We start from the raw sequence: 57,671 nt of genomic DNA on the forward strand, positions 1-57,671 counted from the left end.
TTCTCACTAATACGAGAAAATATTACCAAGATTATGCTAAAGCAGACCCAGATATTTCTCGCAATGGATTGTTATTAAGCCAAGGGGTCACTGTAGAAGACATTCTCAAAACCTTGGATTTTATGATTGTAGTCTTACAAGAGGACATTAGTAATAATCGCCCAACTCGTTTAGAAGATCCAAATTTTATCAATGCTAATTTCCGAGTTATCAAATGGTCTGCTTATAATCCTGAGCAACCCAAACAAAAACAACTGAGAATTACAAAATATGCTGTTTTTACTCATCCTGGCTCTCGGACAAAAACAGCTAAATATAATATACCAATTTATAGTTTAAAAGAAAATTATGCTGCCGATAATTTCTACACTAAATACACTAAGCAGGATGTTTTGAAAGGTATTTATGAACCTGGTGGTAAAGAATTTGGTAAAGTTGAGCCTCTAGCATATTTAACCCGTGAAGGTTTAGAAGAAGCTTTGATGGAGGGAACAATTCTCATTAATTTTACAGATGGTTCAAAAGCATTTTTTAATGTGGATAGGAACAATGGCATATCTTATGTGAGAGGATTAAAAGCCACATCGCAAAAGCGTTATTGGTATTTTAGAAAAGTTGATGAAATCAAAGGTTATGGACACAATATAAATGCCAAAATATCGATCAAACCAGGCGTTACTTTTGCTGGTGATGTCCTAAATATTGGGTTAGGTCGGGTGATTGTGATGGAGTATAATCAAGGTGGCAGAAAACGTCTACAAATGGGAGTACTTGCAGATACAGGTGGAGCGTTTTTACCCAATCTTGGACAACTCGATTTTCTGGCGGGTATTTTTCAGAATAAAAAAGATTTTGGGCAGCATATTCAGCAATTACCCTCCTATGCTACCGCATATATTTTGGTGAAGAAGTAAAAAGCCTCAAGCCAAATATTTACGCACGGGTTAACAGTTCTAAATTATGACCATCAATGTCATAAAAATAAAAACCACGCCCTCCATTTCTATGGTTAATTTGACCTTTATCTTTATGCATGGGGTCGCTACTATATTCTAAACCTACCTGTTTTACCCGTGCGAAAATAGTATCAAATTCCTCATCAGTGACATGAAATGCATAATGATGTGATTCAAAATCTTCTCTGTCTGCAAAATCAAGGGTCAGCTTGTCGTTAACATGAACAGCCGCAAAGTGACTAATAGGAGATTCAACTTTTAGTCCAAAAATTTCTGCAAAGAAACGTGCTGCGGCTTCTTTGTTCTGTGCTGGTACTATGGTGTGATTGAGAGTTATGGTCATCTCATACCTCCGCTTTTGATTTGGATGGTAATTACAGCAGAATTCAGGAGTCAGGAGTCGGAAGAGTTGTGAGTACCAAGTACCGTTAGCGGTAGCGGGGCGTTTAGCCCGTACCGAGTGCTTGACTCTCCTTCTTACTCATTACTCGTTACTCGTTACTCATCGCTCTGTACTGGCTTGGTGTCTAGGTTTCAATTTTGATTCTGTACCTTATTAATCTGCAATCTGCTGTAAATCAAATATAGCGTTTCTGCGTTGGGTGCAATGTCAGGACTCATCACTTTGCTATACACGCAAAAAGCCCACGATAGCCTAAAAAATGCTACCCATGAGCTATATCAACTTATGTAGCTGACAATGACAAAGCAAATAACCTGCTGAGAGTTGGTAATACTAGAAATTTAGATAGACCAATAATAATTATTATTCCTCCTCTTCCTCTTCGTCTTCATATTCCTCGAAGACTTCATCGATCAGTTCTTCTGCTCGTTCATCGGAAATTTTCAATATTTCCTGAAGTTCAAAGAGATACTCTTGCTCTGCGTCGAGTGTGTCTTCATCCATACCTACGACTAAGAGCGCAGTGACGTATGCAATTTCACGGTAATCTTTATCTGGTAAAGATGCGATCGCACCAGCAATCAAATTTCCTACTTCTGTTTCCTTAATCACGGTGTTGACTTTTGCTGTCAACTTGTCAAAGTCTTTCTCAGCGTACTCTTCAAACAATCCAATACCATCAAACATTTCCGGTAATGGATATTCTTCGGTGGAAATAATCCCTTCACCATCAGCAGCAGCAGAAAAAAGTCCAATGATAGCAAGTGCTACTTCTGGTTCTAACTTCACTGAAGTGCTGCTGGGGCTGTTGAGCAACTGACTTTTAGACATGATGATCCTTTCGATTGAGCTAACTTATAAAGATTCCCAAATCATTGCAGAAAATCACAGAGACTGTTACTTTTTTTCATACAACTAACCTACAGGGATAATTTTTTTAATGCCAAGGTAATATTTTATTGATTAATTTGGTGGAAATGTGGAAATTTCGTTTATCACAAAAATGTAAATATGTCAACAAAAGGGCGTATTGCAATACGCCCCTACTGAAGTTCAAAATCTACAACTTATTTCCACATTCAGCACAGAAATTATGGCTAGGGGGGTTTTTAGTCCCGCAGTGGCTGCAAAAAACTGGCTCAACGGCGGCTGTGGGTGTGGGCTTAGGTAAACCGAACATCTGGGCGTTACTTTTGCCAGGAGCTACCATTGGATAACAGTTTTCATCTCTGGTGACATGGACATTAACAATTACCGGGCCGTTGTGCGCCAGCATTTCTGCGATCTTATCGGATAATTGAGCGCGATCGCTAATCACCATCCCCTTGATCCCATAAGCTTTGGCCAAAAATTCAATATCTGGCATTCCTACTTCCATATTTGAGCAGGAATAACGCTCACCATAAAAGGCCTGTTGCCACTGACGCACCATTCCTTGCCAGCCATTATTTAAAATCACTGTCTTGACATTTATGCCATATTGTGCAAGGGTTCCCAATTCCTGTAAACACATTTGGAAACTGGCATCACCACTGATACAAATCACTTCTTCATCAGGGAACGCCACTTTTACACCCATAGCCGCAGGGACACCAAAACCCATTGTGCCTAAACCTGCGCTAGAAATCCAACGTCTGGGTCCATTTTTGAGGAATTGCGCTGCCCACATTTGATGTTGTCCCACATCTGTAGTGTAGAAAGCATGGGGGGCTTGACTACCAATTTCGACAATTACCTCTTGGGGGGAAATGCTGTCAGGATAATGAGGTACAACCAAAGGATAATCTTGTTTCCAACGGTTAATTACATTTAACCATTCTTGATTTTGATGAGGTGGAATTTTGTGAGTTGAGTTTTGACATCGGCGTAACAAATCTGTGAGAACGTGCTTAACATCACCAACAATAGGCACTTCAGGAACGCGGTTTTTACCTACTTCAGCCGGGTCAATATCGATGTGAATAACCTTCGCATGGGAGGCAAATTCATCTAACTTACCTGTTACCCGGTCATCAAATCTAGCACCGACACAAATCAGCAAATCGCAATCTGTCACCGCAAAGTTAGCGTAAGCGGTTCCGTGCATTCCCAACATTCCCAAGGAGAGAGGATGATGTTCATCAAATGCACCGATACCCATCAAAGTGGTAGTGACGGGGATATTAAATAATTCTGCCAGTTGTTTGACTTCTTCGTGGGCATTAGATGCGATCGCACCGCCACCAACATACAATAACGGACGGCGGCTTTCTCTAATTAACTGAATCGCCCCATTAATTTGGCGGGGATTGCCCTTCACCGTGGGACGATAGCCAGGTAACTTCACCGTACCTGGTTCTACCGGCACATAATCAAATTCTTCTAAAGCCACATCTTTGGGGACATCTATCAAAACAGGTCCCGGTCTACCAGTACTGGCAATGTGGAACGCTTCTGCCACGATTCGCGCCATATCCTTCGGGTCACGCACTACATAAGAATGCTTGACAATAGGCAAAGTAATCCCGTAGATATCTGTTTCTTGGAAAGCATCTGTACCAATGGAAGCCCGTGGGACTTGTCCTGTCACCACAATCATGGGAATAGAATCCATGTAGGCTGTAGCAATACCTGTGACTAGGTTTGTTGCTCCTGGTCCAGAAGTACCAAAACATATTCCCACCTTACCAGTAGCACGGGCGTAACCATCAGCGGCATGAGAAGCGCCTTGTTCGTGTCTAACGAGGATATGTTTAACTCGGCCAGTTTCTTCTACTTTATAAAGGTCATCATAAATCGGGAGAATTGCTCCACCGGGATAACCAAAAATATACTCAACACCATGACGGACGAGACTATCTAACAAAGCAAAACCGCCAGATGCCCGTTTTGGAGTGACAACTGACGAATTAGAGATAGGGGATTGCTTGTGATTTTCCGATTGTGGGAGACTGATTTGAGAAGGCGATCGCACGGTTAACCTCAAAATATAGCTAAAATTAACGCTTAAATTCTGTATTTAAAATTTCATTCTAATTTAAAAATTCCAGAAAATGCTGAGATAATCTCCATCTATGAGCATAAGACTGGATTATGATTCTACAATCTTTAAATCACATCTTGCAAGACTCGGCGAGTATTTTTCCAAGCCCAAACACCAATCAGCGCCACTACAAAACTCATAGCCATTAGCACCACTCGCAGTCCTAAGATATCAGTTAATGGGCCAGCGATCGCTAAAGGTAGGGAAAGAGCAATATTCACCACATGATTTTGAAAGCCAAAAACCTTACCGTGCATAGTCGGTGGTGTTTGCTGTTGAATCAAAGTTTGCATCGGTACGCCAATTAAAGAAGCACCTATACCCAACAATGCACAAAGTCCCAGCGCTAGAATCAGGCTGTGGGTAAAAGTAACCACCCCTAAAACTAAAGCCATCATCAAAAATCCAATTAGGGGTAGAGGTTTGTGATGCAACTTATCACTCCAATGACCCAAAATACCTGCTCCCATCACCATACCTACTCCAGCCGCAGCTAAGAAGAACCCAAACTGTTTTTCCTTTAAACCAAAGTCTGCGGCTAATCTAATCGTTAATACTGTTAACGCTGCAAATACGCAATACAAGGTCATTAGTTGCAGCATAGCATTCAACACCATACGGTTTTTCTTGATGTAGCGCAAACTATCTGTAAATTCATTCCAAACATGAGTTCCCGCCAAATGCGCCTCAATTGGTTGATGTTCTTTAAAATTGATAGGCTGCATAATTGCCGCAGATAGTAAATATAATGCCCCAACAACAATTTCCTGACCAAAATCTTTGCCTAGATAGCTTTTGGCCAAACTCAATATTGGTTCACCTACAGCAAAACCAACAATTAAAGCACCCATCATGGTAGTGCTAAATAGGGCATTGGCAGCCATTAAATTCTCTCGTTCTACCAACTGGGGAATTGCTGCTTGCTCCGCTGGTGCAAAAAACTGTGTCACACAAGAAATAGCAAAAGTGAGAATTAACAAAATCAGAAACTCTCTGGGCAAAAAGGGAATCAATAATGTTAAAAATCCCCGCACCACATCCGAGCCAACCATCACCAACTTTTTCGGTAAGCGGTCAACAAGGATACCACCAGCAGAACCGAACAAAATCGCTGGAATTGTAAATGCCACCATCAAAGTTGAGTACATCGAGTTTTCCGCTAACCCCGGTGGCGGTGGGTAGTTCTCCAGCAAGGCAATCATCAAGACAAAAAATACCTTATCTGCCAACTGGGAAACTAGTTGTCCAATCCACAGGAGCATAAAACCCCTGTTTTTTAACAGTGTGCCAAAGCCGTGATTAACAGCAGTAGGTTCAGTGGGAAACATTAACTATATGTAGGAATATGAACTATGGTAGATGAAGCAAAGGGCAGCAGGATCAGCAAAAATATTGATTTATAGAAGAATTGAGGAGTCAGGAGTCAGGAGTCAGGAGTAAAACTGGCTTGGTGTCTGGCTTTGAATTTAGATTCTGTACCGTATGGCTACGCCACGCAAGCTATCGGAGTTCGGCGTTCGCGTAGCGTCCCGCAGGGAAGGCTCACTCGAGCCGCTGACGCTCACGGAAGCCTCATTGATCTCCAATCCGCTGTATCTCTATTGTCCTTGCTAATTCTCACTCCTGGTTGCTAACTTTGTTGTCCGGACTCTTTTTTCCATAACGTTTTAGCAACAAATGCAAAAATTCAGCAGCATTTAGGTAATTTTGGGGTAAAGATAAACCTAGTGACCGGTCTACCCATTTGCCTTGTACTGTTTGAGGGGAGTGCCACATTGATAAATGGTCAACTGGTGGTTCAGCGTAGAAATTATCTTCCCCACTACCTAAAATAGCAGAACTCCAATGGGTGAAGTAATCATGACTCATCCGATGAATTGGGAAATTACCCCATAGTGGCATTCCCCATCCATCTATGGCAATAAAGGCTTTGACTGTCCCGCCCAACATTTGCCACTTTGTCGCCGCAATAATGGCACCAACCACTCCCGCACTATAGCTGATGAATATAACAGGGCATTCTAACTTATCATGCGATCGCTGACTTGCACTCAGCACTCCGTAGGCATTGCTCAAAAACTGCAAAATATGAAATGCGGATAAAGCTAAAATACCCTGCCCAGGATAAACCAGTATTTTTTCTGAATTAAGATGATTGAGACTTATAACGTTACTCGGCGCTAAATTTAACAATCCTCTGATAAAGCTTTCGGTTAATTCTGGTTCATGGATTCCAGGACAAATAATAATGATGCTCATTTTCTTTTGATTTTAACAATTGTTATGGGAACAGTAACGAGTACCTAGTATGGAAAAACTGTTCCCTGTTCCCTTTGAGTAGCAACCAAAGATACAAACCCCTGTATATGCGAGTAAGCATATTATGCCTTTAGATGTATATTTTTATGTTTATGTTTATCCTATCCCCCTGGATGGGATATTATGCTACGAATAAGATGAACGATCTAGTATTTTTCTAGTTCGCTATCTCCATTTTGGTTATATTGAGGATTTAATTGTGGTTGCAACTCCAGAAAAACTGCAACATACCCACGAGCATCTATCCAGCCAAGACCGCGTAGCCGTATTACTCATGGGCTATGGCGAAGTCGAAAGCTACGAAGATTTTGCTAACTATAACGAACAAGCTTTAAATCTACTTACAGCAAAATTCGCTCCCGTTCCCACCTGGATTTATCCCCCCCTAGCAAAACTGTTGGCATTATTTGATCGTCATGAATGGGGACACACTCACCACGATTTTATTTCCCCACACAATGCCATCTTTGAACAGCAACGCGCTGGTATTGAACACGAATTACAACACAAATGGGGCAGTGGTGTCCAAGTTTTCAAAGCCTTTAACTTTTGCGCTCCTTTCTTGCCAAATCAAGTTTTAGCCGAAATTAAAAAGCAAGGCTTTAGCAAAATTCTCATTTATCCACTTTTGGTAGTAGATTCTATTTTTACCAGTGGTATTGCCATTGAGCAAGTTAATAATGCTCTAGTTGAATTAGCTGATGGTGATGAACACTGGGTAAAAGCACAAAGATATATTCCTTCATTTTACAACGAACCGGAATATATTCATTTATTGGCGCATTTGGTAGAAGAGAAAATTCAAGCTAATCTAGCATCAGCTTACCTACCTTCCCAAATCGGTATTGTGTTGATGAATCACGGTTGTCCTCACAAGGCCAAAGGATTTACATCAGGAATTGATGAAAGTCAAGCGCTTTACGAATTAGTCAGAAATGAGTTAATTAACAGATATCCTTTAATTTCTGTAGGTTGGCTCAACCACGACACACCGCTAATTGAATGGACTCAGCCAAATGCTACCCAAGCAGCCCAAAATCTAATTTTATTGGGTGCAAAGGTGATCATCTTCATGCCTATTGGCTTTGCCACAGAAAACCATGAAACCCTGTTAGATGTTCATCACATCATCCATGATTTGGAAAAACAGTATTCTGGTGTTGATTATTTACAAATGGCTTGTGTAAATGATCATCCTCAATTTTTAGAAATGGCTGCTGAATGGGCAAATGCTCATATTGCCAAATTAATGGAAGCAGAAGGTACAGAAGTTAATGCACAGTTAGCTTTAACTCATCATCATCACCATCATTAGGTAATAAGGTAAAACAGAGAAAGCAGAAGAAGATATTTATCTTGCTTCTGCTTTTTGCATTTGCCTCAAGTTTGGATGTTAATCTGGAACTAACTACAAGTACCAGTTTTAGGAGGGAATGATGACACAAGCTAATGTATCTCCAGCTATGGCTGTGAATATCCCTACTACAATAACGTTGAAAATCTCCCATGAGCAGTTTGTTGATTTAGCACTTGCTAATCGAGATTTACAATTAGAACGAACTGCTACGGGAGAGTTAATTATTATGCCACCAACGGGAAGCGATACTGGAAACAAAAACCTGGATATGGAAGGCCAGCTTTGGCTGTGGAACCGTCAAACCAAACTGGGTAAAGCATTTAACTCTTCAACTGGTTTTCATCTTCCTAATGGTGCTGACCGTTCTCCTGATGCTTCTTGGGTACGTCAAGAAAGATGGGATGCTCTCAGTTTAGAACAGCAGGAAACTTTTGCACCTATTTGTCCTGATTTTGTGCTGGAATTACGTTCTAAAACTGATTCTCTGGAAAAGTTGCAAGCCAAAATGAGAGAATATATAGAAAATGGCGCTTGTTTAGGTTGGTTGATTGACCGCAAAAATCAACGAGTGGAAATTTATCGTCCAGGTAAAAATGTGGAAGTTTTGGAGCATCCTGCAAGTCTGTTAGGAGAAGATATTTTACCTGGGGTTGTGTTGGATTTAACCGAAGTTTGGAGTTGAGAATATAATGATACAGCCAGTTATTTTAGAAAAATTAGAAGAACTCCCTGAGTCTCTTCAGACAGAGGTACTTCATTACATTGAATTTTTGATAGATAAGCACGCTAAAGACTCTACCCAAGAAGAACCGACAAAGAAGCGTCGTGTTGCTGGAACAATGAAGGGAATATTTGTTTTACCACTGCCTGATGATTTTGATGAGCCACTGGAAGATATGAAAGAATATATGGAATGAATAAATTATTATTAGATACTCATGCTTTTATCTGGTTTGTCTCTAATGATGGCAACCTGCCAGCAGCAACTAAAAATCAAATTGAATCTGCTGAAGCTGTTTTTTTGAGTATTGCCAGTATTTGGGAAATAGCAATTAAACTCAACATTGGCAAACTAACCCTACAGGGTGCTTTTGAAGAGATTGAACCTCAACTCATTGCTGCGGATATCAAGATTCTCCCTATTACATTTACTGATACGGTTCAATTCCGTTATTTACCTCTGCATCACCGTGATCCTTTTGATCGCATTCTGGTGGCACAAGCCATAAATCATTCTTTGGTTTTGATTAGTCGTGATGTGGCTTTTGATGCCTATTCTGTTCAGCGTTTGTGGTCATGAAGAAGGGAAAAAGTCCCATTTATTGCAGATGTTTCTGGTTTTGTCGTTCTATGTAGAATAGAATGTATTAATACTTTTAGACAAGTACAGTCAACCCAAAAATAAAAGATGGACAGTAATAGTCTACAACAACTGATTTCGCAACCTAAAGAAAGTGCAAAGCTTGATTTTAAAATCGAACTGTATAAAATCTATGAACCCAAACCTACAGTTCAGTCTGATATCCAGAATTGGGCTGAACTTAAGGAGCAGCAATGGGCAGAATTGATCAAGGATGTCCTAGCACTTGCAAATGGCAATATTGGAACTGCTGAACAGACAGGATAGGGAGCATCTCAAGTTTGTTAGAACAGATGAACTAGCAGGTAGGGGTAAAAATCAGCGAAAATAAAGGAAGAAATCAATCCCCCACTCAATCATGGAACCAGCTAATCAGAAAAAACTCCAGGAGCATCTCAAAGCCATAGCAGGAATTCTATATCAAGAAGCAAAAACTGAAGAATTAGAGAGTTTAGCAGGAATTGAAAAAACAATTAGAGCGCAGACTTTAGAATATATTACGCCAGAATTAGGGGTTTTTTTCTCAAAGAAGCAACAGGAACTTCATCGGGAAGAGTAAGAATAATAAAAAGCATTCTTGGAGAATTGCCAGTCAGTGAAAAACAAGCACGAAAGTTAAAACTAGAAAACAATCAAAAAATAAGTCCTTATTTAGAGCAATGTTGCTTGAGAGCAAGTGCAAATGTATCCTATGAAAATGCAGCACAAGATATTTATAAATATACTGGGATGTCGATTTCTGCTAGTACACAACAAAGAATCGTTCAGCGTTATGAGTTTCCCGAAATAGGAGACGAAAAAGAAATAGAAGAAATTAGCGTGGACGGTGGAAAGGTAAGGCTTAGGACTGAACAAAAAGGAGAATCATGCCTCTGGAAAGACTATAAAGCTATTTGCATTAACCAAGGAATAAAAGTAGCTAGATTGGGTGAAAATGAATCTTTAATCGATTGGGTAAATCAACAACATTTGGCAGATCCATTAACCTGTTTAGGTGATGGACATCCGGGAATTTGGAAGATAATTCGACAATTTAATTGTCCAGGGGAAAGACGGGAGATTTTAGATTGGTTTCATCTTGTTGAAAATCTACATAAAGTAGGTGGTTCTCTCAAGCGACTCAAAGCTGCGGAAACTTTTCTTTGGCTAGGAAAAGTTGATGAAACTCTCGCTCTCATATCTCCACTTCAATCTAAAAAAGCTCAAAATTTCTGTCAGTATTTGGAAACTCATCGCCATCGAATTGTCAATTATGATTATTATCAAACCGAGGGTATTTGTTCTATTGGTTCTGGTGCCGTCGAGTCTACTATCAAACAGATAGATCGCCGATTAAAAATCTCTGGCGCACAATGGAATGAATCGAATGTCTCTCAAGTCCTCAAGCATCGCTGTGCTTATCTCAACGCCAAGCTTTAGAGCCTGTTTAGTTCTTTTGTTCTAACAAAGTTGATATGCTCCCGACAGGATATCTTGTCATAGGTGCTGATGATAAGTTGAAATCAGATGGTAAACCAACTTTGCGCGATGTCGGAAATGAAGTGCCTACTCGCAGGGAGATTCTTGAAAAAGTAAATTCTTATTGCCAACCTCAACTTCCAGATATTCAACGTGAAGAAATTTGGGTAGATGGTATAAAACTATTGATCATTTCCATTCCTCCAACTCCATATTTATATAGACTATCCAAACAATTAAAAACACCCAAGAAGGAATATTCTCCTCATACAGTTCTGATTCGTCGTGGAGATGGAGAAAGAACATATGAGGCTTCACCCGACGAGCAAAGAGCTATGGAAGAGGAAAAGAAAACAAAATTTTATCAGTATTCTTTAGGAGATACTGCAAAATATTTTAAACAGGAATTAGACAACACTTATGCTCAAATACCTCAGCCTATTATAGAAACTCTAAAAACTCTACATTGGCGTATAAATCTGTATCCTCAGACTTACAATGCACAGTTAATTTCTTCAAGAAATAAATGCTCTGAGTTAGTACAAAATACAGCAGTCTCAATAATCCCAGGAGGATACAGCTACCCTCGTAAAATAGGTAATTCTGTCATAGGCTCTAATTGGACTGGAGTTTGGACTGATCTTTTTCGGCATGAGTGTTGGCGTTTATATCAAAGTGGACAGTTCATCAACTTCTCTGGAACCTGGAATAATCTAAATCAAATTATCTCTGATGACGAAATTTTTTATACTGTAACGACTGTTTTTAGATTTGCCGCAAACCTCTGTCAACAAGAGATTTACAACGGAGGAATAAACATAACTATCGAATTGAATAATGTAAAAAATTATGGACTTAAGATGGAATCGGATTTAAATGATTTGCCGTCTCAATACAGGAAAGCAACCGATAACAAGTATAAAAACTCTTGGTTTATGCAAAGCAATAGTTTAAGTGCCACCTCATCCGACAAACAAGTATTTGAAGCTTTTAACTGGTTTATCGAGTGTTTTTCGTCTGAACCACTTATGAGTATCGAAGTATTCCAAGAAAAACAAAAAAAACTTTTGGGAGGGTAATTATATGAGTAGCACATCAATTTTGACTATAGCATAAGTGCGATCGCTTCTCTCATAGTCAACAAAATCCCAAATAGCTAGGATGGGTATAGCGTAACGCACTATTATCCCTTCAGTTTATGGTGCGTTACGGACTACCTTCCTCACCCAGCCCACAAATTGAAGGTTTTTTATTTGGAAGTCCTGGATGTTTTAGAAGCGATTGGAAAGATGCTTCCCTTCGTTCAGCATGACATTGCAGGATTATTTATTTGTTGGATCACTCTAAAACATCCTCTTAAAGAATAGGGGTTGCACTTAAAAAACTCAGTACACCTTGTTAAAGGGAACAAGTTATAGGGGAAATTAAGACCAAAAATGTTGAAGGATTCTTTCCTTAGCATTCTCTTTTTGATGAATTATTTGTCAAGGAATGCAAGGAAATGTATGATGGATTTGGGATTTTAAATTATGCCAAGAAAAATAAATATTTAAGTCGTATTGCATTAGACATATTCCCTAATTAGTATATTTTTCTAGTTAAAAAATATGCTGAAAAAGAGCATTTATTGATACAAGTTAAAATTATTGAAATATATTCTTGATTACAGCTTTAAAAATAATTTAGAAAGAGAATAGTGAAGAGAAAAGAATATTATTTGGACTCGGAGACGAATCATGGTAGCGATCTCAGAGAAAGTTCAGCCCCGATTAACTATACAAACTGTAGAAATTGCCCCTAACACAACGGCGATTCGTTCTCTTGATTGGGATCGAGATCGTTTTGATATTGAATTTGGATTGCAAAATGGCACAACCTATAATTCATATTTAATTAGGGGTGAACAAACAGTTTTGATTGATACTTCTCATCAGAAGTTTCGTCACCTGTATTTAGAAACCCTTAAAAGTATTGTTAACCCTAAGACAATTGATTATGTAATTGTCAGTCACACAGAACCAGATCATAGTGGTTTGGTAGAAGATGTATTACAGTTAGCACCGAGAGCGACTGTTTTAGCGTCCAAAGTAGCTTTGCAATTTTTGGAAGGTCTGGTACATGATCCTTTTTCTAAGCGAATTGTCAAAAGTGGCGATCGCATAGATATTGGTAAAGGACATGAAATAGAATTCGTCAGTGCGCCTAATTTACACTGGCCTGACACCATTTTCAGCTTTGACCGCAAAACCAAAGTCATCTACACTTGCGATGCTTTTGGAATGCATTTTTGTGATGATCGCACCTTTGATGAAGATTTAGAAGCAATTGAAGCTGATTTCCGGTTTTACTACGATTGCTTAATGGGTCCCAATGCTCGTTCTCTGTTGAATGCAATGAAGAGAATGGGTGATTTAGGCAAAATTAACATTATTGCTAACGGACACGGGCCACTGCTGCACCATCACTTAGATATCCTGACTGAGTGCTACCACAGTTGGAGTCAAAGACAAGCTAAAGCAGAAACTGTGGTGGGATTGTTCTATGTTTCAGAATACGGTTATAGCGATCGCTTGGCTATGGCAATTTCTGAAGGTATCCAAAAAGCTGGTGTGGGAGTAGAAGTAATCGATCTCAACATAGCCGAACTCCAAGAAATTCAAGAACTAGCAGGTAGAGCAGCCGGTATTATTATCGGAATGCCTCCAACTACCTCAGCTGCGGCTCAAGCTGGAATCAGTTCATTATTATCAGTTGCCAAAAATAAGCAAGTAGTAGGACTATTTGAATGTTACGGTGGCGATGATGAACCCATTGATACCTTCCGTCGTAAGTTTATTGACTTGGGAATCAAAGAAGCTTTCCCAGCAATTCGGATTAAAGAAGTTCCCGGTGCATCGACCTACCAACTTTGTGGAGAAGCGGGTACAGATTTGGGACAAATGGTGATGCGAGAACGCAACATCAAACAAATCAAATCCCTCGACGTGAATATGGAAAAAGCGTTGGGTAGGATTAGCAGTGGTTTATATATTGTCACCGCCAAAAAAGGTGATATGAGTGGAGCAATGATCGCTTCCTGGGTGACACAAGCCAGCATACAGCCTTTAGGATTCACAATGGCTGTGGCTAAGGATCGGGCTATTGATAATTTACTCCAAGAGAGCGATCGCTTTGTTCTCAATGTCTTGGAAGAAGGAAACTATCAAGACCTGAAAAAGCACTTCCTCAAACGCTTACATCCCGGTGCTGATAGATTTGCCGGCGTAAAAACCCAAATTGCCAAAAACGGTTCTCCAATTCTTACAGATGCACTTGCATATATGGAATGTCAAGTAGTCACCAGCATGGAATGTAGTGACCACTGGATTTTATACTGCACGGTCGAAGAAGGACGCGTTTCCAAACCTGATGCAGTCACAGCAGTACGTCATCGCAAAGTAGGGAACTACTATTAATTCGTAATTTGTAATTCGTAATTCGTAATTAAGAATCTAATTATGAATTATGAATTATCTATTTTTTAAGTTTTGAATTGCAATGCACAGATATTTTACGGCGATTCTTTCATAATTGCTATGGAACTTACAGATTCATTTTCCAACGCTTTTGCATCGGCTAAAAATTGGTTTTCTCAAGTTTTTTCTCCACAACAAACATCCATGAGCAATTCCAAACCACGGGACGTACAAATTCTACCTATTGCTACAAATACAAAGGTTCTCAGAGCGCGTAGTTGGTCACGTCTAAGGTTTGAAATTGAATATGCACTTGAAAGAGGTACTACCTCCAATTGCTATTTAATCGAAGCCGATAAAACTGCACTGATTGACCCTCCTGCGGAAACTTTCACAGAGATTTATATCCAAGCATTGCAGAATACAGTCAATTTCCGTAAGTTGGATTATGTGATTCTGGGTCATTTTAGTCCCAATCGCATACCCACATTTAAAGCTCTTTTAGAACTTGCGCCACAAATTACTTTTGTTTCTTCTCTATTGGGTGCTGCTAATTTAAAAGCTGCCTTCCCAGATGAACACATCAAAGTTTTGGTAATGCGCGGTAAAGAAACTTTAGATTTGGGTAAGGGTCATGTTTTAAAATTCTTCCCTACTCCTAGTCCTCGTTGGCCAGAAGCGCTTTGTACCTACGACCAACAAACCCAAATTCTCTACACAGATAAATTATTTGGAGCGCATATTTGTGGAGATGAAGCATTTGATGAAAATGCAGAAAGCTTTAAAGAAGACCAGCGTTACTACTTTAATTGCTTAATGGCTCCCAATGCAACTCACGTAGAAGCAGCTTTGGAAAAAATTTCCGATTTGCAAGTGAGAATGTATGGCGTTGGTCACGGACCTTTGGTACGGTCTAGCTTAATTGAATTGACCAAAGCTTATGGTGAATGGAGCCATTCCCAAAAGAATCGGGAAATATCTGTAGCGTTACTTTACGCTTCAGCTTATGGAAATACGGCGATTTTAGCACAGGCGATCGCATTGGGATTAACTAAAGGTGGGGTTGCAGTTCAATCAATTAACTGTGAATTTGCACCACCTGAAGAAATTCGCACCACCGTAGAAAAAGCTGATGCGTTGATTATTGGTACTCCTACCATTGGTGGTCATGCACCTACACCTATTCACACTGCTTTGGGTATTGTCCTCTCTACCGGTGACAATAGTAAATTGGCTGGGGTGTTTGGTTCCTATGGTTGGAGTGGTGAAGCTTTAGATTTAGTTGAAGGTAAACTGCGAGATGCTGGCTATCGGTTTGGCTTTGATACCTTAAAGGTGAAGTTTAAACCTGATGAAGTTACCTTGAAACTATGTGAAGAAATCGGTACAGATTTTGCTCAAGGCTTGAAAAAAGCCAAGAAAATCCGTGTCCCCCAACAAGCTTCTACCCCCACAGAACAAGCTGTAGGCCGGATTATTGGCTCTGTGTGCGTGGTTACAGCCAAGCAAGGAGAAGTTTCTACAGGAATGTTGGGTGCTTGGGTTTCTCAGGCTACTTTTAACCCACCTGGTATTACTGTTGCGATCGCAAAAGACCGCGCGGTTGAATCACTCATGTATCCTGGTGGTAAATTTGCCCTGAATATCCTCCCAGAAGGGCTGCATATAGACTACATGAAGCACTTCCGCAAAAATTTCGCCCCCGGAGAAGACAGATTTGCTAACTTCCAGACAGTAGAAGCCGACAACGGTTGTACAGTCCTCACCGAAGCTTCAGCCTATCTGGAATGCTCAGTTGGCCAACGTCTAGAATGCGGTGATCATTGGGTAGTTTATGCAACCGTAGATAACGGTAAATTACTCAAGCCTGATGCTGTCACAGCAATCAACCACCGCAAAACAGGCACACATTATTAATTATCAATCGGTATAAATCATAGAGCCGCCTTGAGTAATAAGCAAGGTGGTTTTATCATCTTTGTCCTATACAGCGGTTTTCAGAGCAGTGAGGTACAGTTTTTAATTGCAAAGTGTGTAGGGGCGGGGTTTTCCCGCCCTCTATTGTATTACATCCAACAAAGAACCGCTGTATCTTCACCAAAATAGGAATAGTTAGGGTTTGCAACAACAATTTATCTCGTTCCCAGTCTCCGACTGGGAATGCTCTCACAGAGGCTCTGCCTAAAATTGTCATTGATAGCGCAAAGCCTTGTATAATAAAACACTATTTTAGTATTCGGTATAATTTTGCACTTTTGGATCAATAAAATCTGGGATACTACCTGAGTGTAACCCTTACATAATCAAATCAAGATGTATAATATAAACGGTATGATCAAGTGTATTATACATGGTATGTCTAGATGTCCGAATAATGCACATATAATTAGGAATAAAATCTTTAAAGCGAATCAATTTATCATCCATGATTTTTCTAGTTAGTTTACAGCTTAAAAAAACTGATGAATAAAAAAATTATTCTTCTAGTAGTAGCGTTTGCATTAGGTTTCACAATATATTTTTTCACTCATACCCAGATTCAAATCTCTCAAAAACCTATTAAAGTTGGTATTCTTCATTCGCTGACTGGCACAATGGCAATTAGTGAGAAATCAGTGGTAGATGCTACCTTACTCGCCATTGAAGAAATCAATGCCAAAGGAGGTATTCTAGGCAGAAAAATCCAACCAATTATTGTTGATGGTAAATCCGATTGGAATACATTTGCTAAACAAGCTAAAAACCTGATTACTAAAGAAAAAGTAGTTACAGTTTTTGGCTGTTGGACTTCCGCCAGTCGCAAAACAGTAAAACCTATATTTGAAATATACAATCATCTATTGATTTATCCTGTTCAGTATGAAGGACTAGAAGAATCACCAAATATTGTTTATACAGGTGCAGCCCCAAACCAACAAATTATTCCAGCCGTAAAGTGGTCTTTTGATAATTTAGGTAAACGATTTTTCCTAGTCGGTTCTGATTATATTTTTCCTCGCACAGCCAACGCCATCATCAAAGATCAAGTAACCGCCTTACAGGGAGAAATTTTAGGGGAAGAATATATACTTTTGGGTAGTAATCAAGTAGAAAATGTCATCGCTAAAATTTTGGCAACTCAACCAAAAGTCATTTTAAATACAATTAATGGTGATAGTAATATTGCTTTTTTCAAAGCCTTGAGACAAGCAGGAATTAGCTCTGATATCATACCTACTATTTCCTTTAGTATTGCTGAAGCAGAATTGAAATCTTTACCTAACAAAGATGTGGTAGGTGATTATGCAGTTTGGAATTATTTTCAAAATATTAATAATCCTAAAAATAGTGAATTTGTTCAAAACTTTCAAAAAAAGTATGGAGAAAATAGAGTTACATCTGACCCCATTGAAGCTGGATATTTTGGAGTTTATTTGTGGGCGCAAGCAGTTAAAGCTGCTGGTACAGATGAAGTCAATATAATTCGGGAATATATCAAAGACCAAAGTTTTAAAGCACCGGAAGGAGTTGTATATATAGATGCTAATAACCAACATACCTGGAAAACAGTTAGGGTTGGGAAAATTCAGTCAGACGGACAATTTAAAATTGTTTGGAATTCAAGTAAACCAATTCGTCCTATACCTTATCCTATCTCTCGTTCTAAAGCTGACTGGGAAATATTTATAAACAATCTTTATCAAGGCTGGAATCGAAACTGGGCTAATCCTAAGACTGATTAGATCAATACCTAAATTTGGAAGTGAAGGACTTGAAAAATAAAAAACTTGTTAATAAACTGCTGTTTTGGTTTTTATTAATTGCCTTAGTACCTCTGAATATAGTTACCTCCATACAATATTACATGGCTAGGAATTCTTTAATAAAAGAAGTTGATAATAATTTGATTTCTATTGCAGACAGTAAAGCAAAATTTTTGGATTTTTATATTAACGAAAAACAAAAAAATGCGGCAATTATTGCACAAATGCAAAATATAATTGATGCAACAGAAAAATATCAAAAAGCTTTTAACGAAAATGGAATTAATGCTAGAGAATACCAGCAAATAGACAAAAAATATCGCCAGTCTATTACTAATTATTTAGATATATTCGCTTATTCTGATATCTTGTTAATCTCTCAATCTGGAAATACTATATTTTCTGTAAATAACAGTAAAGAAATAATAGGTAAAAACTACTATCAAGAAACTTATAAAGATTCTGAACTTGCCAAAGTATTTGACCGTGCCAAGACATTAATGCAAGTAGAAATATCAAATTTCACCTATTATGCATCTAATAATGAACCCACTGCTTTTATTGCTGTCCCTATTTTTAAGAATAATCTGATTATTGGTGTGGTAGTGCTGCAACTGAATAATCAAGAATTTAATAAAGTAGTTAATGACTATACTGGATTAGGCAAAAGTGGTGAGACAATTGTCGGTTCATTAGATGATGAACGCATAATTTTTACTGCTCCAACTAGACATGACCCAAAAGCCGCTTTTCAAAGATATATCAATATTAGCAACAATAAATCACACCCACTCAACCAAGCAAATCAGGGGATTAAAGGAAATAGCATCACAATTGATTACCGGGGTCAAAAAACAATTGCTGCCTGGAGATATTTACCTTCTTTGAATGCGGGACTTTTGGTAAAAATGGATGTAGCAGAAGTCTTTACACCCTTAAAAACCCTCCAAAATATTGTTATTCTTTTAGGAATTATTACACTTTTATTAGTTATATTGGCAGCTATTGCAGTAGCAAAATCTATTTCTCAGCCAGTAATTGAACTTACCCAAATAGTTCAAGAATTTGCTCAAGGAAATCTCAAGAAACAAGCATCTGTTCTTAGCGATGATGAAATTGGTCAATTAGAACTGTCATTTAATCGCATGGCAGCACAACTAAAAGCATCCTTTGAAACCATTCAAGAACGGGAACAGGAACTGACTACTGCTAAAGAACAACTAGAAAAAGTTTTAGCAGAAGTGCAGCAGGAGGCACATCAACTAGCTTCTCAATTGATTCAAAGTGAAAAGATGTCGAGTTTGGGACAGTTAGTAGCGGGTGTGGCACATGAAATTAACAACCCAATTAACTTTATTTATGGTAATCTCACTCCTGCCAATGAATACATTCAAGATTTACTCAGACTGCTAAAACTTTATCAGCAACACTATCCTTACCCAGTCAAAGAAATTGAAGATGAAGCAAAAGCAATAGATATTAATTTCTTAATTGCAGACCTGCCTAAGTTGCTGACTTCAATGGGAATTGGTGCTACAAGAATTACAGAAATTGTGCGTTCACTGCGAAACTTTTCTCGTTTAGATGAGGCAGAAATGAAAGCAGTAAATATCCATGAGGGTATTGATAGCACACTAATGATTTTAGAAAATCGTCTCAAAGCTGCATCTAATCGTCCAGCGATTGAGGTGATTAAGAACTACACCGATTTACCACTAGTAGAGTGTTACACAGGGCAACTTAATCAAGTATTTATGAATGTCCTTGCCAATGCAATTGATGCTTTGGAAGAGAGCAAAATCAAGAACTTTGTAGGTTTAGAGAAACTCCAGATTCAAATTTACACGGAATTAATTAATGACAAAGAAGTAATTATTCGCATTATAGATAACGGTGTTGGTATCCCAGAAAAATTGAAAAAACTATTGTTTGATCCTTTTTTTACTACTAAACCTATAGGTAAAGGGACGGGTTTAGGTTTATCTATTAGTTATAAAATTATTACTGAACAACATCAGGGCAAATTGCAGTGTATTTCTTCCCCTGGAAAGGGTACAGAATTTATAATTACTATTCCCTTGTATCAAAATCTTAAAAAAGGTAACTATACTGCAAACAGTTCATAGTTTAACTAAATATGGAACCCCTCTCCATAGACGCGTTCGCGAAGCGTCTCGAAGAGTACCTCTCCCCGTTCACGAGGAGATGCTTTGAACTTGTGCTTTGTATTATCAAAAAATCAAATTTATAGCCGTTTTGAGTATAAGAGACTTATATAAATAAAAAATATCCCGTATTTGTGAGGGCAGGGGCAGGAAAAATCGTTTTGATTTCACAAATTGGATCATCTTTTTTGTGGAGTTCTCTAAGGGACTTCCAAATAAAAAAATGTACAAAAATTTCTTGTGGTGCGGGCATCTTGCCCGCTAATCAATCAAGGACGGGCAGGACTTGTACTGAGCTTGTCGAAGTATGCCCATCCCACAAGATTGGATAATTTATTTTCTGGTGTTCCCTAAAAGGAACTGGGAACCAGATGATTTTCCTATATCCCCAGTTTCTAACTCCCAGTTTCTGTATTTGGCGGTAATTTTTCTGGTGGTGCTTCTGCTGGAGGAGCAAGTACCGCATCTGGTGCAACTTCCTCAACAGGAATTGGTTGTTGTTCCCCAGTTTCTGGTTGTGCTTCTGCGACTAATTCAGGAGTGGGAGGATTTGGGGGTGTTGCTTCTGGTACATTTTCAGTTTTAGCTTCGATATCACTTGCATGTGTAACTTCCTCACTCACCTTTGCGGCTGGTGCTTCCGTGTCAATCATGGAGATAGACTCAACAGGTTGCTCTGGTGCGGGGACTGTTACCACTTCAGCGGGAGGTGTTTCTGTTGCACTTGCTTGTTCTGGAACAGGAGTTCTTTTATCAATAATTTCCACTGTAGGTTTATCTATGGGTGCAGGTGGCTTTTTGCTCATAGTTTGCTGTAGCTTACCTTTGACACCACTGAAGACACCGCTAATTAAGGCTGGTAATTGTCCCAGCTTTTCCCGCACAGAAAAATTAGATACCTGTTCTTGTATACTCATCTTCACTAGTTCAGGACTGGGTATTGGCGTTTGTTGTACCTCTGGTGTGAGTTGTCGCCGTAATGAGAGAGTTTGCCAGCCGAACCAAACCAACAGAGCTACACTGGCTACATGACCAAGCAAAAGACCGCCAGTAATACGCGGCGTAAAAATCCATAATACCAAAGCGTAAAATAGCCCCACACCACTCCAGACAAAATCATTCTTGCGGTGGATTTCAGGGAAGAAGAAAGCTGCTAGGTAGATGGCTAAACTCCCAAGTCCGACAACTAACGCTAGGACATATGCCAGCATTTTTGGATACTCCTGACTATTTGATTTGACTCGATATTTTAATTTTGCAAATTTTGTGACTAAATTGTTGACTTAGATACAAATTAAAATTAATTATTGATGTTAGTTGTGATTCTTTTTCGTCTACATCAACTCTTAATATCTTCTTTAGGAGTGAAGCGAAAATCTCGGATTACCCTTAAAGAGAAAGGATCTGCAAGAGTTAGCCAAACAAATTTATGACCCTACAAAGCTTTGGTGTGATTGGATTAGCCGTTATGGGCGAGAACATCGCTCTCAACGTTGAGCGTAATGGCTTCCCAATTGCAGTTTACAACCGCTCTCGCGAAAAAACCGATGCCTTCATGGCGCAACGCGCAGGAGGACGGAATGTTGTTGCAGCCTTTACCCTAGAAGAATTCGTCGCCGCACTAGAACGTCCCCGCAAAATTTTGGTGATGGTGCAAGCTGGTAAGCCCGTTGATGCAGTAATTCAACAGCTTAAACCCTTGCTACAAGAAGGCGATATCATTATCGACGGTGGTAACTCTTGGTTTGAAGATACTGAAAGACGCACTCAGGAATTAGAACCTACTGGATTACGCTATCTCGGTATGGGTGTCAGTGGTGGTGAAGAAGGTGCGCTGAATGGCCCTTCGCTGATGCCTGGTGGTACAAAAAGTTCCTATGAGTACTTGTCCCCCATTTTCAACAAGATCGCTGCTCAAGTCGATGACGGACCTTGCGTTACCTATATTGGCCCTGGTGGATCTGGTCACTATGTGAAAATGGTACACAACGGCATTGAGTACGGTGATATGCAGTTAATTGCAGAAGCCTACGATTTGCTGAAAAATGTGGCTGGACTTAATCCTACTCAGCTACATGAAGTGTTTACTGAATGGAATACAACTGATGAACTCAATTCATTTTTGATTGAGATTACAGCTAATATTTTCCCCTACGTTGATCCAGAAACCAAGAAACCCCTAGTTGATTTGATTGTTGACGCAGCCGGTCAAAAGGGAACTGGACGTTGGACTGTACAAACTGCTTTGGAATTGGGCGTAGCGATTCCAACAATTACCGCTGCTGTAAATGCTCGGATTCTTTCTTCAATCAGAGATGAGCGGATTGCTGCTTCTAAGCAACTCACTGGACCTACTGCTAAGTATACCGGAGACATCAAGGCTTTTGTGAATATGGTGCGTGATGCGCTCTATTGTTCCAAAATCTGTTCTTATGCTCAAGGGATGGCGCTGTTATCTACAGCTTCCAAGACTTACAATTGGGATTTGAATCTGGGTGAAATGGCTCGGATTTGGAAGGGTGGTTGTATTATTCGCGCTGGCTTTTTGAATAAGATTAAGAAGGCTTTTGACGAAAATCCAGCTTTGCCAAACTTGCTATTAGCACCTGAATTTAAGCAAACAATTCTGGATAGACAAACTGCTTGGCGGGAAGTAATTATTACTGCTGCTAAATTGGGTATTCCTGTTCCAGCTTTTAGTGCTTCTCTAGATTACTTCGATAGCTACCGCCGCGATCGCTTGCCTCAAAACTTGACTCAAGCACAACGCGACTATTTCGGCGCTCACACCTACAAGCGTACCGATAAAGAAGGCACTTTCCACACTGAGTGGGTTCCCATCGCTGAAGCTCAGAAGTAAGATACTTCTAGTTAAGGTTGACAATTAATTCTTGCTGTTCATTTGGGCAAGATTGCCTGTAGGGGCGGGTTTTCCCGCCCTTAATTGTAAGATTAATACTAAGTTTTTAGAGTTAGGGTTAATTTTAAACTGCCTCTCAATTCAAGTAAAATCTGGATAGATATTCATTCATCAAGTTTGATCAATTATGTCTCAATTAATAAAGCTGCTGAGACTTGTCGAGTCGTGGGTACAGCAATACAATTCAGATGAGTTAGCGCAGGTCAAGATGCGTCCAGGGTTAACAGTCCAACAGATTGAAGAAAAACTGTCAGGGTTGCCCTACAAGCTGCCAAGGGAAATTGTTGAACTTTATCAATGGCATAATGGTGGTCATGAATCTTTCCTGCCTTCACCCGATGGAGGTTACGACCTGCAAGTATTTTTTTATTTAGATGAAGCTATCTCGACTGCTATGGATTGGAATGATGGTATATTTCCAAACAGGAATGCATTTCCTCTCTTCTCAGTCGAAGATGTAATATATTGGACTGTGGGTTCTGAAGAGCAACAAGAGTTAGCACCGATCTATAGTAGCGATGATGCTGAGTTACCATCTCATCCTGATGCTACAAGCTTGACTGCATTTTTGGAGAACAACGTGAAGCGACTGCGATTTAAGTGGAAAATAGATGAAGAGATACCACAGGATAACAACTCGCTTGAAGCAGATCGCCGTTGATTGATTGAAATACGTTAAAATAAATGATGTATTGTGGTGTTTAACGATAGTGAAATATGACAAATCAAGAGTTTTTAGGTGAATTTTTATCTCTGCCTACGGAAGCTCAAAATCAAGTGGTCAGCCTGATTGCCTATTTGAAACAAAAATACATATACACTGAATCTATCTCTCCGTTACTAGATGTTGATTTAACGAATGATGGGTTTATCGGAATGTGGCATGATCGTCAAGACTTAGGTAGTGCGAATTGGGTACGAAACCTCCGAGAAAACGAGTGGTCAAAAACCCATGACTAGTTCAACAATTATAGATACCGACATAATCATTGATGTTGGTCGGGGTATTTCTGAAGCAGTTAATTGTTTACAAAGTCTAAAATCAAGTTCTAGATTGTCAATTAGCATAATCACCCAAATGGAACTAATTGTTGGCTGCGCTAATAAGATAGAGTTGCAGACCCTAGAAAAGTTTCTCCAGCAGTTTGATGTAATTAGGATTGACCAGCCTATTTCAGACAAAGCAGTTGATTTATTACGGTTATATCGGCTAAGTCACGGATTACTTATTGCCGACGGGTTGATAGCAGCTACAGCAATAATATACGATTACCCTTTTATCAGCAAAAACCAGCGAGATTATAGATTTATTCAAAATTTGAATCTATTGCCCTATCCGTAGTAAAAATAAGTTCTCGTAGGGTGCGTTATTTGGTACTGCACACGAATAATGATTTTCTCAATAATTGATGAAATTAGGAAGATATGAGAATGCACATCAGTTATAGATTAAATGCTAACGAACTTGACAACAATTTTCTAGAAAGCTTAAAAGCTGCTTTTCAAGATAAAGAAATCGAAATTGTTGTATATGAGAGTGATGAAACCCATTTTATTTTAGAGAATCCTGCCAATAGAAAGAGATTGCTAACTGCGGTCGAAAATATTCAAAATCGGAGCAATCTTGTAGAGCTTAATTGGGAAAGCATCTGATGAGACGAAGAATTTTGTTTGAAGCAGAAGCTTTTGAGGAATTTAATGAATGGGCAAAAATTGATTGCAAACTTTACAACAAAATCGTAGAACTTATTATAGATACCGACATAATCATTAATGATTTTTTCTTCAGACCTTGGTAATAAATAAAGTTATTTTTAATCGAACGGTAACTTAATTGTAAAAGTGCTACCTTTACCAAATTCACTCTGCACATCTATACTACCTTGGTGTGCCTGAACAATTGCTTGAGCGATCGCTAATCCCAATCCAGAACCACCAGTACGACGAGAGCGATCGCTATTCACTCGATAAAAACGATCAAAAATCCGAGTTAGTTCCTGTTGCCGAATCCCAATACCAGTATCTTGAATCTGAATCAGAGCATAATTATCACTACGGTCTAAGCAAACAGTTACCTTCCCCCCCTGTGGTGTGTATTGAATTGCATTGATAATTAAATTAGAAAACAAGCGATAAAGCTGATCTGCATTACCAATAATATCCAAAGCAGTTGATACTCGGACTGAAGATGTTAGCGTGACACCAGATGCGATCGCTAACGCTGCAAATTCTTCTATTAAGTCATCAACAACATCATTCAAGTTGCAGATGTCACATTGCATCGGCACAGGTTGACTATCTAAGCGACTCAGCAGTAATAAATCTGTCACCAGAGTTGTGAGTCGCTGATTCTGACGTTGTATAGTTTGCAGAATATCCCGTGCCTCTATTTCATCCAATTGCGGCATAAAAAGTGCTGATTCCACTGTTGCTTGTGTTGCTGCTAGAGGTGTCCGTAACTCGTGTGCGGCATCTGCTGTAAATTGTTGAATTTGTCTATATGATTGATAAATTGGTTGCATTGCCAACCCTGCTAACCACCAACTAGCGACACCAACCAGAAGCATGATGATTGGTAATCCCAATCCTAAGGTTAGTTTCACAGCCACAAGATAACTATTAACATCTGCCAGACTGCGGCCGACTTGAATATAACCCCAGTCAAGATTGTCTTGGGTGTGCAGAACAAAGGAAATCTGATGGTAGAGGTTTCCTTGACTATCTTTGAGAGTTTGCCAAAGTTCCTTGTTAAAAACAACAGGTAATCCTTCTGGATAAATTCCTGCTACAGCAATTAAGCGTCCTGAATTATCGAAAAAACGTACATAATAATTCCCTTGATTAATTGCGCTTAAAATATGGCGTTTGGAACTTAATTGCTCTTGAATGCAGCTTTTATCAACCACACAAATATTGGGTAAAAGCTGCTGTATTACTGGTTCCAAATAACCAGGTTGCTTTAGTTTCAGTTCAATAGTATCGTGTAAGGTTCCTGCAACAGACTCCAATTCTCGGTCTAATGTCATCCAATGGGCATGGGAAATTGCTCTGTAGATGCCGAAACCACACAGGCTTAAAATCAAAGCCATAGCGATCGCATACCACAACGCTAAACGCAGGCGGGTCTGCTGAAATAGTTTATTCTGATTCATGGCGTGAAATTGAAACGATATCCCATACCATGCAAAGTTTCAATTATGTTCTCACAACCGCAATTAGTTAGTTTACGACGCAGCAAACGCATTTGAGCAGCTACCACATTACTAACTGGTTCTGCACTTACTTCCCAAAGCTGATTGCGAATTTGTTCGGTGGTAACAATTTGGTTCGGGTGCGTCATAAAATACTCCAGTAGCTGGAATTCTTTATTAGTCAGAGAAATCTCATGTTTATTGCCCGCAGAATTTTGACTAACAATCATATTGTTGCCGTAATCTAGAGTCAGATTGCCAACAGTTAATTCCTGTGGCTGAAATTGGGGCGATCGCCTTTGTAAAGCCCGCAACCTTGCTAATAATTCTGCCATACCAAATGGCTTGACTAAATAGTCATCTGCCCCTGCATCTAGCCCCGCAACTTTATCTTCCATTCTATCTTTGGCAGTCAGCATCAATACAGGCAGAGAGCTTTTGTGAGAACGGAGCATTTTACATAACTCTAAACCTGAAATTCCTGGCAGCATCCAATCGAAAATAGCTAACGTGTATTGTGTCCACTTGTTGTCTAAATATGCCCACCCATCATTACCATCTAGTACCCAATCAACCAAATACTTCTGCTGGGTAAGAGTTCGCTTAATAGCTGCTCCCAAATCTGGTTCATCTTCGACTAATAGGATTCTCATACAATTTTGGATTTTGGATTGACCTCATAACTATTCTCTAACTAAAAAATTACCGATTAAAATTAAAACGCCCGTTTACCTTTTCACCTTTAATATCCGCCGTAATTTTCACCTGATACTGACCAGGTACATTTTCAGCTAAATTTGCTTTATAATGCTTACCACTAGCATCATAGGTTAATGGAATTGACTTTTGTTTTCCATCTGGTAGTTGAATTTGAGACGTTACTTTGGCATCAGGTACGGCTTCATGATTGTCACTTGTTTGCAAATATAAATCTATATGAGTTTGATTGGCTTCTTTGCCAGCAACAAATTCTAAATGATATTTTCCTGTTTCTACAACTTGACCACCTTTAGATGCGCCATGCTGACTATTTGTTTTAGCCGCTGGTGAAACTGGAGCAGATTTAGTTTCAGTAGTTGAGGTAGAGGCAGTTGGACTATTTTCTGTAATAGCTGTTTGATTACCGTTACTACAAGCTGCCAAAAAAAGTAGTCCTACAGTTCCTAGAAAAATCAGACGCAATTTTAGTGATTTCATGAATTTACTCTTTTTAGGGAATTTAATTTGTGTTTCGCGCAAAGGCGCAAAGACGCGAAGAATAAGAGTTATTCAAATACTGCTTCTACTGCTTTACTATCTTCAATAAATGACTGATTTTGTTTGGGCATCAAGAACTTACCAAACTGAGAATACAATGCAGGTAAGACCAGCAATGTTAAAGCTGTAGAAGTAAATAAACCGCCCAACACTACTACTGCTAAAGGCTGTAATATTTCTTTTCCTGCATCTGTGCCAATGACTAAAGGTATCATTCCTAAAGCTGAAGTGAGAGCGGTCATCAAAATAGCAACCAATCGCTCTGTTGATCCCTCAAAAATAACTTGGTGTAAAGGCATTCCCTGGGCAATCTTGCCGTTGTAGTTATCTACTAGCATGAGTCCGTTGCGTGTCGCTACACCAAATAGGGTAATGAATCCGACTAAGGAAGCCACAGAGATAATTCCACCCCCCAGCGCAATCGAAAATATACCCCCTACTAAAGCTAGGGGTAGGTTAATCATGATCATCAGCATTGCAGCCACAGATTTAACTGCAAAGTACATTAAGACGGCAATGATCACTAACGCCAACCCACCAAAAACTAATAAATTCTGGGTAGCGCGTTGCTCTGATTCAAACTGACCACCGTATTGGATAAAGTAGCCAGGGGGTAATTCTATAGCTTCTCTGACTTTGTTTTGAATCTCTTCCACTGCCGAACCTAAATCTCGACCGGAGACATTCGCAGAAACAACTATGAGGCGAGAAACATTTTCCCGGTTAATCGTATTGGGGCCAGTTCCATAGTCAATGCTGGCGACTTGAGCTAAAGGTATTTTTTGACCTGTAGGTGTATCTACCAACAAATTGCGGATGATGTCTAAATTATTGCGTGATTCTGGCTGTAACCAAACCACTAAGTCAAACAATTGTTGGTCTTTGAGGACTTGAGAGACAACTTTGCCATTTAAGGCAGTTTCTAGCATTTCAGCTAAATGACCAACAGTTAAACCATAACGAGCCGCTGCGTCCCGGTTGAATTGAATTTGTACTTGTCTAATGGGGACTTGGGGTTCGAGTTGTAAGTCTACGAGTCCGGTAATTCCAGCCATAGCAGATTGAACTTCAGAACCAATGTGGCGCAATTCTGCTAAGTCAGGGCCAAAGATTTTAACTGCGATCGCACTTCTTACTCCCGATAATACCTCATCCATGCGATGGGAAATAAAGCCGCCGATATTGGGAGCAACTCCGGGAATCTTCGCAAACTCCTCTCGCAGCTTTTCAATACTTCCTTCCCGATCTTTTAACCCCTCTGCACTCAATTCCACATCTAAATGCCCCAAATTCACCCCCCCGGCATCCGCATCACCAGCAGCACGCCCAGCCCTTAACTGCACCGTTTTAAATCGCTTGTCGTTCTTTAGCGCCTCTTCTAATGCAAATCCCACTTGGTTTGTTGCCTCTAGAGAACTTCCTGGATAAAGCAAAACTGTATTCACTAAAGATGGTTCTTGAAACTCTGGCAAAAATACACGCCCCAAACTCGGTAAAATTACTAAAGAAGCTACCAAGGATGCACCTGCTACGAGCAAAATAATTGTAGGAAAACGAATGGAAAAATTAACAAGAGGTCGATAGATTTTTTGTGATAAAGCACTTACCCAAGTATCATCTGCTGGTAGTTGGCGATTTGCTAGTAATATTGCACATAGCGCCGGAGATAAAGTCATGGCCACTAATGTAGAAGCAAAAATTGAGATTAAATAGGCAACACCCATCGGCGCAAATATCCGACCTTCCACACCTGTCAGTGTGAAAATTGGGGCAAAGATAACGCCGATAATTACAGTGGAGAAAATTACACTAACTCTAACTTCTACAGAAGTATCATAAACAACTTTAAAGGGATGTATCGGGTTGCTGGCTACTTGGTTTTTTCGCAGACCTCGATAACAGTTTTCCATGTCCACAATCGAGTCATCAACCACTGAACCAATAGCTACAGCCAAACCACCCAATGTCATAGTATTGATACCCTGACCGAACAAACCCAAAATCATCATCCCAATCAGGACTGATAAAGGAATGGCGCTGAGAGTAATGATAGCGGTGCGCCAGTTCATCAAAAACATCAGCAGGATAATGGAAACGATGATGATGCCGTCGCGTAGAGAACTAGTAACATTTTCAATAGCCGCTTCGATAAAGTTTTCTTGGCGGAAAGTTTCTGTGACTTTGACATCTTTGGGTAAACCTGCTTTAATTTCTGCGATCGCCTTTTCAACGGCTCTAGTCACTGTGGGAGTATCATTCTGTGGTTGTTTATTGACCATCACCACAATTGCTGGTTGACCATTCAAACTACCATCCCCACGTTTTAAAGCTGCTCCAATGCGGACATCTGCCACATCCTGCATTAATATAGGTATTCCGTTCCGTGCTGCGATAGCGAAGCGCTCCGTAGGAATCGCAGATTTCCCCAATTGCTCAATTGACTCAATGCGCCCCAAGCCACGAATAATTAACTCTTGGTCTGGATTGACCAAAAAGCCCCCCGCAGCATTGACATTAGCTTCTCTAGCCGCAGATGTGACTTCATTTAAGGTGACATTGAAAGCCTTTAATTTACCTGGATTAACCAATATTTGATATTGGCGAATATCACCACCATAGACAATTACTTGAGAAATCCCCGGTACAGCTAATAATCTATTGGTAACATCCCGGTCAACCAAGCGCCGCACTTCCATGAGTGGGGTTGTTTCCGCAGTAAAAGCATATTGTAGGATTGTGCTAATGGGGGAAGAAATAGGTGAAATCTGCGGATTTTCCACACCCTCTGGTAATTTTTGCTGTACCTGTTGCAATCGTTCTGTTACTAATTGACGGGCTTGATAAACATCAGTCCCCCATTTAAAAATCACCTTAACGACAGAAATACTAACAGCAGAAGAAGAACGTACAGTTTCTACCCCTGGTGTACCATTAACCGCACTTTCAATCGGTAAAGTAATTAGTGTTTCTACTTCCTCTGGTGCTAGTCCTGGGGCTTCAGTTTGAATTTCAACTTGAGGCGGTGCAAAGTCAGGAAAGACATCCAGCGGCATCTGAGTCAGATTATATGTACCCCAAATTGTTACCACAATTGCCAGTAGTACAACTATCCAGCGTTGAACAATAGACCATTTAAGGATGGTATTTAACATATTTCCTTCTTCCTTCTTCCTTCTTCCTTCGCGCTCTTTGCGTCTTTGCGGTTCATTTAATCCGTATTCTTTCAGTAGGAAGGGAGTACGAAAAATATGACTGAAAAAATTATTTTTGCGTAGTGATAATTCATGAATTACCCCTACCTTCATTCTGTTTTGCGTAAATCCTGTCTTCTTCAGACACAGAATCACCTATTAGAATCAGATGCGACTTACTGCGACGACCAGCCCAAAAACTACCAGCCATAAAAGCTACAGTAGCTAGTGCAGTTCCTCCCCCGGCTGCAATCCACCAAGGTACTGGTAAGCTAGGCGTTGTCACTGTGGTTTGTGCAGAAATTTCCGTGTGTTCGTCGTCTGCTTTTTTCTTAGTATCACCACGCAAAGATTGAGCGTAAAGTTGGGGCGCACGTTGGGTAACAATTATATCTCCCTCAAATAACCCAGTTTTTACCTCAACCATATCTCCAGAAGTTTGACCTAAAGTGACTTCAGCCGCTTGGTAGGCGTTACCATTTTGCAAATAAACCTGTTGCTTGCCATTTACTTCTACTACAGCCGTAGTAGGAATAGTCAGTACATTTGATGATGTTTGATTTGTTAAAACTTCTAGTTCTGCAAACATTCCTGGCTTGAGAACTCCACTTGAATTATCTATTTCGGCTTTCACAGGTACAACTCGCGTATCCCCTACCACCGCAGATTCAATTACGGCAATTCGTCCACTAAAGGTGCGATTAGGTACAGAAGCCACTTTCAAGCTGACTCGTTGACCAGTTTTTACTTTGTCTAAATCTTTTTCATAAATATTCGCTGTGGCAAAAACGCGGCTGTCATTAATAATTGTCATTAACTTGCCACCCGCGTCTTGAAATGTTTGACCAAGAGTAACTTCTCTATCAGCAACCTTGCCAGTAATAGGAGCATTTACTATTACCAATCCTTGAGCATTAGCGTGGTTTCCTAATTGAGAAAGCCGAGTTTGATATGTGGTATTACTCAGTTTAATTTTTGATTTTGCCAGTTCAACAAATGACTGAGCCGTTTTGAGTTTAGCTTCAGCCTCAATGACATCGCGGCGGCTATTAGCTGTGGTTAACTTAGTTTGAGCTTCTGCTAATTGGGTTTGAGATTCTAGGGCTGTGCGACGTGGTAAAGCACCAGAATCAGTTAACTGTTTGTCTTTGTCATACTTTTCTTGATAAAATGCCACTTGGGTTTGTGCTTCGGCAATTTCCGAGTCGGCTATTTGTTGATATCTTTGGTAATTTTGTTGCGCTAATTTTAACTCAGCTAATGCTTGTCGTAAATCAGCTTGACCTTGCGCTAGTTTTTCCTGGGAGTTAACCCGCAGTTCTACTAAGTCAGGGCTGGATACAACAGCGACAGGTTGGCCTTTTTGCACTTTAGCACCAGGTTCAACTAATAACTCAACCACTTTAGCCCCGGAAATTGGGGTAGTTACTTCTACTTTTTGGCTGGGTAATGTTTCAATTTGTCCGGTGGTTTTAATCGCAATGCCTAGTTGTTGGCGTTTAACTGGTTCAACTTTAATTCCTAACCGTTTTGCTGTTTCTATATCAACTTGAATGGAGCTAGTAGTATTAGTAGTCTCAGTTGTGCTTTGAAATTCATTTCCGTGTCCGGCGTGGGCTAGAACTACTGTAGGACTTGCTAATAACAGCAAACCCATAGCTACAATTGATTGGAAACACAAAGATTTAGGTATCGCTATCGAAAATCCTTGGTTATGGGAGAGAAAGGAATTGCGATTGAGCATTTGTTTTTGGTAAAAGAAAGCTGGTTTTTTTTGGTCACTTTTTCTGCACCTCATTCCCAGTCTTTCATCTCAAAATGAAATTGGTATGAAATTGAGAACTGAAAAACTAGCTTTCTTTGAAGTTTTGTGCGGCTTTATAGGTAGACACAGATACCAGATATCATTTGTTATACCAAGCTTTTCGCCACTGTTTCATTTGGTTAATTTCTGCATCTTGGGATTTGATGATATTTTCAGCCAAGGTTTTAATTTCAGGACGCTGAGATTTTTGCAAAGCATCTTTTGCCATCACTACGGCTGCTTCATGGTGAGGAATCATGGCGTTGATAAAACGCAGGTCAAATTCTGCATCAGCTGCACCTAAATCCATATTCATCATCATGGCTTGCTTTTGCTCAGGTGACATCTCCATGTCATGTCCCATTTTGGCATCATAAGCCATTGGTTTATCTCCCGCTTTAGGATACCAAGCTGTACGCCACTGTTTCATCTGGGTGATTTCTTGGTTTTGCGCTTTGGTAATTTCGTCTCCTAGCTTTTTGATTTCAGGGCGTTTCGATTTCTGTTCTATTTCTTTGGCCATTACTATTGCTCCCTGATGGTGGGGAATCATGGCATCAATAAAGCGCAAATCATAGTTGGTATCGGCTGGGCCTAAATCCATTGTCATGCTGTGATTCATCATGCCACTACCATGATCCATCGTTTGCTTGTCATTTGTAGTAGTAGCAGTGGTGGCAGGGTTTGATGCTTGGTTTTGGGCATCGGTTGTCGAACAGGCTGTTAACAATCCGCTGGGTACAGAAGCGATCGCTACTAAGGTCAATGACAAGAAGCTGTTTTTTAGCGTAGAAAGTTGCATAGGGAGCATCTAAATATTTCCTGATTTCATTCTAAAATCTCTAGTTAGCTGGAGAGTCAAGCCTTTATCTAATTTATTTTGAGGCTGTGCTGTACTAGTTGTTTACAAGCGATTATTGTACTTACTACATAGTTTGACAGCCAAAAATGAAATCAAGATGAAATTGCCGTAAGTGATTCCTCAGTGTAGAGAGAAATCAATTACCCATTACCTAAGAACTTGGCTCTCATCTCCTCTAATTCTTTGTCTATAGGATCATTACTAGTAGGCACAGATGTAGGATTAGATGGTTGTTTAGGAACATTTTGCGGTTGTATCTTACCACCTGTAAATTGTGTTTTTAGTTCTTGTAATTCTTTCTCAATTTCAGGGGAATTTTGATTAAAAACAGTGGGTGGAGAAGTAGGGGATGCTGGGGTGACTGGTTTAGTAATTATCGCGGGTGGGATATTTGCTGGTGACTGGTGATGATTTAAATGATTAAGAACTTCATCGGACGTTTGGTAGCGACGGCTGGGTATGCTTTCTACCATTTTGTCAATAATCTGACTTAATTCTTTACTGACGGGAGTTTTGAGATATTGTCCCCAAATCCAAGTGGCATTGTGGGTATCATAGCTATCGAAGGGCGATCGCTCTGTTAAAAGATTAATACAAGTTACACCTAAACTATAAATATCACTGGCAAAAATCGCCCTTCCTCGCATTTGTTCTGGTGCGACATATTCGGGACTACCTATACTTGTACCTGTGTGATTCAAAGCTGTACCTGTGGCAGATTTAGCAGCCCCAAAATCTACTACAACGAGTTTATGATCACTACTCCGACGAATAATATTTTCTGGCTTAATATCTCGATGAATAACTTGTCTAGCATGACAAAATTGCAGCACTGGCAATAAATCATTCAATAATTGCCGAATCTGCGTTTCATTAAAAGCACCTTTATGCGCTAATTCCTGGGCTAAATTGAGTCCATCAATAAACTCTTGTACTAAGTATTGCCTGTCATCTTGGCTACAATATGCCAAAAGTGCAGGAATTTGGGAATGTTGCCCCAATTCATCTAACTGTACTGCTTCTTGGTTAAATAATTCTACCGCTTTTTGTACCGTATTTGTACCCTGAGCTTGGGGGTAAAATTGCTTAATAACACAGGGTGGTTTTGAGGGTTTATCCTCATCTACTGCTAAAAAAGTCCTACCAAAACCACCTTGTCCGATGGGTTTAGTAGCACGATAGCGCTCTTTGAGCAGTAATTTTGTGCCACAAGTTAGGCAAAACTTGACATCATTAAGGTTTTCGGGTTTGGAACAATGGGGGTTCAGACAGTAACTCATAAAAAAATAACTCGTACTTGTCTTTATTGTGCCTTGTGGGTTGCTAAAGGGTCATGATTAACTTTTATTTCGCTTTTCAGTTAGCCACAAAACTGGCTGCTTTTAGAAGCGAGTGACTTAAAACCCTCAGAATTGGTTAAGAGAACTCCACAAAAAAGATGATCCAATTTCACCAAATCAAAGCGACTTTTCTTCCCCCTGCTCCCTGCTCCCTGCTCCCTGCCCCCCTGCCGTCACAACGACGGGATATTTTTTTAGTTGGAAGTCTCTAAAGTTCTATCTAGGATGGCATTTTAGAGTTTTTAGTGTAACAATTTAAGTCAGTAAAGATTAAAATTTCTGACTACTCAAGAAATTTCAGGTATGAGTTCACAGAGGTTGACTTGGTTGGTGAACAAGTGATTTTTGTATGTAAAATTGCTTAATTTTTGGTAATAAGATTAAATATTTTACACATTTGAGATACTTTCAGTCTCCCTGTATTGGATTAATGATAATGCTTATTAATGACAACAAGGTGAAACTATGCAAACAATATTATGGGAATTATTTCCGCGTTTTTTGGTGAATAATTCATACATTCCACATGGACATTGCTATCTCTGGCAAACGCCTCTTGTAGGTTTGCATTTAATCAGTGATGCGCTAATTGCGATCGCTTATTTCTCTATTCCAGTCATGCTGATCTACTTTGTCAGCAAGCGGAGTGATATTCCCTTCTCCAAAGTATTTGTCCTCTTTGGGGCATTTATTATCCTCTGTGGTATCGGACACCTGCTCGATATTTGGACACTTTGGCATCCAGACTACTGGATTTCTGGCATTGAACGCGCTCTGACTGCTTTCGTTTCTTGTTATACAGCTTTACAACTAGTAGAACTCCTGCCGCAATTTTTGGCATTAAGAACACCAGAACAGCTAGAAGCCATCAACCAGGAATTAGAAAAGCAAATAGCAGAACGGCAACGCACCGAAGAAACTCTGGAAATGATTGTAGCTGGAACTGCTTCGGTGACTGGAAACGATTTTTTTTCGGCGCTGGTGCAGAATCTAGCTAAAGCCTTAAATGTGTCCTACGCGCTGGTGTCTAGGACAGTTAATGGTTCTACCCCCACTCTGCGTACTCTGGCGCTTTGGGCTGTTTCTAATTTAGCAGAGAACATTGAATATGAATTAACGGATACTCCTTGCCAAGTGGTAATAGAGAATCAGCTATTGTGTTCTTATCCAAATAATTTGCAAGAGTCTTTTCCCAATACTCCATTGCTCAAAGACATGGACGCACAGAGTTATGTAGGCTTACCCTTACTAGATATCAATCAGAATGTGATTGGTAATCTCTGCATTATTGATATTAAACCCTTTCTAGTAGATGAACGCACCATTACACTTCTAAATGTATTTGCCGCACGAGCTTCGACTGAACTGCAACGCAAATGGGCAGAAGAAGAAAAACACCAAGCGTATGAGGAACTAGAATTTCGAGTTGTGGAGCGCACAACTGAACTTATTAGAACTAATAACGCTCTAGAAAGTGAAATTAGCGAACGGATTGCTGCTGAAGTTGCTATGAGGGTAATGGCAGAGCGAGAACAGGCAATTAACAGGGTAATTTTGCGAATGCGTCAAACCCTGAATTTGGAATCAATTTTCAATGTCACCACCACAGAATTACGACAAACGATAGATTGCGATCGCGTTTTGATTTATCGCTTCCAACCAGATTGGAGTGGGGAATTAGTTTCCGAGTCGGTAAATCAACATTGGAATATCTTGCTGCCTGGACGAGCAAAAGATCCTAAACTTACCCAAGTGACTGTAGATCAACCCGATTGTGTCACCACTAAACTGAGTACTACAGATGTTTTGAGCCATGATACCTATTTACAAGACAACAAAGGGGGTATGTTACGCAAAAAAAATACTTATTGCTGCGTTAATGATATCTACACAGCCGGATTTGATCCTTGCTATCTCAATCTTTTAGAAGAATTGCAAGCACGAGCTTATATTATTACTCCCATCTGTTGTGGCAAAAATCTCTGGGGTTTGTTAGCAGTTTATCAAAATAGTAATTCCCGCAACTGGCAACAAGCAGAAATTGGCATTGTTACCCAAATTGGTAATCAATTGGGGGTAGCAGTGCAACAAGCAGAACTACTCGCCCAAACCCAGCAACAGGCAAAGGAACTGAAACGGGCTAAAGAAGCCGCTGATGCTGCAAATCGGGCTAAAAGTGAATTTTTGGCGAATATGAGTCATGAACTGCGTACCCCCCTCAATGCCATTCTGGGCTTTACTCAGTTGATGCAGCAAGATAAATCTTTAACTATTGACTATCAAAGGTATATCGAAATCATTAACCAAAGTGGTGAACACCTGTTAGCGCTGATTAATGATGTGCTGGAGATGTCGAAAATTGAAGCTGGCAGGATTTCACTCGATGAAACAGAGTTTGATTTGCACAAGTTGCTCTACAGTTTAGAAGCGATGTTCCTGATGAAATCGCAATCTAAAGGCGTACAACTAAGGTTTAATAGTGATATTACTGTTCCTCAGCACATCAAAACTGATGAAAATAAATTGCGTCAGGTACTCATTAACCTGTTAGGCAATGCCATCAAGTTTACCGAAAAAGGAAGTGTATCCTTGCGAGTTAGTAGCCAGGAGTCATTAACAGGGGACACAGGCAGAGAGAATATCCTCTTATTTGCAGTTGAAGATACAGGCCCTGGTATTGCCTTAGAAGAACTGAGTGATTTATTTCAGGCGTTTCAGCAAACACGAGCCGGGCAAAAATCTAAAGAAGGAACAGGTTTGGGATTGGGGATAAGTCAGCGGTTTGTGCAGTTGATGGGTGGAGAAATTACTGTTACTAGCAAACTAGGCCAAGGTAGTTGTTTCAGTTTTAGTATTCCAGTTAGTTTGACAAAAGCAGCCCTTAATTCCAGTTCATTTCCCGTTGATCATGCAATCAGTATTGCTCCTGGGCAGTACTATCGAATTATGATTGCTGAAGATAATGCTACTAACAGATTGCTACTGAGCAAAATCTTGATCAGATTAGGCTTTGAAGTGAAGGAAGCTGAAAATGGACAAATTGCGATCGCACTCTGGCAGCAATGGCAACCTCACCTCATCTTTATGGATATGCATATGCCTATTCTTGATGGCTATCAAGCAACTCGGCAAATCCGTCAAATAGAACAAGAATTAGCAACTGAGCAAAGTCCCACCCCGACCAAAATTATCGCTCTCACTGCCAGTGCTTTTACCGAACAGCGACAGGAAAGCTTAGACGCAGGTTGTGACGATTTTGTCAGCAAACCATTCCGCTGGGAAGAAATTCTAGAAATCCTATCCAAGCATCTTCAAATAGAATACTTGTATGAATCGACTTCCGGCAGTGATATTACCCTGAACACAATTTCGTTTTCATCCGAATATGTTCTTGATCAAATGGCCTTAGCTATTATGCCAGCGGCATGGATTCAGGAATTACACTTTGCGGCAGTCCAAGGTAATGATATGAGTAGTCTTCACCTCATTGCTCAAATCCCCCCTGAGCAAACTTCTTTGATTGCAGCTTTAACCGGACTGATTGAAAGTTATCAGTTTGACAAATTGATGTTATTAACGCAACCAAGAGAATGAGGATATTTAAGGTGAATTTATGACCATTGACAACCAGCCGAATCAACTTTTACCACAACCTGCCCCAATCAACATCCTCATTGTTGATGATGTTCTGGAAAATATTCGTCTCCTCTCCAGTATTTTGGAGCGTAATGGATACCAGACCCGTAAAGCACTTAGTGGTACAATGGCACTTACAGCAACTGTAGCGGCTCCACCTAGTCTAATTTTATTAGATATCAGAATGCCGGATATGAGTGGTTATCAGGTTTGTCAAGAACTGAAATCAAACCCCCAGACTGCTCACATTCCCATCATTTTTTTAAGTGCAGCAGATGATATTGCTGATAAAGTACAGGCTTTTCAAGTAGGTGGTGCAGACTATATTACCAAACCATTCCATATCGAAGAAGTATTAGCGCGGGTTCAACATCAACTGACCATCATTAAAGCTCAACAAACGATTTGCAATCTCAATGCACAGTTAGAGGAACGAGTGAGAGAACGTACCCAACAGCTAGAAATTGCCAATTCCCAACTTGCAGAAATGGCTTTTCAAGATCCGTTGACTAAGCTACCTAACCGGGCATTGTTAATGGAGCAACTTTGGCAAGCTATCAAGGAACAAGAGTCAAATCCTGATCATCAATTTGCTGTATTTTATTTGGATTGCGATCGCTTTAAAATTATCAACGACTCTTTAGGACACCCAGTAGGAGATGAGTTACTGATTGCCGTTTCTCAACGTCTCAAATCCATTTTACATCCAGAAGATGTCTTGGCACGTCTAGGAGGTGATGAATTTGTTCTCTTGCTCACCAGACTCTCTGATCCTGTTACAGTTATTCACATAGCCGAAGGAATTTCTAGCCATTTTGCCCACCCCTTTTATCTCCAAGAACGAGAGGTTTTTCTCTCATTTAGCATTGGTATTGTTGCCGACTGCTCAACTTATTCTGAACCTGATGCTTTGCTGCGAGATGCCGACATAGCCATGTATCAAGCCAAAACCGCAGGTAAAGACAAATACCAAATCTTCGCCCCAGCAATGCACCAAACTGCCTGTGAGCGATTACAAATGGAAACAGATTTGCGGAAAGCCATTAAACAACAAGAGTTTGTTCTCAATTATCAGCCGATTATTAACCTGGCAACAGGCAAAATTATCGGTGCTGAAGCCCTAATTCGCTGGCATCATCCTACTCAGGGATGTATTTCTCCAGTGCAATTTATCCCCATTGCAGAAGAAACAGGTTTGATTTTAAAACTAGGTCACTGGGTACTTAAAGAAGCCTGTTATCAACTTCGTCTCTGGCAGCAAAAACAGATTGTAGATTTATCATTTACCATCAGTGTTAATATATCAGCTTACCAGTTTTCTCAATCTAACCTTGTAGAGCAAATTGATAACATTTTAGCAGAAAGTCAACTTTCCCCAGAATGCTTAAAGTTAGAAATTACCGAAACAGCCATCATGGAAAATTTTGCCTCTGCTGCTAATATTATTTCTAATCTGCGAAAACGACATATTCAATTGAGTATAGATGATTTTGGGACAGGCTATTCCTCACTCAGCTACTTGCATTATTTTCCCGTTGACAACATCAAAATTGATCGCTCATTTATTCGGTATTTAACTGAAAATTCTGATAGTTTGGGATTGGTGACTGCAATTATCCAAATTGCTAAAACAATGGGCATGACTCTCATAGCTGAAGGAATTGAAACTAGTGAACAACTGAACCAACTGCAACTATTAGATTGTCAATTTGGTCAAGGCTACCTGTTTTCCAAACCTCTAGACTCTGACAATCTGGCTAAATTAATATCGACAAGTCTTTAATAATCTCATAAATAACCAATGATTCCTTAATAGTACAAGTCCCCAGATTTATCAGTAGGGTCAATCCAAAATTGTCTGACTTTTATTTTTACATAAAAAAACCATGAATATGCGTACACAAAACAACGCATTTATAGCGGATATTCTCATTGTTGATGATAAACTTGAAAATATTCGTTTTTTATCCGATTTTTTATCGAGAGAAAATTATCAAATTCGGAAAGCAATTAATGGACAAGCTGCATTAATGGCTGTTAATTCACTTCTCCCCGATTTGATTCTTTTAGATATCAATATGCCAGGAATGGGAGGTTATGACGTATGTAAATATTTAAAAAATGACCCCAAAACTAGTTCAACTCCTGTGATTTTTCTAAGTGCTGGCAATGAAGTTGATGATAAGGTTCGTGCCTTTGAAGTTGGAGGTATTGACTACATTACTAAACCATTTCATTTAGAGGAAGTACTAGCCAGAGTAAAAACTCAATTAAAACTCCAAAATTTACAAAAGGATTTAATATCTAACAATGAAAAACTCAAAAATATGTTTTTCTCATTAGAGAATGCTCAGTCTGAACTCATTCAAAAAGAAAATCTAATTAATGCAGGTCGAATCGCCGCCGGAATTTCTCATGAAATTAATAACCCGCTCAGTTTTATTCTTTGTAATATTAATCCTGCATCTGAATATAGTGAACAACTAATTAGTCTTATTAATCTTTATCAAAAATCATTTCCAGATGCAACTCCACAAATCAAAGATTTGATAGCAGAAATTGAATTAGATTTTCTGCTTCCAGATTTCACAAGAATTCTTCATTCTATTCGCACAGGAGCCGAACGAATTCGCTCAGTGATTCAAGCTCTACATATCTTTTATCGTCTTGATAAATCAGGTATAAAAATGTTTGATATTCACGAAAATATTGATAGCAATATTGTCACATTAGATCATCAATTTACAATCAAAAATGCTTCGCCTAATATTTCTATTATAAAAGACTATGCAGATATTCCATCATTTACTGGTTATGTAAATTTATTCAATCAAGCGATAATAAACCTTTTGCAAAATGCTATTGATGCACTGGAAGCAAAAATTGATTTAAATATTGATGGTTCATTTCAACCTACAGTTTGGATTCATACACACACCACAGAAAATAAAATAATCATCAGCATTAAAGACAATGGTATAGGAGTTTCCGAAGAAAATAGATCTAGTCTATTTCAGCCATTTTTTACGACAAAATTAGTTGGTAAAAAATATGGATTAGGTTTATTTACTACCTACCAAATTATTAATGATCTTCATAAAGGTAATTTAATTTACCATAACTGTCCTGAAGGAGGCTCAGAATTTGTGATTGAACTTCCAATATCAAGATTGTAAAATCATGGTATGGACATAAAGCAGAATTCAGGAGTCAGGAGTCAGGAGTCAGGAGTCAGAAGTAAAACTGGCTTTGTGTATAGGTTTCAATTTAGATTTTGTACCTCCTAACTACGCAAACTGCTGTATCAAGAGTTTGAAGGTTAAAAAGGTGAATCAGGTTCAAGGAATAAGCGTTGAAACTACCAAAAACCTATCACTTGACCAAATTCAAGACTATTCTTCTAATTCTTCCTCCTGACTCCTGACTCCTGACTTCTAGCCCTACTTATTACTCAAGGATTCTCTCAATAAATCCCGATGTAAAAAAGCCTCATTTACTAAAGATAGTATTTTCTCAGATGATAATGCTTCACTATTGTGATAATATTGAATCCAAGTTTTACTAATTAAATCTACATCAGTTGGTAAATCCTTTAAATCCCATCCAGGTATTTCTAAATCTTCCATCAAACGGTTGACCTTGGGGTCATAACTCAAAGCAAAACAACGACAACCTTCACTAGCTGCCATAATTAAACTGTGTAGACGCATCCCTATTGCCATTTCTACACCACGAAATATACCTTTTAAAAGTTGTGGATCTTCTGCACAGATAATTTTACTAACATCTTTTAATTGCAATTGAATTTTTTCTGCAATTCCTAAATCTTCACTTTTTTGAAAAGGTAATAATAAAATAAATGTTTGGGTAGCTTTTTGTAAATCAACTAAGGCATGAATTAAATTTGCTAACCGAGTTTCTGTAAGTTGGGGATGATTTCTTAAAATAACGGCAATTCTAGGTTTTGGTAAATCTGCTAATTCTGGTACTGGTTTAGACTCTAACGCCCAAACTGGGTCAGGTGCAAGGATATGAGGTATGCCCCAATTTGATAATAAAGCCGCACTAGAGCGATCGCGTACACTGATTTTAGTACAAAGAGCAAAATTTCGCTTTGCTAACCAACGAGTTTGCGATCGCAATAAAGGCCCTATTCCCTGTCCCCAAGCTACAGTTTTCAAACCCATAGCTTGAGCTAAAGCCATTAATCCCCCATAATAAAAAGGGCTAATGCTGCTAGTCGCATCCTGCATTAAACTTCCACCACCCCAGATAAAAGCATCACAGGAACGCAAAGCTTTGATAATCTGCAAAAACGCCATACGGTTGTAACTTTCCACACCATAACGCTTTTTAGTTTCCTCAGGATTCCCAGAAAGCACCACAGGCGTTACATCAGGTGGTAGCATTTGCAGAAGTGTTGCCAACAAAGCTTCATCACCACCATTACCTTTACCGTAATACCCAGACAATAACGCCCGTATCTTCACCATTTTAAATTTTAGATTTTGAATTTTGAATTAATTATGCACGCTCTTTCGATTCCCACCTGGATAATTCATGTTTCTAGCGTCATTGAGTGGATAGTCGCTATTTGGTTAATCTGGACTTATGGTGAACTCACAAAAAACCGTAGTTGGTGGGGATTGTCCTTTGCCATGTTACCAGCTTTAATCAGCGCCATGTGTGCTTGCACTTGGCATTATTTCGACAACGCCGAATCGCTAGAATGGATAGTAACACTGCAAGCTGCCATGACATTAGTTGGTAATTTTACCCTTTGGGCAGCAGCCGTGTGGATTTGGCGTTCTACCAAGTCTGCAAACCCAGTTGAGCCAAAAACTATCAAATCAGAGCAATGATATCAAAAGAAACCCTTTTTGCCCTTTCTCTGTTTCCCTATTTGGGTTTCTTGTGGTTTATCAGCCGCAGTCCGCAAATGCCACGTTTAGCCCTATATGGATTTTACGGTACTTTGGTATTCGTCGGCGTTACTATCCCCGCAGGTATTTATGCCAAAGTCGCTTATGGAGAACAATTAGCCAATATAGACTGGTTACATGGTGGTGCAGAGGTCTTTTTAACCCTTGCCAACATTTTACTAGTGTTAGGTTTTCGCCAAGCAGTGCAAGAATTAAAAAGTAAAAATTAAGTACAGAAAAACTCTGTCTTTCTCCTCTGCGCCTCTGCGCCTCTGCGTGACAAAAAAATTATTGTTTATGAGGAAAAAATAAATGCAAGTAATACCAGCAATTGATTTACTAGAAGGTCGCTGTGTGCGACTTTATAAAGGAGACTATGAGCGATCGCAAGTATTTAGCGAAAACCCCGTCGAAGTAGCCAAACTCTGGGAAGAACAAGGTGCGACAAGATTGCATTTAGTTGATTTAGATGGCGCAAAAGCTGGGAAAATCGTTAACTTAGCCGCAATTGAAGCTATAACTAATGCAGTTTCCATCCCCATTGAAGTAGGTGGCGGATTGCGCGATCGCTCCAGTGTGCAACAATTATTTAATCTCGGCGTAAATTGGGCAATTCTCGGAACCGTTGCTGTCGAACAACCCCAGCTAGTTCAACAACTCTGTCAAGAATTTCCCCAACAGATTATAGTTGGCATAGATGCCCGTAATGGTTTAGTCGCAACTCGCGGTTGGTTAGAAACTTCTGAAGTTTTAGCCACCCAACTCGCTACCCAAATGCAAGAACTAGGTGCAGCAGCCATTATTTACACCGATATTAACCGTGATGGTACTCTAGAAGGGCCAAATCTAGACGCATTACGAGAACTCGCTGGTGCAATTTCCATCCCTGTTATCGCTTCTGGTGGTGTAAGTTCAATTACCGACTTGTTAAGTTTATTAGCCTTAGAACCCCAAGGTGTAACAGGCGTAATAGTTGGCAAAGCTTTGTATACTGAAGATATTATCCTCACAGAAGCATTACGTGCGATCGGCCCAGGACGCATTCAAGATATTCCACCCAACTTAGATTTTTCTAGCTTTGCTTGAACATTCCAGATTTCGGGAATGATTTATCTTACTTTTGTAGATAAAATTATCATCGAAGGTCAAGGTGAATTCTGATGTCTAACCAAAAAGTAACTTCTAAGCCAAAGCTTAAAGCACAGCAGATATACACAAAAGCTAAAAAACCTCAGCCCCCTAAAGGACTAGGAAAACCAAAAACAGAATAATAATTCAACGTAAGAATTCAGGAGTCAGGAGTCAGGAGTCAGGAGTCAGGAGTGAGGAGGAACAAAGAAGAAAGAAGAAAATTTTTCCCTCTGACCGTTTCTTGTTCCCTGCTCTATCAAATATTCTGTATACTGAATCCTTACAATTCAAAATTCAAACAAAATGTAGAAATGTAAGTCTATTTATGTCTCTACATTTTTTATTTGAAGAGTTTGAACACCGCAAGTCAAAGTTAAATTGTCGAAAATAGGATCTGTCGCCGGAGTTACACCTGGTTCTTCGGATTCACAAACAATAGAAATTGCTTTTCGTGGTTGACCTCCTGGTAAACCAACAAACATTCCTACATAACTTTTGAGATGCTGAGATTTAGAGGTAGCATAGTAAAATATTTGGTTTTCTGACCGTCTAATAAAATTAGTATAAAATTCTGGATAAGCATTAATCAACCATCCTCTTTGTTTGACATCTTCGACCAGTTGCCCAGTTCGTTCATAAGCCCAAGTTTGCTCTTGGCAGAGTTTTTGCATTGCTTGTTTAGCATTAGTTTGAGGAGGTTCAATAAAATTTTCGCTGCACCGAGATAGCAAGAGAGTCATGGTGAGGACGACAAAGATGCCAATTATTTTTAGCCAGTTACGGTCGCGCGATAAAGCTTTCATATTTATATTCTCCTAATAATTACGAATTACGAATTACGAATTATCAATTACTTTGACTATCTTATGAGTATATTGGAGAAATGAATCAGCCAAAACATATTTGGAGTGCCGGACAAATTCTGCAAAACCGTTATCAACTTCAGCAGCAATTGGGTGACAATGGCGATAGACAAACTTGGCTGGCCAAAGATTTAACGCCTCAACTGTCTCAGTCTGTTGTGGTGAAGCTTTTACCCTTTCATGCTCAGATGCAGTGGGATGAATTGAAGTTGTTTGAGCGGGAAATTGCAGTTCTTAAAGCCCTGAAGCATTCACGAGTACCGCGCTATCTCGATTCATTTGAAATTGAATCATCAACGAAAATGAGTTGGTTTGTGTTGGTGGAAGCATTTATTCCAGGGCGATCGCTTGGACAAATCATTGAACAAGGGTATCCGCTGACTGCCATGCAAATCCGCAAAATTGCCGTGCAGGTGCTGATTATTTTGAGCGATTTACATCAAGGAAATCCTCAGCTTTTACATCGAGATATAAAACCCAGTAATTTAATGTTAGGCAGTGACAGTCAGATTTATCTGATTGATTTTGGGGCAGTTCAAGATCAACAAACTACAGGTGCAACCTTTACTGTTGTGGGAACAAGTGGATATGCACCTCCAGAACAATTTTTTGGTCGCGCTGTTCCTGAATCGGATTTGTATGCGTTGGGTGCAACGTTAATCCATTTGCTTACTGGCATCTCTCCTAGTGATTTACCACAGCAAGAATTACGGATGCAGTTTCGTGATTTGGTGGCGATTCCTGATGCCTTTGCTGAGTGGATTGAGAAGTTGATAGCACCGGATGTAAGCGATCGCTTTCCCACGGCTCTCCAGGCGCTAGAAGCACTCAATGCGATCGATATGAAGCCAACTGTGCGAGGGCAACCCCTCCCTTCTCACACTCGCATTCAAATAGACAAAACCGCACACCGTCTGCTTATTCACTTTCCTGGAATTGGCTTATCTCCTCAACAGTCGGCTGTGTTTTTACTGGAATTTAGTTTACTGGGAATTCTCATTTGGTGGTTGTGGACTGGGTTTCCCCCAAGCAATAACCTACCTGGAGCCATTCCTGAAGAGGCAGAATTTACAAGAATTCTTCGCATCTTGGCAACAATTCCTTGGTGCATGACATTCTGCACAGTGATGACGCAACTCTGGCAACAATGGCAACCCAATCGAATTGATTTTCAAAAGGGCATATTTAAATTGGACTGGAAACTTTTGGGCAGACATTGGTGGCGACAAAGTGGACATATCGGAGATATTCAAGAAGTCGATATCGGTATGCAAGTTTCAACGCACAAACCCTGGTTTAGTAAAAGTCACCAAACTCCCATGATTTTGATTCAAGCCGGAAATCGCCGCTATACCTTTGGCGCTGGTTTCACAGAAGCGGAGAATATATGGCTTCTTCAAGAAATTAAACATTGGCTCAAAAGCAAGGAGAAATAATCTGTGCAATCTGGACAAGTTCTACAACAACGCTATCAACTGCAAACAGTTTTGGGAAAAACCCAAGGACGACAGACTTGGCTGGCAACAGATTTAACCAATCAGTCTTCTGTAGTAGTGAAGTTGTTGGTGCAAAATCCTCAGTTGCAGTGGCAGGATATCAAGCTGTTTGAACGCGAGGCAACCGTCCTCAAAAACTTGCAACATCCCCGAATTCCTCGCTATCAAGATGCGTTTAGCCTTGATACCCCAGAAGGTTCAGATTTGCCTTGGTTTGGCTTGGTGCAAGATTATTTGCCGGGAACCACGTTGCAGAAACTACTTGAGAGTGATGCCAGAATCACAGAAAAACAGGCGAGAGCGATCGCACTCGAAACACTACAAATATTGATTTACCTACATGAATTAAATCCACCTGTTTTACATCGTGATATTAAACCTAGTAATTTATTGATTGGTCAAGATCAACATATTTACTTAATTGATTTTGGGGCAGTTCAAAATCGTGTCAAAGCAGAGCGTTCGACGATGACAGTCGTGGGTACTTACGGCTATACTCCACTGGAACAATTTCGAGGACAAACCGTTCCTGCATCAGATTTATATGCACTAGGAGCAACATTAATTCATTTGCTCACTGGCGTTGCTCCGGCAGACTTGCCACAAAAAAAATTAAAAATACAGTTTGCAGATTTAGTCTCCTTATCTCCCAACTTCCGAACTTGGCTAGAAATATTAATTGAGCCAACGTTAGAACATCGTTTTATTACTGCACGGCAAGCGCTACAAACTTTACAAACCGGAATTAACAAACCACTCAAAAGCATTTCTCAACCTCTCGGCAGCAGAGTAAAACTGCAATCTTCTCCGCATCAAATCATCGTTAAACTTCCCGCACCTAAAATACGAATTTTGTCAATGAGTTTAACGTTAGCTTTGATGTTTGCACTCTTCTTACTGCTGCGAGTGTTAACGTTTCTTTCAGACTTTATGTCTCCTATCATATTCTATGCAATTTCGTCGCTCTGGATTGTTTGGGGAATTATACTAATCTATAATATAATCCGTTATTTAAGTCTTCTCCGTTATCAGTTTGTACAATTTAACAAAACGCAATTCATTATCGAGAAGCAAATTTATGGAATTTGTTATCATCGACAAAAAAGACCAATTTCTGATCTTCAAGCTGTTCAACAAAGTGTGCAGAAGAGCCAAGCACAATCATTTTTACCGCAATCTGGCAAAACAGAACTAGATATCGTAACCCTTCAAACCGCAAAGCAAACTTACAATATTGGCATTGAATTAACCGCCTCTGAATGTGCCTGGTTAGCTCAAGAAATCAATGATTGGTTAAAGCTAATCAAATAAGTTTCTTTAGATGAATAAATTTTAGTATGAAAATGATCCTAAATATACATCAGTTAACTTAGACAAATGATGCAAATTCATATTGATGCACAACAGGGAAATATAGCAGGAGTCGCACGTAAAATAGCCAATGGTGTGGATATTGACCGTCTAGACGAAAACCACCTGCAAACACCATTAATGTGTGCAGTTAGTAGCGACAACGCGGGTATTGATATGATTAGCTTCCTCTTGGAACATGGCGCAAATGTGAATGCTATAGAACAGCGAAATACTGTACTTGGGTTAGCCGTGCAGTCAAGAAATCTGGAAAAAATCCAATTTATTCTAGATGCTGGAGCAAATATTAACTATCAAACAGCAGAAGGATATGATGTCTTAATTGATGCTATGCATGGTCAAGATATTGATATTTTGCAAGATCAAGACTTAATCTCAACTTTAAATTTACTCATTTCTAGAGGTGCTGCTGTTAATGGCATGAATAGCTATGGTGAGACTGCAATTAAAATAGCTGCTCGTATCGGCAGATTTGATGCTGTCAAATTGCTATTGAACGCAGGTGCTAATCCAGAGCAACTGGAATGGACAGAATTAATGCACGCTATAGTTTTTGGCAGCTTCGAGCAAGTCAAGTTATTGCTAGAGCAAGGAGCAGATCACAATGTGTATGATTGTTGTGACAGAACCCCTTGGTTATTGAGTATTCAGGTTGGTGAACTACCTAAAGCCAAGTTACTCCTAGCTGCGGGAGCAAATCACAATGATGGTGAAAATTGCGGACAACCGTCGTTAATGTATGCGATAGAAAATAATAGGCTCGAAATCCTACAGTGGCTAATTGTAGAAGGATTTGATATTGAAGCCACTGATGAATTTAATAATACTGCGTTAATAATTGCATCTGAGTATGGTGCTACAGATTGCTTTAGAACTCTACTAGAAGCTGGTGCAAACCCTAGCAGAATCAACAATTTCAATTACAAAGCCATTGAGATAGCTATTAATCTAGAAATTGTCAAAATGTTAGTTGCATCTGGTGAAGATTTGAATGATATTAATAAAGATATGCAGCGATGCTTGCGGCAATTGCAGCTATCGCCCACCGGAATTGAAAACAGCAAATTATTACTATCACAATTATCTCCAGAGGAATATTTTGTCGGCAAACATCCGCGCTTTGGTAAAACAAATCCAGAATTGATAAAAATCCCTTTTTGGGAAGCGATGATTTATGAGAGTTGTTCTGCTTATACAGCAAAAAATATTTTTAAAGATACAGGAAATTGGGAAAGTAAAGTATGGTGTTACGATAGATTTGGTAGAACCATTACAGAATTACCAGATGGCAGAATTGTCGAAATTGCTGGCGAATATGAAGACTACTATAATCCTGATTTTTGTATATATAACGATGTCGTAGTCTATCAAGGTGATGGTAATTTTCAGATTTTTGGTTATCCTCAAGATGTTTTTCCACCAACTGATTTTCATTCAGCTACGTTAGTGGGAGAATATATATATATCATTGGCAATTTAGGATATCTCGGTACAAGAATTTATAATGAAACTCCAGTTTATAGATTACATATCCACACATTTAAAATAGAAAAATTAAAAACAACTGGAGATAAACCAGGATGGATCAGTGAACACAAAGCTTACTACACAGAACCAGGTAAAATACATATTACTGGCGGTAAATTGTGTGTGATTGGTAATGAAAAAATAGAAGATTATATAGATAACTCAGTTGATTACGTCTTAGATTTAATCAACTTAACTTGGAGTCGTACAACTTTTTAAAGAGGGTTTGCTGCTCTTTTGATGTAATCTGACTTTTCACTCTATCTCGCTGTTATAGCGGTATGCACTTCAGTGAGATACAGGGGTGGGGAAACCCCACCCTCGATTGTATTGCATCCGACCGATAACCGCTATAATTTTCTTATAGCATTATAAAAAAAGCAGTAGAGCCGGAATTATTTATTTTTCACCTGACTTTTAGCCTGTTCTAAGGCTATCTCTTTAATAGCTTGATATGAATTCACATTTGCAGTTCCTTCAATTGCTTTGACAGCCAAATCCTGAACTTGTTTAAGAGCAGATTCTAACTGTTTAGACAGGTTTTGTAATCGAGTTTCCTGATTAGTAATCGTCAATTCTAAAGATTGTAACCTTTGTTCATAAAAACGCTTTTGTCCTTCTACTTCTTTAGCATTTAAATCGGCTTTTACCTTAGCTTGATAACTAGCAATACCTTTACCCTCTTCAGTCGCTTTTTTAATTGCAGCTTCTTTATCTTTCGGGAAAGCCTCTACCTTAGTTTTCAATTCTTCAAATTGCTTTTCTCGTTCAGAAATTGCCTTTTCCCGTTCAGTCCATTGTTTTTCTGTTACTTGTTGCAAGTCTTCCAGTTGTTTATATAAAATTCTCTGCTGCTGTTCATATTCATCACTCGCTAATTTACGCTGGAGTTCTAAATCATATTTATACTCTGCTGCGTCCCGTTGTCGAGTTCTGTTGAGATTATCATTCCGTTCTTTAATTGTCCGTTGATGTTCCTCCTGTTCTTTTGTCCAAGTATTCCTCAGTTCTAATATTTCTTGCGATAAAACCTCATAGCGTTCACTATATTCCTCATGATAAGCTTTTTCATTCTCATCATAAGACTCAATTAGAGTATCTAAAATATTTTCAGATACTTCTAAGTTATGAAGTTGGGATAATTGTTGAATTTCAGTTGTCACAGATTCCCCAATTTCTGCTAACTTAGAAGCTTTTGTACTAAGCTGTTCCGATAATTCATTTGCTGCACCACCAAAACCTAGCTGAATTTTCATCAAGCTTTCAATAGTATTATTCATTTTTTGTTGAATGCTAGTAGGCTGATTCATAACTGGTTTAGATTCTGCTTTTGGTTTTTCTTGAGATACAGATTTAGTTTCTTTTTGTGCTTGGGATAGTTCAGTTTTGAGAGCAGATTGTTCTTTAACTAACTCTTCATAAGCCTGAAGAATTTCCGCTTTTGTGTTTTTATCAGTTGGTTTTTTTGCCACCATAGTTAACCTCTCCAAATTTCAGAATATCTAACCTAAAAATTAGCTAACTTGCATAACTAATAGTTCTAATTTTCTTGTAGTGTGGGCATCGCAAGCTCACTGTAAGACCTGTCGAAGTTTTGCACGCCCAAAACTCTGCAAATTTACTTATTTAGAATTTGAACTATCAAAAGCTCTCATTGCCAAATCTTGCGCTTGTGTAAGTGCGGTTTGAAGTTGAGCAGAAATACCTTCAATTTGCTGAATCTGTTTCTGAATTGTTTCTTCCAGAGATTGAATTTTAGCTTCATAACTCTGTTTTGTAGATTCCCATTCTTTCTCAAATAAATCAGCTTCAACCTTTGCTTTTTGGCTAGTGTCTTTAATTGCATCTTCTCTAGATTTCTTAATTGCTTCTTCCAATTCAGTAGGAAATGCAGCTACTTTTTGTTGATATTCAGTCAATAGGGGTTGACGTTCAGTGAGAATTTTTTCTCGTTCTGACCAATCTTTATCTTTCTGTTGGGTATTTTCTTGTATTTCCAGTTCTAATTTGCGTTTTCTGGACTGATACGCATCTGTATTGAGTTTGTGATTTGTTTCTAATTTATATTGATATTCCTCTTGTTCTTGCTGACGTTCTTTAACTAATAATTCAGTATATGCTTGCAGTTTTTCTGCAAATTCAGTCTGCTCTTTTTGCCATTCTTTCCGTTTGAGAGTAACTTCTTTTTCTAATGATTCTCGTTTATTAGCCGTATCTTGTTCTAAAATTTTTAACTTTTCTTGATGTTCTTGAGTAAAAATATCTAATGTATCTGCGACAACCCTAATTTGCTGTAGTTCTTGTAGACGTTGGGTTTCAATTTCTATAGCTTGATTGAGTTCATCTAATTTAGAGTTTTCTTGAGCTAATTTTTCAGAAAGTGCATTAACAATGCTACCAAATTCTAATTGTAAATCAGCTAAACCTTTAACAATACTATCAACGGTGTAGGTAGAAGCTGCTGTTAAAATTTCTTGGTTTTTGGCTTTTTCTGCTTCCTCTTGTTTCGTGGCTATTTTTGCTTCTAGTTTTTTTCTTTCTGCACGAATTTGTTGAAATGCCTGTACTAGTTGTTGTTTGCTGTCTTTGATTACACCTGCGGTCATATTTCAACTCCCGAAAATAGGTAATGATTAAGTGATGATTAAATGGGTAGAACAATATACATTAAGGTATACCCTATGCAGACATAAGATTAGCCCTTTAAACAGCGTTTTTAATGCAGTATAAATACTGAAAATAGAAATGAAAGCACACCTTGTCGTCAAGAGCTATTGCGGTCAAGCTTGCTCTGCAAAGTACACTTATAGTAAGTTTGTACTAAAATCATATCTCAACTAATTTGTGATTGTCAAGACAGAATTTAACTCATTGAGGATAAATCAGGATAAATATGCAAAGTTCCCAAAAATACTTTGTCGCTAGTAGGCAATGTGATTTATAGTATAGTTATTTTGTTATATACAGCACAATCTACCAAAAATAGATCCACTCGAAATAAATGTGGATTGTCGGCAGTTCAAGGATTATCGATATAAGTATAGTTTCAAAACCCTGTGTTATCAATGTATACCAGCGAATTAACTAAGTATTCTGCCAAAACGGATCTTGGACAAACCAGCCGCATTCTCGTAGTGGAAGATGAAGAACTCATCCGGGAAATGCTTGTTGTGGCCTTAGAAGAAGAAGGGTATGGAGTGATCACTGCTACTGATGGACGAGCAGCTATAGAATATCTCAAAAGCTGCGAACCCAATTCCGGAGAATTACCCTTTGATTTGGTGCTTTTAGATTTGATGCTGCCGCAAATTAATGGGCTGGATATCTGTCGTCTGTTGCGTCATCAAGGCAACTCAGTCCCAATTTTGATGTTAAGTGCCAAAGGTGGCGAAACTGACCGGGTGCTGGGTTTAGAAGTGGGAGCAGATGACTACCTGACTAAACCATTTAGTATGAGGGAATTGGTGGCTCGCTGCCGCGCTTTACTGCGCCGTCAACAACGTTTAAGTATTGTGCCGCAAATTCCAGTACTGAAGTATAAAGAGATTAGCTTAAATCCTCAAGAGTGCCGAGTGTTGGTTCGTGGACAAGAGGTAAATCTGTCACCTAAAGAATTCCGCTTGTTAGAACTGTTTATGAGTTATGCTCGCCGGGTATGGTCACGGGAGCAACTGCTAGATCAGGTTTGGGGTCCAGATTTTGTCGGTGATAGCAAAACTGTGGATGTTCATATCCGCTGGTTACGGGAAAAGTTAGAGGAAGATCCCAGTCATCCAGAATATATTGTGACTGTGAGAGGTTTTGGCTATCGGTTTGGCTAATTGTTGAGGATAGTTGTTAGTTTTTAGTAGTTACATAGCAACTAACTACTCAAATGCTTTTATTAGGATTTTTTCTTGGTTTGATGGTCGGTATTGGGTTCTTACTTTGGCAACAGGTGCAAATGAACGGCTATTTGGAGCAAGTACTCCAGCCTTTAAGTTCCCATTCTGCTAGGATAGGGTTGCCTTTGCTGCCACGCTTACGGCAAGAAATGTCAATGGTGAAGCGCCAAAGGCAAGATTTGCAGTTGTCGTTGGAAACTTACAAGGAATTACTTGATTTTGCACCTTTAGGATATTTGCAAGTAGACGAAGAAAATCAATTGCTCTGGTGTAATCAGCAGGCGCGGGAAATTTTGCATCTGCAAAGGTGGCAACCAGGACAGGTGCGCTTGTTGTTAGAGTTGGTAAGGTCTTATGAACTTGATCAATTAATTGAGCAAACTCGTGATTGGCAAAAGCCCCAAGTGCGAGAATGGGTTTTTCACCCGTCTCGTGAAAATGCTACAGCCATGTTGGAGTTAAAGCCTTTGGCTTTACAGGCTTCTAGTTTACCTTTGGTGGCAGGACAAGTGGGGGTATTTTTAGAAAATCGTCAACCATTGCTAGATATGAATCAGCAGCGCGATCGCTCTTTTTCTGATTTAGCTCATGAATTGAGAACTCCTCTGACTTCTATTCGTTTGGTAGCTGAAACTCTCCAATCCCGCTTGGAACCACCTTTGGATCGTTGGGTTAACCGTTTGATGCAAGAAGTTGATCGGTTGATTAATTTGGTGCAAAGTTGGTTAGAACTGACGCAAATGGAAACAAATTCCACCATGCAATTGCATTTAGAAACGGTGGAAGTGCGATCGCTCATCGCTTCCGTGTGGGAAACTCTAGAACCACTTGCAAAAGATCAAAATCTGAATATTTCCTATTCTGGTCTCGAAAACATATGCATTCAAGGCGATAAATCTCGTATTTACCAGGTATTTGTCAATTTATTGGATAATAGTATCAAATACAGCCCCCCAGGGACAACTATTCACATTGAAATTAATATTATCTCTGTTAATGAGTTACTTAAAAGCGATGCCTACAGCGATCGCAACTCTCAAATCGTAGAAATCAATATCATTGACTCCGGTATTGGTTTTGCTGCTACAGATTTACCCCATGTCTTTGAGCGATTTTACCGGGGAGATAAAGCCAGACATCATGAGTCACTTCCTCAAGGCCAAGCGACAACAGCAATTACTGGTAGTGGTTTGGGATTAGCGATCGTCCAGCAGATGATTATAGCCCACGGTGGAGAAATCAAAGCCATGAACCATCCAGAAACAGGTGGCGCTTGGATGCAAATTCACCTACCAAGGATCATGGCAAACTCACCAAAGCAAGATTATAGTTAAAAAAATACAATTTTGAGATTAAAAGTGTGAAAGCTGTTATTCATGATTCCAATTTTGAAAAGTCACAGCCAGCACGCGCAGTTAGGCGTTTAGAACGCGATGTATTGCGTATGGGAGCTTTGGTAGAACAATCATTTCGCCTCAGTCACCAAGCATTATTTGCCCGCGATTTAACAGCAGCTGAGGAACTCCCCCGACTAGATAAAAAAATTGACCGCTTTTATAGACAAATAGAATCTGACTGTACATCAATCATGACACTACAAGCACCTACGGCTCAAGACTTACGCTGCTTAAGTGCCTATATGCAGTTAGTCAGAGACTTAGAACGCATTGGCGATTACGCCAAGGATTTAGCCAAAATCGCCATTAAAATATTTCCTTATCCATCTCATGATACTTTACCAGAGATTGCATTGATGTCTCACCATGCCCAAGCAATGTTAGCAACTAGCTTAGTGGCTTTAGCCGATTTGGATGAGGCCAGTGGCAGGCGTATTAAGTATTTAGATGATGCTGTTGATAACGCTTATGATCGTCTTTATCAAATATTAGCATATCAACGAGATGTTCCAGGAATAATTGAACCAATTCTGCTCTTAACATTAGCAATTCGTTGTCTAGAACGAATGGCAGATCATGCTACTAATATCGGTCAACGAGTAGCATATATTGTCACCGGTCAACGTTCTTAGTATTTAAATTGGTTGTTGTTGTGTTGGGCGTAACTTGTCCTAGTATGCTGTCCTCACATTTACATCCTTACCGTTAGAGTTTTTATCGGTTTTAGTTAAAAGCTAACCTATTCTTAAACTTTTACTATTACAGTAAATGAAAGATAACTCAAAAATATCTAATGCCCGTTGACCATTAATCTGTTTATTTGTCAGAATACCTCATTTAAATTTTCTACCCATCTAACATAAAAATGACGTATTCTACCAATCAAGCCCTAAAATCTCCTGAAAATAAACAATTTCCCCAGCATTTATTCACCCGTCGGTCAGTAATACCCATCGGCAATGATGTTTTATGGCGTATTGATCGCGGCATAGTTCGTACCTCAACCTGGAATGAAGATGGAGCATTTATCACCTTGGGTTATTGGGGCTTGGGAGATATAGTTGGCTATCCTTTATCCAAAGTCAAACCTTACCAAATTGAATGTTTAACAAGTGTCGAGGCAAGCATTGTTCCTCCTCATATCTGGCATGAAGATATCCAGGCTTTATTATGTCACATTCAACAAGCCGAACAACTTATAAGCATACTACATCAAAAACCAACTTCCCGAAAATTGTGGCAATTTTTAGTGTGGTTAAGTGAAAAATTTGGTCGTGACTTAAAACAAGGTAAACTAATTGATTTAAATGTAACTCATCAGGATCTATCAGAGGTACTAAACACAACTAGAGTCACAGTTACACGACTATTGCAAAAATTTGAAGAAGAAGGAAAAATATTACGTTACAAACGGAGTATTGTTCTGAACTTACCACCCACATTAACTAGAGGACAGGGAGATTAGCCGGGAGCATATCACCTTTGCAAATATGGCTTGAGATTCTTTCCTTTCCTTTGGAACGCTTTGCGAACACAACACTAATCAAAAGCTTCACTACGTTGCCTATGGTTAACGCTCTCGTCAGAGAGAAAGAATTGCATAAGTGCTTTTACGAAAGTGAGAAGCTCCCGACTAGCGCTTTCTAGTGCAAGTCCCTAAGTTATTAATTATGAATACTATATATATATAAAGCCTAAAGCTCAGTTGTAGCTTATATAAAGCTTTCAATATCCAGATAATTACATTTCATGGCGAATTGGAGTCATATTTGTGTTTCAGCTGCTTAGGCTTCTAAACCATCTAGCTTAACTACAACAGCGACCTCATAAAAACGTTTCCTCCATCCTAATACTTCGCCAGATTTGCACAAACAGAACTATAAGCAGTCAGCTAAAACCTTCTGAAATTCGGTCTTCAGAAGTATTAATCTTTGTCGAAGATGTCTAATGTCATCTGGTATCCTTCCACGTCTTTATAACTTTATTAGAATTTAGTTTTTTTCCATACCCCATACTCCTTACCCTCTGTGGGTTCTATCACCAAACTTAGTTTGATAGGTCAAAAATTAACAAGGGGGGTTGTGCTAACTATGATAAATAATGTATAGTCATTACTGAAACTTTGTGAGTGAATTCCCTTAAGTTTAAAAGGGCTTTATCATCACTTTGATTTTTTTTAAGTGTGTGTGAGAGAGTAAGAACATGACAAAACTATTTTGGAATATCCTGAAGGTAAGTCCAGTTATTGCAGCGACCTTTTTGTCTGCGAACAGTGCTTTAGCTGCTGAAGTTAACGAACAAGCAACAAGCGTTGCTCAGTTATCACAAGAATCAAACAGCATCGGTCAAGTAACTTCCGTTTCTCAATTTTCCGACGTACAACCCACAGACTGGGCGTTTCAAGCTTTGCAGTCTTTGGTTGAGCGTTACGGCTGTATTGCAGGTTATCCCAACGGTACATACCGTGGTAATCGTGCTTTGACCCGGTATGAATTTGCAGCTGGTTTGAATGCCTGCTTAGACCGGGTTAACGAACTGATTGCTACAGCTACCGCTGACATGGTAAACAGAGAAGATTTGGCTACCTTACAGCGTTTGCAAGAAGAATTTTCTGCTGAATTAGCAACTCTGCGCGGTCGCG

The 57,671-nt window shown here is 39.4% G+C and carries 49 protein-coding genes (2 of these 49 cut by a window edge); 32 read left to right on the top strand and 17 right to left on the bottom strand.

The annotated features are described in order from the left end of the window. On the top strand, window positions 1-914 hold the 3' portion of the coding sequence (locus ACSQ6I_RS21235; protein WP_438892262.1) for a hypothetical protein. The gene continues 373 nt to the left of window position 1, outside the view; only the last 914 of its 1,287 coding nucleotides appear in the window; the start codon falls outside the window, past its left edge; it ends in the stop codon at window positions 912-914. A gap of 19 nt (window positions 915-933) precedes the next feature. Here the strand turns inward: ACSQ6I_RS21235 and ACSQ6I_RS21240 are convergent, their stop codons facing one another. From ACSQ6I_RS21240 to ACSQ6I_RS21260, 5 genes are all read right to left on the bottom strand, one after another. Continuing rightward, window positions 934-1,299, bottom strand: a complete 366-nt coding sequence (locus tag ACSQ6I_RS21240) for a VOC family protein (RefSeq protein WP_438892263.1) — start codon at window positions 1,297-1,299, stop codon at window positions 934-936. A 423-nt stretch (window positions 1,300-1,722) separates the two neighbouring features. Then, complete coding sequence (locus ACSQ6I_RS21245) at window positions 1,723-2,190, bottom strand: hypothetical protein (protein ID WP_438892264.1); 468 nt, start codon at window positions 2,188-2,190, stop codon at window positions 1,723-1,725. A 229-nt stretch (window positions 2,191-2,419) separates the two neighbouring features. Continuing rightward, window positions 2,420-4,312, bottom strand: coding sequence for a biosynthetic-type acetolactate synthase large subunit (ilvB, locus tag ACSQ6I_RS21250; protein WP_438892265.1), 1,893 nt, complete (start codon window positions 4,310-4,312; stop codon window positions 2,420-2,422). A gap of 134 nt (window positions 4,313-4,446) precedes the next feature. Then, entirely contained in the window at window positions 4,447-5,709 is a 1,263-nt protein-coding gene (locus tag ACSQ6I_RS21255) for an MFS transporter (RefSeq protein WP_438892266.1), read from the bottom strand. A 289-nt stretch (window positions 5,710-5,998) separates the two neighbouring features. Beyond that, entirely contained in the window at window positions 5,999-6,640 is a 642-nt protein-coding gene (locus ACSQ6I_RS21260) for a hypothetical protein (protein ID WP_438892267.1), read from the bottom strand. 259 nt (window positions 6,641-6,899) lie between these two features. Here ACSQ6I_RS21260 and ACSQ6I_RS21265 point away from each other — a divergent pair, with 259 nt between their 5' ends. The 11 genes from ACSQ6I_RS21265 to ACSQ6I_RS21315 all read left to right on the top strand — a co-directional run bounded on the left by ACSQ6I_RS21265 (window position 6,900) and on the right by ACSQ6I_RS21315 (window position 20,199). Next, entirely contained in the window at window positions 6,900-8,015 is a 1,116-nt protein-coding gene (locus ACSQ6I_RS21265) for a ferrochelatase (RefSeq protein ID WP_438892268.1), read from the top strand. Window positions 8,016-8,136: 121 nt separating this feature from the next. Continuing rightward, window positions 8,137-8,739, top strand: coding sequence for a Uma2 family endonuclease (locus ACSQ6I_RS21270; protein ID WP_438892331.1), 603 nt, complete (start codon window positions 8,137-8,139; stop codon window positions 8,737-8,739). Between the two features lie 7 nt (window positions 8,740-8,746). Beyond that, a complete protein-coding gene (gene vapB / locus ACSQ6I_RS21275; RefSeq protein WP_438892269.1) occupies window positions 8,747-8,974 on the top strand; it encodes a type II toxin-antitoxin system VapB family antitoxin in 228 nt (75 codons plus the stop codon). Next, on the top strand, window positions 8,971-9,357 hold the full coding sequence (locus tag ACSQ6I_RS21280) for a type II toxin-antitoxin system VapC family toxin (RefSeq protein WP_438892270.1): 387 nt from the start codon (window positions 8,971-8,973) through the stop codon (window positions 9,355-9,357). The genes vapB and ACSQ6I_RS21280 overlap by 4 nt, the downstream gene beginning before the upstream one ends. Window positions 9,358-9,465: 108 nt before the next feature. Then, complete coding sequence (locus tag ACSQ6I_RS21285; RefSeq protein ID WP_438892271.1) at window positions 9,466-9,684, top strand: hypothetical protein; 219 nt, start codon at window positions 9,466-9,468, stop codon at window positions 9,682-9,684. 91 nt (window positions 9,685-9,775) lie between these two features. Beyond that, window positions 9,776-10,836, top strand: a protein-coding gene (locus ACSQ6I_RS21290; protein ID WP_438892032.1) for an ISKra4 family transposase whose coding sequence is annotated in 2 segments (ribosomal slippage) — window positions 9,776-9,932 and window positions 9,932-10,836 — 1,062 coding nt in all. Because the reading frame shifts where the segments join, the coding sequence is not laid out codon by codon here. A 35-nt stretch (window positions 10,837-10,871) separates the two neighbouring features. Next, window positions 10,872-11,954, top strand: a complete 1,083-nt coding sequence (locus tag ACSQ6I_RS21295; protein ID WP_438892272.1) for an AlbA family DNA-binding domain-containing protein — start codon at window positions 10,872-10,874, stop codon at window positions 11,952-11,954. 657 nt (window positions 11,955-12,611) lie between these two features. Next, on the top strand, window positions 12,612-14,330 hold the full coding sequence (locus tag ACSQ6I_RS21300; protein ID WP_438892273.1) for a diflavin flavoprotein: 1,719 nt from the start codon (window positions 12,612-12,614) through the stop codon (window positions 14,328-14,330). A gap of 204 nt (window positions 14,331-14,534) precedes the next feature. After that, window positions 14,535-16,247 carry a diflavin flavoprotein gene (locus ACSQ6I_RS21305; RefSeq protein WP_438892332.1) on the top strand — a complete coding sequence of 571 codons (1,713 nt, stop codon included), beginning with the start codon at window positions 14,535-14,537 and terminating at the stop codon, window positions 16,245-16,247. Between the two features lie 545 nt (window positions 16,248-16,792). Beyond that, window positions 16,793-18,052, top strand: a complete 1,260-nt coding sequence (gene urtA, locus ACSQ6I_RS21310) for an urea ABC transporter substrate-binding protein (RefSeq protein ID WP_438892274.1) — start codon at window positions 16,793-16,795, stop codon at window positions 18,050-18,052. Window positions 18,053-18,072: 20 nt separating this feature from the next. Next, complete coding sequence (locus ACSQ6I_RS21315; RefSeq protein WP_438892275.1) at window positions 18,073-20,199, top strand: ATP-binding protein; 2,127 nt, start codon at window positions 18,073-18,075, stop codon at window positions 20,197-20,199. 434 nt (window positions 20,200-20,633) lie between these two features. On the opposite strand, the gene ACSQ6I_RS21320 is transcribed toward ACSQ6I_RS21315, so the two are convergent. Continuing rightward, window positions 20,634-21,449 carry a Ycf66 family protein gene (locus ACSQ6I_RS21320; protein ID WP_438892276.1) on the bottom strand — a complete coding sequence of 272 codons (816 nt, stop codon included), beginning with the start codon at window positions 21,447-21,449 and terminating at the stop codon, window positions 20,634-20,636. A gap of 218 nt (window positions 21,450-21,667) precedes the next feature. On the opposite strand from ACSQ6I_RS21320, the gene gndA reads away from it, so the two are divergent. The 6 genes from gndA (at window position 21,668) to ACSQ6I_RS21350 (ending at window position 24,957) form a co-directional block, all read left to right on the top strand. Beyond that, window positions 21,668-23,098: an NADP-dependent phosphogluconate dehydrogenase gene (gene gndA / locus ACSQ6I_RS21325; RefSeq protein WP_438892277.1), complete on the top strand. Its 1,431-nt coding sequence runs from the start codon at window positions 21,668-21,670 to the stop codon at window positions 23,096-23,098. A 187-nt stretch (window positions 23,099-23,285) separates the two neighbouring features. After that, window positions 23,286-23,819, top strand: coding sequence for a hypothetical protein (locus ACSQ6I_RS21330; RefSeq protein ID WP_438892278.1), 534 nt, complete (start codon window positions 23,286-23,288; stop codon window positions 23,817-23,819). Window positions 23,820-23,875: 56 nt separating this feature from the next. Continuing rightward, window positions 23,876-24,118, top strand: coding sequence for a hypothetical protein (locus tag ACSQ6I_RS21335; RefSeq protein WP_438892279.1), 243 nt, complete (start codon window positions 23,876-23,878; stop codon window positions 24,116-24,118). Continuing rightward, window positions 24,111-24,500 (top strand): type II toxin-antitoxin system VapC family toxin, encoded by a 390-nt coding sequence (locus ACSQ6I_RS21340; protein WP_438892280.1) that lies wholly within the window; start codon window positions 24,111-24,113, stop codon window positions 24,498-24,500. Before ACSQ6I_RS21335 ends, ACSQ6I_RS21340 begins: the two co-directional genes overlap by 8 nt. 89 nt (window positions 24,501-24,589) lie before the next feature. After that, window positions 24,590-24,811 (top strand): hypothetical protein, encoded by a 222-nt coding sequence (locus tag ACSQ6I_RS21345; RefSeq protein ID WP_438892281.1) that lies wholly within the window; start codon window positions 24,590-24,592, stop codon window positions 24,809-24,811. Further along, window positions 24,811-24,957, top strand: a complete 147-nt coding sequence (locus tag ACSQ6I_RS21350; RefSeq protein ID WP_438892282.1) for a hypothetical protein — start codon at window positions 24,811-24,813, stop codon at window positions 24,955-24,957. Before ACSQ6I_RS21345 ends, ACSQ6I_RS21350 begins: the two co-directional genes overlap by 1 nt. Window positions 24,958-24,972: 15 nt before the next feature. On the opposite strand, the gene rppB is transcribed toward ACSQ6I_RS21350, so the two are convergent. From rppB to ACSQ6I_RS21385, 7 genes are all read right to left on the bottom strand, one after another. After that, window positions 24,973-26,310 carry a two-component system sensor histidine kinase RppB gene (rppB, locus tag ACSQ6I_RS21355; protein ID WP_438892283.1) on the bottom strand — a complete coding sequence of 446 codons (1,338 nt, stop codon included), beginning with the start codon at window positions 26,308-26,310 and terminating at the stop codon, window positions 24,973-24,975. Next, window positions 26,307-27,002 (bottom strand): two-component system response regulator RppA, encoded by a 696-nt coding sequence (gene rppA / locus ACSQ6I_RS21360; protein ID WP_438892284.1) that lies wholly within the window; start codon window positions 27,000-27,002, stop codon window positions 26,307-26,309. The genes rppB and rppA overlap by 4 nt, the downstream gene beginning before the upstream one ends. Before the next feature lie 49 nt (window positions 27,003-27,051). Further along, window positions 27,052-27,546, bottom strand: a complete 495-nt coding sequence (locus tag ACSQ6I_RS21365) for a hypothetical protein (protein ID WP_438892285.1) — start codon at window positions 27,544-27,546, stop codon at window positions 27,052-27,054. A gap of 68 nt (window positions 27,547-27,614) precedes the next feature. After that, window positions 27,615-30,758, bottom strand: coding sequence for an efflux RND transporter permease subunit (locus ACSQ6I_RS21370; protein ID WP_438892333.1), 3,144 nt, complete (start codon window positions 30,756-30,758; stop codon window positions 27,615-27,617). 130 nt (window positions 30,759-30,888) lie between these two features. Beyond that, entirely contained in the window at window positions 30,889-32,454 is a 1,566-nt protein-coding gene (locus tag ACSQ6I_RS21375; RefSeq protein ID WP_438892334.1) for an efflux RND transporter periplasmic adaptor subunit, read from the bottom strand. 247 nt (window positions 32,455-32,701) lie between these two features. Continuing rightward, the gene (locus tag ACSQ6I_RS21380) at window positions 32,702-33,412 is read right to left on the bottom strand and encodes a DUF305 domain-containing protein (protein ID WP_438892286.1); all 711 of its coding nucleotides are present in this window, start codon (window positions 33,410-33,412) and stop codon (window positions 32,702-32,704) included. Between the two features lie 191 nt (window positions 33,413-33,603). After that, window positions 33,604-34,743, bottom strand: coding sequence for a protein kinase domain-containing protein (locus ACSQ6I_RS21385; RefSeq protein WP_438892287.1), 1,140 nt, complete (start codon window positions 34,741-34,743; stop codon window positions 33,604-33,606). A gap of 525 nt (window positions 34,744-35,268) precedes the next feature. On the opposite strand from ACSQ6I_RS21385, the gene ACSQ6I_RS21390 reads away from it, so the two are divergent. The 3 genes from ACSQ6I_RS21390 to ACSQ6I_RS21400 all read left to right on the top strand — a co-directional run bounded on the left by ACSQ6I_RS21390 (window position 35,269) and on the right by ACSQ6I_RS21400 (window position 41,615). Continuing rightward, the gene (locus ACSQ6I_RS21390; protein ID WP_438892288.1) at window positions 35,269-38,397 is read left to right on the top strand and encodes a GAF domain-containing protein; all 3,129 of its coding nucleotides are present in this window, start codon (window positions 35,269-35,271) and stop codon (window positions 38,395-38,397) included. A 19-nt stretch (window positions 38,398-38,416) separates the two neighbouring features. Then, window positions 38,417-40,222, top strand: a complete 1,806-nt coding sequence (locus ACSQ6I_RS21395) for a putative bifunctional diguanylate cyclase/phosphodiesterase (protein ID WP_438892289.1) — start codon at window positions 38,417-38,419, stop codon at window positions 40,220-40,222. 103 nt (window positions 40,223-40,325) lie between these two features. Continuing rightward, the gene (locus ACSQ6I_RS21400) at window positions 40,326-41,615 is read left to right on the top strand and encodes a hybrid sensor histidine kinase/response regulator (protein ID WP_438892290.1); all 1,290 of its coding nucleotides are present in this window, start codon (window positions 40,326-40,328) and stop codon (window positions 41,613-41,615) included. Window positions 41,616-41,879: 264 nt separating this feature from the next. On the opposite strand, the gene csaB is transcribed toward ACSQ6I_RS21400, so the two are convergent. After that, complete coding sequence (gene csaB, locus ACSQ6I_RS21405; protein WP_438892291.1) at window positions 41,880-42,932, bottom strand: polysaccharide pyruvyl transferase CsaB; 1,053 nt, start codon at window positions 42,930-42,932, stop codon at window positions 41,880-41,882. A 33-nt stretch (window positions 42,933-42,965) separates the two neighbouring features. Between csaB and ACSQ6I_RS21410 the strand changes: the two genes are divergently transcribed. From ACSQ6I_RS21410 to hisA, 3 genes are all read left to right on the top strand, one after another. Further along, on the top strand, window positions 42,966-43,301 hold the full coding sequence (locus ACSQ6I_RS21410; RefSeq protein ID WP_323309977.1) for a DUF2499 domain-containing protein: 336 nt from the start codon (window positions 42,966-42,968) through the stop codon (window positions 43,299-43,301). Then, window positions 43,298-43,591, top strand: a complete 294-nt coding sequence (locus tag ACSQ6I_RS21415; RefSeq protein WP_438892292.1) for a DUF3593 domain-containing protein — start codon at window positions 43,298-43,300, stop codon at window positions 43,589-43,591. Before ACSQ6I_RS21410 ends, ACSQ6I_RS21415 begins: the two co-directional genes overlap by 4 nt. Before the next feature lie 82 nt (window positions 43,592-43,673). Then, window positions 43,674-44,447: a 1-(5-phosphoribosyl)-5-[(5-phosphoribosylamino)methylideneamino]imidazole-4-carboxamide isomerase gene (gene hisA, locus ACSQ6I_RS21420; protein ID WP_438892293.1), complete on the top strand. Its 774-nt coding sequence runs from the start codon at window positions 43,674-43,676 to the stop codon at window positions 44,445-44,447. Window positions 44,448-44,815: 368 nt separating this feature from the next. Here the strand turns inward: hisA and ACSQ6I_RS21425 are convergent, their stop codons facing one another. Further along, window positions 44,816-45,295, bottom strand: a complete 480-nt coding sequence (locus tag ACSQ6I_RS21425; protein WP_438892294.1) for a type IV pilin-like G/H family protein — start codon at window positions 45,293-45,295, stop codon at window positions 44,816-44,818. An 80-nt stretch (window positions 45,296-45,375) separates the two neighbouring features. Here ACSQ6I_RS21425 and ACSQ6I_RS21430 point away from each other — a divergent pair, with 80 nt between their 5' ends. The 3 genes from ACSQ6I_RS21430 to ACSQ6I_RS21440 all read left to right on the top strand — a co-directional run bounded on the left by ACSQ6I_RS21430 (window position 45,376) and on the right by ACSQ6I_RS21440 (window position 49,968). Beyond that, window positions 45,376-46,791: a serine/threonine protein kinase gene (locus tag ACSQ6I_RS21430; protein ID WP_438892295.1), complete on the top strand. Its 1,416-nt coding sequence runs from the start codon at window positions 45,376-45,378 to the stop codon at window positions 46,789-46,791. Window positions 46,792-46,794: 3 nt separating this feature from the next. Next, on the top strand, window positions 46,795-48,162 hold the full coding sequence (locus ACSQ6I_RS21435; protein WP_438892296.1) for a serine/threonine protein kinase: 1,368 nt from the start codon (window positions 46,795-46,797) through the stop codon (window positions 48,160-48,162). Between the two features lie 66 nt (window positions 48,163-48,228). Beyond that, window positions 48,229-49,968, top strand: a complete 1,740-nt coding sequence (locus tag ACSQ6I_RS21440) for an ankyrin repeat domain-containing protein (RefSeq protein WP_438892297.1) — start codon at window positions 48,229-48,231, stop codon at window positions 49,966-49,968. A 176-nt stretch (window positions 49,969-50,144) separates the two neighbouring features. Here ACSQ6I_RS21440 and ACSQ6I_RS21445 read toward each other — a convergent pair whose 3' ends face one another. Together ACSQ6I_RS21445 and ACSQ6I_RS21450 are read right to left on the bottom strand one after the other, a co-directional pair. After that, complete coding sequence (locus ACSQ6I_RS21445) at window positions 50,145-51,224, bottom strand: hypothetical protein (RefSeq protein WP_438892298.1); 1,080 nt, start codon at window positions 51,222-51,224, stop codon at window positions 50,145-50,147. Between the two features lie 147 nt (window positions 51,225-51,371). Continuing rightward, window positions 51,372-52,355 (bottom strand): hypothetical protein, encoded by a 984-nt coding sequence (locus ACSQ6I_RS21450; RefSeq protein ID WP_438892299.1) that lies wholly within the window; start codon window positions 52,353-52,355, stop codon window positions 51,372-51,374. A 459-nt stretch (window positions 52,356-52,814) separates the two neighbouring features. Here ACSQ6I_RS21450 and ACSQ6I_RS21455 point away from each other — a divergent pair, with 459 nt between their 5' ends. From ACSQ6I_RS21455 to ACSQ6I_RS21475, 5 genes are all read left to right on the top strand, one after another. Then, window positions 52,815-53,570, top strand: coding sequence for a winged helix-turn-helix domain-containing protein (locus ACSQ6I_RS21455; protein WP_015213781.1), 756 nt, complete (start codon window positions 52,815-52,817; stop codon window positions 53,568-53,570). A 53-nt stretch (window positions 53,571-53,623) separates the two neighbouring features. Beyond that, window positions 53,624-54,967 (top strand): sensor histidine kinase, encoded by a 1,344-nt coding sequence (locus ACSQ6I_RS21460; protein ID WP_438892300.1) that lies wholly within the window; start codon window positions 53,624-53,626, stop codon window positions 54,965-54,967. Window positions 54,968-54,993: 26 nt separating this feature from the next. Beyond that, window positions 54,994-55,662: a phosphate signaling complex protein PhoU gene (phoU, locus tag ACSQ6I_RS21465; protein ID WP_438892301.1), complete on the top strand. Its 669-nt coding sequence runs from the start codon at window positions 54,994-54,996 to the stop codon at window positions 55,660-55,662. Between the two features lie 233 nt (window positions 55,663-55,895). Then, on the top strand, window positions 55,896-56,495 hold the full coding sequence (locus tag ACSQ6I_RS21470; RefSeq protein WP_438892302.1) for a Crp/Fnr family transcriptional regulator: 600 nt from the start codon (window positions 55,896-55,898) through the stop codon (window positions 56,493-56,495). A 737-nt stretch (window positions 56,496-57,232) separates the two neighbouring features. Next, window positions 57,233-57,671 carry the start of an iron uptake porin gene (locus ACSQ6I_RS21475; RefSeq protein ID WP_438892303.1) on the top strand. Its footprint extends 1,166 nt past the window's final position, so only the first 439 of its 1,605 coding nucleotides appear in the window; the start codon lies at window positions 57,233-57,235; its stop codon lies beyond the right edge, outside the window.

Origin of the sequence: Anabaena sp. WFMT (genome assembly GCF_051781005.1) — a bacterium.
Taxonomy (GTDB): Bacteria; Cyanobacteriota; Cyanobacteriia; order Cyanobacteriales; family Nostocaceae; genus Anabaena.

Coding starts and splice junctions, on each gene's coding strand:
- ACSQ6I_RS21445 (WP_438892298.1), bottom strand. CDS start 51,224: ATGGTGGCAAAAAAACCAACTGATAAAAACACAAAAGCGGAAATTCTT.
- ACSQ6I_RS21245 (WP_438892264.1), bottom strand. CDS start 2,190: ATGTCTAAAAGTCAGTTGCTCAACAGCCCCAGCAGCACTTCAGTGAAG.
- ACSQ6I_RS21400 (WP_438892290.1), top strand. CDS start 40,326: ATGAATATGCGTACACAAAACAACGCATTTATAGCGGATATTCTCATT.
- ACSQ6I_RS21455 (WP_015213781.1), top strand. CDS start 52,815: ATGTATACCAGCGAATTAACTAAGTATTCTGCCAAAACGGATCTTGGA.
- ACSQ6I_RS21255 (WP_438892266.1), bottom strand. CDS start 5,709: ATGTTTCCCACTGAACCTACTGCTGTTAATCACGGCTTTGGCACACTG.
- urtA (WP_438892274.1), top strand. CDS start 16,793: ATGAATAAAAAAATTATTCTTCTAGTAGTAGCGTTTGCATTAGGTTTC.
- ACSQ6I_RS21410 (WP_323309977.1), top strand. CDS start 42,966: ATGCACGCTCTTTCGATTCCCACCTGGATAATTCATGTTTCTAGCGTC.
- ACSQ6I_RS21330 (WP_438892278.1), top strand. CDS start 23,286: ATGTCTCAATTAATAAAGCTGCTGAGACTTGTCGAGTCGTGGGTACAG.
- ACSQ6I_RS21460 (WP_438892300.1), top strand. CDS start 53,624: ATGCTTTTATTAGGATTTTTTCTTGGTTTGATGGTCGGTATTGGGTTC.
- ACSQ6I_RS21260 (WP_438892267.1), bottom strand. CDS start 6,640: ATGAGCATCATTATTATTTGTCCTGGAATCCATGAACCAGAATTAACC.
- ACSQ6I_RS21470 (WP_438892302.1), top strand. CDS start 55,896: ATGACGTATTCTACCAATCAAGCCCTAAAATCTCCTGAAAATAAACAA.
- ACSQ6I_RS21370 (WP_438892333.1), bottom strand. CDS start 30,758: ATGTTAAATACCATCCTTAAATGGTCTATTGTTCAACGCTGGATAGTT.
- gndA (WP_438892277.1), top strand. CDS start 21,668: ATGACCCTACAAAGCTTTGGTGTGATTGGATTAGCCGTTATGGGCGAG.
- ACSQ6I_RS21425 (WP_438892294.1), bottom strand. CDS start 45,295: ATGAAAGCTTTATCGCGCGACCGTAACTGGCTAAAAATAATTGGCATC.
- ACSQ6I_RS21375 (WP_438892334.1), bottom strand. CDS start 32,454: ATGGGTTTGCTGTTATTAGCAAGTCCTACAGTAGTTCTAGCCCACGCC.
- ACSQ6I_RS21320 (WP_438892276.1), bottom strand. CDS start 21,449: ATGCTGGCATATGTCCTAGCGTTAGTTGTCGGACTTGGGAGTTTAGCC.
- ACSQ6I_RS21380 (WP_438892286.1), bottom strand. CDS start 33,412: ATGCTCCCTATGCAACTTTCTACGCTAAAAAACAGCTTCTTGTCATTG.
- ACSQ6I_RS21335 (WP_438892279.1), top strand. CDS start 23,876: ATGACAAATCAAGAGTTTTTAGGTGAATTTTTATCTCTGCCTACGGAA.
- csaB (WP_438892291.1), bottom strand. CDS start 42,932: ATGGTGAAGATACGGGCGTTATTGTCTGGGTATTACGGTAAAGGTAAT.
- ACSQ6I_RS21300 (WP_438892273.1), top strand. CDS start 12,612: ATGGTAGCGATCTCAGAGAAAGTTCAGCCCCGATTAACTATACAAACT.
- ACSQ6I_RS21345 (WP_438892281.1), top strand. CDS start 24,590: ATGCACATCAGTTATAGATTAAATGCTAACGAACTTGACAACAATTTT.
- ACSQ6I_RS21295 (WP_438892272.1), top strand. CDS start 10,872: ATGCTCCCGACAGGATATCTTGTCATAGGTGCTGATGATAAGTTGAAA.
- ACSQ6I_RS21340 (WP_438892280.1), top strand. CDS start 24,111: ATGACTAGTTCAACAATTATAGATACCGACATAATCATTGATGTTGGT.
- ACSQ6I_RS21270 (WP_438892331.1), top strand. CDS start 8,137: ATGACACAAGCTAATGTATCTCCAGCTATGGCTGTGAATATCCCTACT.
- ACSQ6I_RS21365 (WP_438892285.1), bottom strand. CDS start 27,546: ATGAAATCACTAAAATTGCGTCTGATTTTTCTAGGAACTGTAGGACTA.
- ACSQ6I_RS21440 (WP_438892297.1), top strand. CDS start 48,229: ATGATGCAAATTCATATTGATGCACAACAGGGAAATATAGCAGGAGTC.
- ACSQ6I_RS21450 (WP_438892299.1), bottom strand. CDS start 52,355: ATGACCGCAGGTGTAATCAAAGACAGCAAACAACAACTAGTACAGGCA.
- rppB (WP_438892283.1), bottom strand. CDS start 26,310: ATGAATCAGAATAAACTATTTCAGCAGACCCGCCTGCGTTTAGCGTTG.
- ACSQ6I_RS21350 (WP_438892282.1), top strand. CDS start 24,811: ATGAGACGAAGAATTTTGTTTGAAGCAGAAGCTTTTGAGGAATTTAAT.
- ACSQ6I_RS21385 (WP_438892287.1), bottom strand. CDS start 34,743: ATGAGTTACTGTCTGAACCCCCATTGTTCCAAACCCGAAAACCTTAAT.
- ACSQ6I_RS21305 (WP_438892332.1), top strand. CDS start 14,535: ATGAGCAATTCCAAACCACGGGACGTACAAATTCTACCTATTGCTACA.
- ACSQ6I_RS21280 (WP_438892270.1), top strand. CDS start 8,971: ATGAATAAATTATTATTAGATACTCATGCTTTTATCTGGTTTGTCTCT.
- ACSQ6I_RS21390 (WP_438892288.1), top strand. CDS start 35,269: ATGCAAACAATATTATGGGAATTATTTCCGCGTTTTTTGGTGAATAAT.
- ACSQ6I_RS21430 (WP_438892295.1), top strand. CDS start 45,376: ATGAATCAGCCAAAACATATTTGGAGTGCCGGACAAATTCTGCAAAAC.
- ACSQ6I_RS21240 (WP_438892263.1), bottom strand. CDS start 1,299: ATGACCATAACTCTCAATCACACCATAGTACCAGCACAGAACAAAGAA.
- vapB (WP_438892269.1), top strand. CDS start 8,747: ATGATACAGCCAGTTATTTTAGAAAAATTAGAAGAACTCCCTGAGTCT.
- ACSQ6I_RS21395 (WP_438892289.1), top strand. CDS start 38,417: ATGACCATTGACAACCAGCCGAATCAACTTTTACCACAACCTGCCCCA.
- ACSQ6I_RS21415 (WP_438892292.1), top strand. CDS start 43,298: ATGATATCAAAAGAAACCCTTTTTGCCCTTTCTCTGTTTCCCTATTTG.
- ACSQ6I_RS21285 (WP_438892271.1), top strand. CDS start 9,466: ATGGACAGTAATAGTCTACAACAACTGATTTCGCAACCTAAAGAAAGT.
- rppA (WP_438892284.1), bottom strand. CDS start 27,002: ATGAGAATCCTATTAGTCGAAGATGAACCAGATTTGGGAGCAGCTATT.
- hisA (WP_438892293.1), top strand. CDS start 43,674: ATGCAAGTAATACCAGCAATTGATTTACTAGAAGGTCGCTGTGTGCGA.